Origin of the sequence: Tardiphaga sp. 42S5, assembly GCF_034044155.1 — a bacterium.
Taxonomy (GTDB): domain Bacteria; phylum Pseudomonadota; class Alphaproteobacteria; order Rhizobiales; family Xanthobacteraceae; genus Tardiphaga; species Tardiphaga robiniae.
In genome coordinates this window covers 2,338,030-2,394,730 of the sequence record NZ_CP139027.1, presented here as the reverse complement: position 1 = coordinate 2,394,730, position 56,701 = coordinate 2,338,030, and the positions used below count along the sequence as shown (strand labels likewise).

At 60.1% G+C, this 56,701-nt stretch carries 54 protein-coding genes and 1 pseudogene (2 of these 55 running past the window's edge); 26 read left to right on the top strand and 29 right to left on the bottom strand.

Annotated features, from left to right (window positions below; all coding sequences use genetic code 11):
* From SFY93_RS11190 to SFY93_RS11180, 3 genes are all read right to left on the bottom strand, one after another.
* Window positions 1–1,216, bottom strand: partial view of an extracellular solute-binding protein gene (locus tag SFY93_RS11190; RefSeq protein WP_320447132.1) — the 5' portion only. It extends 641 nt beyond the left edge of the window; 1,216 of the gene's 1,857 nt are visible here — the first part of the coding sequence; its start codon is at window positions 1,214–1,216; the stop codon falls past the left edge of the window.
* Window positions 1,217–1,230: 14 nt separating this feature from the next.
* On the bottom strand, window positions 1,231–3,132 hold the full coding sequence (locus SFY93_RS11185) for an extracellular solute-binding protein (protein ID WP_320447131.1): 1,902 nt from the start codon (window positions 3,130–3,132) through the stop codon (window positions 1,231–1,233).
* 234 nt (window positions 3,133–3,366) lie between these two features.
* Complete coding sequence (locus tag SFY93_RS11180) at window positions 3,367–3,915, bottom strand: c-type cytochrome (RefSeq protein WP_068736206.1); 549 nt, start codon at window positions 3,913–3,915, stop codon at window positions 3,367–3,369.
* 208 nt (window positions 3,916–4,123) lie between these two features.
* Here SFY93_RS11180 and SFY93_RS11175 point away from each other — a divergent pair, with 208 nt between their 5' ends.
* Window positions 4,124–4,864 (top strand): 3-deoxy-manno-octulosonate cytidylyltransferase, encoded by a 741-nt coding sequence (locus tag SFY93_RS11175; protein WP_320447130.1) that lies wholly within the window; start codon window positions 4,124–4,126, stop codon window positions 4,862–4,864.
* A 45-nt stretch (window positions 4,865–4,909) separates the two neighbouring features.
* Entirely contained in the window at window positions 4,910–5,758 is an 849-nt protein-coding gene (locus tag SFY93_RS11170) for a prephenate dehydratase (RefSeq protein ID WP_068736325.1), read from the top strand.
* Between the two features lie 9 nt (window positions 5,759–5,767).
* Here SFY93_RS11170 and SFY93_RS11165 read toward each other — a convergent pair whose 3' ends face one another.
* The 3 genes from SFY93_RS11165 to SFY93_RS11155 form a co-directional block, all read right to left on the bottom strand.
* The gene (locus SFY93_RS11165; protein ID WP_089261564.1) at window positions 5,768–6,178 is read right to left on the bottom strand and encodes a YciI family protein; all 411 of its coding nucleotides are present in this window, start codon (window positions 6,176–6,178) and stop codon (window positions 5,768–5,770) included.
* A gap of 78 nt (window positions 6,179–6,256) precedes the next feature.
* Window positions 6,257–6,700, bottom strand: coding sequence for a VOC family protein (locus SFY93_RS11160; RefSeq protein ID WP_175365659.1), 444 nt, complete (start codon window positions 6,698–6,700; stop codon window positions 6,257–6,259).
* A gap of 42 nt (window positions 6,701–6,742) precedes the next feature.
* Window positions 6,743–7,759, bottom strand: a complete 1,017-nt coding sequence (locus tag SFY93_RS11155; RefSeq protein ID WP_184513991.1) for an LLM class flavin-dependent oxidoreductase — start codon at window positions 7,757–7,759, stop codon at window positions 6,743–6,745.
* Window positions 7,760–8,170: 411 nt separating this feature from the next.
* On the opposite strand from SFY93_RS11155, the gene metF reads away from it, so the two are divergent.
* The 3 genes from metF (at window position 8,171) to SFY93_RS11140 (ending at window position 13,795) form a co-directional block, all read left to right on the top strand.
* Window positions 8,171–9,070, top strand: a complete 900-nt coding sequence (gene metF, locus SFY93_RS11150; protein ID WP_320447129.1) for a methylenetetrahydrofolate reductase [NAD(P)H] — start codon at window positions 8,171–8,173, stop codon at window positions 9,068–9,070.
* A 4-nt stretch (window positions 9,071–9,074) separates the two neighbouring features.
* Window positions 9,075–12,914: a methionine synthase gene (gene metH, locus SFY93_RS11145; protein ID WP_320447128.1), complete on the top strand. Its 3,840-nt coding sequence runs from the start codon at window positions 9,075–9,077 to the stop codon at window positions 12,912–12,914.
* 632 nt (window positions 12,915–13,546) lie between these two features.
* Window positions 13,547–13,795: a hypothetical protein gene (locus SFY93_RS11140; RefSeq protein WP_089261574.1), complete on the top strand. Its 249-nt coding sequence runs from the start codon at window positions 13,547–13,549 to the stop codon at window positions 13,793–13,795.
* 86 nt (window positions 13,796–13,881) lie between these two features.
* On the opposite strand, the gene glpK is transcribed toward SFY93_RS11140, so the two are convergent.
* From glpK to SFY93_RS11100, 8 genes are all read right to left on the bottom strand, one after another.
* A complete protein-coding gene (gene glpK, locus SFY93_RS11135) occupies window positions 13,882–15,381 on the bottom strand; it encodes a glycerol kinase GlpK (RefSeq protein ID WP_320447127.1) in 1,500 nt (499 codons plus the stop codon).
* 91 nt (window positions 15,382–15,472) lie between these two features.
* Window positions 15,473–16,675, bottom strand: a complete 1,203-nt coding sequence (locus SFY93_RS11130) for an FAD-dependent oxidoreductase (protein WP_320447126.1) — start codon at window positions 16,673–16,675, stop codon at window positions 15,473–15,475.
* 140 nt (window positions 16,676–16,815) lie between these two features.
* Window positions 16,816–17,586 carry an SDR family NAD(P)-dependent oxidoreductase gene (locus tag SFY93_RS11125; protein WP_320447125.1) on the bottom strand — a complete coding sequence of 257 codons (771 nt, stop codon included), beginning with the start codon at window positions 17,584–17,586 and terminating at the stop codon, window positions 16,816–16,818.
* A gap of 202 nt (window positions 17,587–17,788) precedes the next feature.
* Window positions 17,789–18,931, bottom strand: a complete 1,143-nt coding sequence (gene pimD, locus SFY93_RS11120) for a pimeloyl-CoA dehydrogenase small subunit (protein ID WP_320447124.1) — start codon at window positions 18,929–18,931, stop codon at window positions 17,789–17,791.
* Between the two features lie 222 nt (window positions 18,932–19,153).
* Complete coding sequence (pimC, locus tag SFY93_RS11115) at window positions 19,154–20,341, bottom strand: pimeloyl-CoA dehydrogenase large subunit (protein WP_089261586.1); 1,188 nt, start codon at window positions 20,339–20,341, stop codon at window positions 19,154–19,156.
* Window positions 20,342–20,369: 28 nt separating this feature from the next.
* Window positions 20,370–21,557 (bottom strand): acetyl-CoA C-acyltransferase, encoded by a 1,188-nt coding sequence (locus SFY93_RS11110; protein ID WP_320447123.1) that lies wholly within the window; start codon window positions 21,555–21,557, stop codon window positions 20,370–20,372.
* Window positions 21,554–23,257 (bottom strand): dicarboxylate--CoA ligase PimA, encoded by a 1,704-nt coding sequence (gene pimA, locus SFY93_RS11105; protein ID WP_320447122.1) that lies wholly within the window; start codon window positions 23,255–23,257, stop codon window positions 21,554–21,556. The genes SFY93_RS11110 and pimA overlap by 4 nt, the downstream gene beginning before the upstream one ends.
* A gap of 210 nt (window positions 23,258–23,467) precedes the next feature.
* Window positions 23,468–25,552: a 3-hydroxyacyl-CoA dehydrogenase NAD-binding domain-containing protein gene (locus tag SFY93_RS11100; protein WP_320447121.1), complete on the bottom strand. Its 2,085-nt coding sequence runs from the start codon at window positions 25,550–25,552 to the stop codon at window positions 23,468–23,470.
* A 160-nt stretch (window positions 25,553–25,712) separates the two neighbouring features.
* Here SFY93_RS11100 and SFY93_RS11095 point away from each other — a divergent pair, with 160 nt between their 5' ends.
* The 7 genes from SFY93_RS11095 to SFY93_RS11065 all read left to right on the top strand — a co-directional run bounded on the left by SFY93_RS11095 (window position 25,713) and on the right by SFY93_RS11065 (window position 32,805).
* A complete protein-coding gene (locus tag SFY93_RS11095; protein WP_320447120.1) occupies window positions 25,713–26,579 on the top strand; it encodes an IclR family transcriptional regulator in 867 nt (288 codons plus the stop codon).
* Window positions 26,580–26,642: 63 nt separating this feature from the next.
* Window positions 26,643–27,470, top strand: a complete 828-nt coding sequence (locus tag SFY93_RS11090; RefSeq protein ID WP_320447119.1) for an ABC transporter ATP-binding protein — start codon at window positions 26,643–26,645, stop codon at window positions 27,468–27,470.
* Window positions 27,467–28,180, top strand: coding sequence for an ABC transporter ATP-binding protein (locus tag SFY93_RS11085; protein ID WP_116663743.1), 714 nt, complete (start codon window positions 27,467–27,469; stop codon window positions 28,178–28,180). The genes SFY93_RS11090 and SFY93_RS11085 overlap by 4 nt, the downstream gene beginning before the upstream one ends.
* Before the next feature lie 10 nt (window positions 28,181–28,190).
* On the top strand, window positions 28,191–29,069 hold the full coding sequence (locus SFY93_RS11080) for a branched-chain amino acid ABC transporter permease (protein ID WP_089261600.1): 879 nt from the start codon (window positions 28,191–28,193) through the stop codon (window positions 29,067–29,069).
* 2 nt (window positions 29,070–29,071) lie between these two features.
* A complete protein-coding gene (locus SFY93_RS11075; protein WP_320447118.1) occupies window positions 29,072–30,100 on the top strand; it encodes a branched-chain amino acid ABC transporter permease in 1,029 nt (342 codons plus the stop codon).
* 6 nt (window positions 30,101–30,106) lie between these two features.
* On the top strand, window positions 30,107–31,336 hold the full coding sequence (locus tag SFY93_RS11070; RefSeq protein ID WP_184513957.1) for an ABC transporter substrate-binding protein: 1,230 nt from the start codon (window positions 30,107–30,109) through the stop codon (window positions 31,334–31,336).
* A gap of 263 nt (window positions 31,337–31,599) precedes the next feature.
* Window positions 31,600–32,805, top strand: coding sequence for an ABC transporter substrate-binding protein (locus tag SFY93_RS11065; RefSeq protein ID WP_231081190.1), 1,206 nt, complete (start codon window positions 31,600–31,602; stop codon window positions 32,803–32,805).
* A gap of 62 nt (window positions 32,806–32,867) precedes the next feature.
* Here SFY93_RS11065 and SFY93_RS11060 read toward each other — a convergent pair whose 3' ends face one another.
* Together SFY93_RS11060 and SFY93_RS11055 are read right to left on the bottom strand one after the other, a co-directional pair.
* Entirely contained in the window at window positions 32,868–33,356 is a 489-nt protein-coding gene (locus SFY93_RS11060; protein ID WP_320447117.1) for a hypothetical protein, read from the bottom strand.
* A 120-nt stretch (window positions 33,357–33,476) separates the two neighbouring features.
* Window positions 33,477–33,794: a hypothetical protein gene (locus SFY93_RS11055; protein ID WP_320447116.1), complete on the bottom strand. Its 318-nt coding sequence runs from the start codon at window positions 33,792–33,794 to the stop codon at window positions 33,477–33,479.
* 679 nt (window positions 33,795–34,473) lie between these two features.
* On the opposite strand from SFY93_RS11055, the gene SFY93_RS11050 reads away from it, so the two are divergent.
* Window positions 34,474–36,294 (top strand): ATP-dependent nuclease, encoded by a 1,821-nt coding sequence (locus SFY93_RS11050; protein ID WP_320447115.1) that lies wholly within the window; start codon window positions 34,474–34,476, stop codon window positions 36,292–36,294.
* A gap of 239 nt (window positions 36,295–36,533) precedes the next feature.
* Here the strand turns inward: SFY93_RS11050 and SFY93_RS11045 are convergent, their stop codons facing one another.
* On the bottom strand, window positions 36,534–37,595 hold the full coding sequence (locus tag SFY93_RS11045) for a class I SAM-dependent methyltransferase (protein WP_320447743.1): 1,062 nt from the start codon (window positions 37,593–37,595) through the stop codon (window positions 36,534–36,536).
* A 212-nt stretch (window positions 37,596–37,807) separates the two neighbouring features.
* Here SFY93_RS11045 and SFY93_RS11040 point away from each other — a divergent pair, with 212 nt between their 5' ends.
* Window positions 37,808–38,707, top strand: coding sequence for an alpha/beta hydrolase (locus SFY93_RS11040; protein ID WP_320447114.1), 900 nt, complete (start codon window positions 37,808–37,810; stop codon window positions 38,705–38,707).
* 289 nt (window positions 38,708–38,996) lie between these two features.
* Here SFY93_RS11040 and SFY93_RS11035 read toward each other — a convergent pair whose 3' ends face one another.
* Complete coding sequence (locus tag SFY93_RS11035) at window positions 38,997–39,578, bottom strand: TetR/AcrR family transcriptional regulator (protein ID WP_320447113.1); 582 nt, start codon at window positions 39,576–39,578, stop codon at window positions 38,997–38,999.
* 260 nt (window positions 39,579–39,838) lie between these two features.
* Between SFY93_RS11035 and SFY93_RS11030 the strand changes: the two genes are divergently transcribed.
* A complete protein-coding gene (locus SFY93_RS11030; protein ID WP_320447112.1) occupies window positions 39,839–40,819 on the top strand; it encodes an alpha/beta fold hydrolase in 981 nt (326 codons plus the stop codon).
* 155 nt (window positions 40,820–40,974) lie between these two features.
* Here SFY93_RS11030 and SFY93_RS11025 read toward each other — a convergent pair whose 3' ends face one another.
* From SFY93_RS11025 to SFY93_RS11010, 4 genes and pseudogenes are all read right to left on the bottom strand, one after another.
* Complete coding sequence (locus tag SFY93_RS11025) at window positions 40,975–41,502, bottom strand: hypothetical protein (protein ID WP_320447111.1); 528 nt, start codon at window positions 41,500–41,502, stop codon at window positions 40,975–40,977.
* Between the two features lie 125 nt (window positions 41,503–41,627).
* Window positions 41,628–42,122 (bottom strand): annotated as a pseudogene (locus SFY93_RS11020) (DUF302 domain-containing protein).
* A 79-nt stretch (window positions 42,123–42,201) separates the two neighbouring features.
* Window positions 42,202–43,059, bottom strand: coding sequence for an alpha/beta fold hydrolase (locus SFY93_RS11015; RefSeq protein WP_320447110.1), 858 nt, complete (start codon window positions 43,057–43,059; stop codon window positions 42,202–42,204).
* A gap of 84 nt (window positions 43,060–43,143) precedes the next feature.
* A complete protein-coding gene (locus SFY93_RS11010) occupies window positions 43,144–43,914 on the bottom strand; it encodes an alpha/beta hydrolase (protein WP_320447109.1) in 771 nt (256 codons plus the stop codon).
* Window positions 43,915–44,125: 211 nt separating this feature from the next.
* On the opposite strand from SFY93_RS11010, the gene SFY93_RS11005 reads away from it, so the two are divergent.
* Complete coding sequence (locus tag SFY93_RS11005; protein ID WP_320447108.1) at window positions 44,126–45,091, top strand: AraC family transcriptional regulator; 966 nt, start codon at window positions 44,126–44,128, stop codon at window positions 45,089–45,091.
* 375 nt (window positions 45,092–45,466) lie between these two features.
* Here SFY93_RS11005 and SFY93_RS11000 read toward each other — a convergent pair whose 3' ends face one another.
* Window positions 45,467–45,679 (bottom strand): hypothetical protein, encoded by a 213-nt coding sequence (locus SFY93_RS11000; RefSeq protein WP_320447107.1) that lies wholly within the window; start codon window positions 45,677–45,679, stop codon window positions 45,467–45,469.
* 66 nt (window positions 45,680–45,745) lie between these two features.
* Window positions 45,746–46,009: a hypothetical protein gene (locus tag SFY93_RS10995; protein ID WP_320447106.1), complete on the bottom strand. Its 264-nt coding sequence runs from the start codon at window positions 46,007–46,009 to the stop codon at window positions 45,746–45,748.
* Window positions 46,010–46,033: 24 nt separating this feature from the next.
* Between SFY93_RS10995 and SFY93_RS10990 the strand changes: the two genes are divergently transcribed.
* From SFY93_RS10990 to SFY93_RS10980, 3 genes are read left to right on the top strand one after another with little or no spacing between them, the layout of a single operon-like run.
* Window positions 46,034–46,213: a hypothetical protein gene (locus tag SFY93_RS10990; RefSeq protein ID WP_320447105.1), complete on the top strand. Its 180-nt coding sequence runs from the start codon at window positions 46,034–46,036 to the stop codon at window positions 46,211–46,213.
* Window positions 46,210–46,551: a hypothetical protein gene (locus SFY93_RS10985; protein ID WP_320447104.1), complete on the top strand. Its 342-nt coding sequence runs from the start codon at window positions 46,210–46,212 to the stop codon at window positions 46,549–46,551. Before SFY93_RS10990 ends, SFY93_RS10985 begins: the two co-directional genes overlap by 4 nt.
* A complete protein-coding gene (locus tag SFY93_RS10980; protein WP_320447103.1) occupies window positions 46,548–46,757 on the top strand; it encodes a hypothetical protein in 210 nt (69 codons plus the stop codon). Before SFY93_RS10985 ends, SFY93_RS10980 begins: the two co-directional genes overlap by 4 nt.
* Window positions 46,758–46,785: 28 nt before the next feature.
* Here SFY93_RS10980 and SFY93_RS10975 read toward each other — a convergent pair whose 3' ends face one another.
* The 3 genes from SFY93_RS10975 to SFY93_RS10965 form a co-directional block, all read right to left on the bottom strand.
* Window positions 46,786–46,974 (bottom strand): TenA/THI-4 family protein, encoded by a 189-nt coding sequence (locus SFY93_RS10975; protein ID WP_320447102.1) that lies wholly within the window; start codon window positions 46,972–46,974, stop codon window positions 46,786–46,788.
* Window positions 46,975–47,020: 46 nt separating this feature from the next.
* Window positions 47,021–48,289 carry a glycoside hydrolase family 130 protein gene (locus tag SFY93_RS10970; protein ID WP_320447101.1) on the bottom strand — a complete coding sequence of 423 codons (1,269 nt, stop codon included), beginning with the start codon at window positions 48,287–48,289 and terminating at the stop codon, window positions 47,021–47,023.
* Window positions 48,290–48,358: 69 nt separating this feature from the next.
* Window positions 48,359–50,635 carry a glycosyltransferase family 4 protein gene (locus tag SFY93_RS10965; protein WP_320447100.1) on the bottom strand — a complete coding sequence of 759 codons (2,277 nt, stop codon included), beginning with the start codon at window positions 50,633–50,635 and terminating at the stop codon, window positions 48,359–48,361.
* Window positions 50,636–50,917: 282 nt separating this feature from the next.
* Between SFY93_RS10965 and SFY93_RS10960 the strand changes: the two genes are divergently transcribed.
* The 3 genes from SFY93_RS10960 (at window position 50,918) to SFY93_RS10950 (ending at window position 51,666) form a co-directional block, all read left to right on the top strand.
* The gene (locus tag SFY93_RS10960) at window positions 50,918–51,046 is read left to right on the top strand and encodes a hypothetical protein (RefSeq protein WP_320447099.1); all 129 of its coding nucleotides are present in this window, start codon (window positions 50,918–50,920) and stop codon (window positions 51,044–51,046) included.
* Between the two features lie 116 nt (window positions 51,047–51,162).
* Window positions 51,163–51,354 (top strand): hypothetical protein, encoded by a 192-nt coding sequence (locus tag SFY93_RS10955; RefSeq protein ID WP_320447098.1) that lies wholly within the window; start codon window positions 51,163–51,165, stop codon window positions 51,352–51,354.
* An 81-nt stretch (window positions 51,355–51,435) separates the two neighbouring features.
* Complete coding sequence (locus SFY93_RS10950; protein WP_320447097.1) at window positions 51,436–51,666, top strand: hypothetical protein; 231 nt, start codon at window positions 51,436–51,438, stop codon at window positions 51,664–51,666.
* Window positions 51,667–52,138: 472 nt separating this feature from the next.
* Here the strand turns inward: SFY93_RS10950 and SFY93_RS10945 are convergent, their stop codons facing one another.
* Together SFY93_RS10945 and SFY93_RS10940 are read right to left on the bottom strand one after the other, a co-directional pair.
* Window positions 52,139–53,290, bottom strand: a complete 1,152-nt coding sequence (locus SFY93_RS10945; protein ID WP_320447096.1) for a sensor histidine kinase — start codon at window positions 53,288–53,290, stop codon at window positions 52,139–52,141.
* A 358-nt stretch (window positions 53,291–53,648) separates the two neighbouring features.
* Window positions 53,649–53,834 carry a hypothetical protein gene (locus tag SFY93_RS10940; RefSeq protein ID WP_170849737.1) on the bottom strand — a complete coding sequence of 62 codons (186 nt, stop codon included), beginning with the start codon at window positions 53,832–53,834 and terminating at the stop codon, window positions 53,649–53,651.
* Window positions 53,835–54,103: 269 nt separating this feature from the next.
* Here SFY93_RS10940 and SFY93_RS10935 point away from each other — a divergent pair, with 269 nt between their 5' ends.
* From SFY93_RS10935 to SFY93_RS10920, 4 genes are all read left to right on the top strand, one after another.
* Window positions 54,104–54,904, top strand: coding sequence for a FadR/GntR family transcriptional regulator (locus SFY93_RS10935; RefSeq protein WP_320447095.1), 801 nt, complete (start codon window positions 54,104–54,106; stop codon window positions 54,902–54,904).
* Window positions 54,894–55,391, top strand: a complete 498-nt coding sequence (locus SFY93_RS10930; RefSeq protein WP_320447094.1) for a 2,4'-dihydroxyacetophenone dioxygenase family protein — start codon at window positions 54,894–54,896, stop codon at window positions 55,389–55,391. The genes SFY93_RS10935 and SFY93_RS10930 overlap by 11 nt, the downstream gene beginning before the upstream one ends.
* Window positions 55,391–56,167, top strand: coding sequence for an SDR family NAD(P)-dependent oxidoreductase (locus SFY93_RS10925; RefSeq protein ID WP_320447093.1), 777 nt, complete (start codon window positions 55,391–55,393; stop codon window positions 56,165–56,167). The genes SFY93_RS10930 and SFY93_RS10925 overlap by 1 nt, the downstream gene beginning before the upstream one ends.
* 116 nt (window positions 56,168–56,283) lie before the next feature.
* On the top strand, window positions 56,284–56,701 hold the 5' portion of the coding sequence (locus SFY93_RS10920) for an ABC transporter permease (protein ID WP_309947350.1). The gene runs 404 nt beyond the window's last position; the window shows 418 of its 822 coding nt (coding positions 1–418); it begins with the start codon at window positions 56,284–56,286; its stop codon lies beyond the right edge, outside the window.

Here is a 56,701-nt window from a genome sequence, read left to right as displayed (position 1 = left end):
AGGGCGCTCCGAAAACCTCGGCCGGCACCTTGTCGCGAAACGGCTCCAGCAATGCGATCTCTTCCGGCGACGGCGCGCCGGTCGCCATCAGGTCGGAGTTCTGGAACGGCGACACCGTGCGCACATAGGCGCCATACATGATGGTCTTGTTGGTCCATTCGAAATCGAATGCGTTACCGAGCGCCTCGCGCACACGCGGATCCTTGAACTTGGCGCGGCGTGTGTTGAGGAACCAGCCCTGCGCACCGGACGGTGTATCGTCAGGCAGCATCTCCTGTTTGACCCGGCCATCCTTCACCGCCGGGAAATCGTAACGCGTGTTCCAGATGCGCGAGGTGAACTCCTCGCGATACAGATAATTGCGGCCGGTGAAGCCTTCGAAGGCCACGTCGCGGTCGCGATAGAAATCGAACCGTACCGTATCGAAATTGTAGCTGCCGCGGTTGACCGGAAGGTCTGCGGCCCACCAGTCCTTCACGCGATCGAATTCGATGTAACGCCCGACCTCGAAGCGCCCGACCTTGTAGGGACCGCTACCGAGCGGCGTCTCCAGCGACGTCTCATCGAATGCGCGCTTATCGTAATAGGCCTGCGAGAAGATCGGCATGCCGGCGACAAACAGCGGCACGTCGCGACCGCGTTTCTCGGCGAAGGTCACCACCAGCGTCACGTCATCGACAGCCTCGGCCTTCACCATATCACGCATCTGCTGCGTGATGATGGGATGGCCCTTGGTCTTGAGCGCCGTCAGCGAAAACGCCGCATCGCGCGCAGTGAGCTTGCTGCCGTCATGGAAGCGCGCCTCCGGCCTCAGCGTAAAACGATAGGTCAGACCATCGGCGGAGATCTGCACGGACTTCGCGACCAGCCCGTACATCGCGTCTGGCTCGTCGCCCGCGCGCACCATCAGCGGGGCGAAGGTCATGCCCATGCCCTGGGCGCCATCGCCCTTCAGAACATAGGCGTTCAGCGAATTGAAGGTCTGGAACGACTGGTTGAATGCACGGCTCGACGGCACCGTCGAGAAGGCGCCGCCCTTCGGCGCCTTGACGTTGACGTAGTCGAAATTCGGAAAATCGGCCGGATATTTCAGATCGCCAAAGGCGGAGATACCGTGGGCTTCGCTCGGCGCCTGCGCCAAAGCGGGGCTGAAGCGTGACGCCGCAATAGCGCCGATCCCGAGACCCAGCACGTGCCGACGATTGAGCTGCGCCATGCGCGATGTGCTCCTCAAGAGCGCTTGCCGATCTTGGCCGCCTTGTCGGCATCGTACCACCAGATGGCGGGGAATCCCGACTGGCCGTATTTCGGCGGCTCGGGCGGACGACCGAAGCGATCCCAGCGCGCCGTGCGGACCTTGTTGTAGGTCCATTGCGGCACCACGAAGTTATTCCACAACAGCACACGATCCAGCGCCTTGGTCGCAGCGACGAGATCGTTGCGGTCCTTGGTGAAGATCACGCGATCGATCAGCTTGTCGATCGCCGGATTCTTGATGCCGACGATGTTGCGCGAGCCGGCCATATCGGCAGCCTGCGAGCCCCAGAATTCACGCTGCTCGTTACCAGGCGACAGCGACTCCGGCCAGGACGACACGACGACATCAAAATCCCAGGTCCGCAGCCGGTTCTCATATTGCGTGGCATCGATGGTGCGGACCGACACGCCGATGCCGAGACGTTCCAGCGACGGCTTGAAGAATAGCATCACGCGCTCGAAAGAGGGATCCTCGCCGAGCAATTCCAACTCAAACGGCGCACCGGTCTTGGCATTGACCAGTTTGCGATCACGGACTTCGTAGCCCGCTTCCTTGAACAGTTGCAGCGCTTCGCGAAGATTGCCGCGTACATTTTCAGCACTGCCACCGACCGGATTCGTATAGGGCTTGGTGAAAACCTCCGGCGGCACTTCGGCGCGCACCGTCTCCAGAATCTCCAGCTCCTTGCCTTCCGGCAGGCCCGAGGACGCAAGCTCGGTGCCGTCGAAATAGCTGGAGATGCGCTTGTACTGGCCGAAGAAGATCTGCTTGTTCATCTCCTCGAAGTCGAACGCGTAATTCAGCGCGCGGCGAACGCGCGGATCCTTGAACTTGTCGCGGCGGATGTTGAGCGCGAAGCCCTGCATGATGCCCGACGAGCGGTTGAGGAATTCTTCGAGGATAACGCGCTTTTCGGCAACTGCAGGAAAGTCATAGGCCGTCGCCCAGTTCTTGGCGCTGTTCTCGGTGCGCCAATCGACCTGATCCCCCTTGAAGGCTTCGAGCGCGACGGTGCCGTCACGGAAATACTCGTAGCGCAGCTCGTCGAAATTATTGCGACCGACATTCACGTTGAGGTCGCGCCCCCAATAGTCCTTCACACGCTCCACCGACACCGAACGGCCCGGCACGAAATCCTTGATGCGATAGGCGGCACTGCCGAGCGGCACTTCCAGCGTCGTGCTACCGATGTCGCGCTTGGCGCCGGAAGCGTTTGTGCCCTCCCACCAGTGCTTGGGCAGCACGGTGAGCTGGCCGACGATCTGCGGCAATTCGCGGTTGCCGGGCGCATCGAAGGTAAACTTGATTTCGCGCTCGCCGACCTTCTCGGCCTTCACTACATGGCGGTAATAGGCGGAATATTGCGGGTGATATTTCTTGAAGGACTCCAGCGAGAAGATCACATCCTCCGGGGTCACCGGCTTGCCATCATGCCACTTGGCATTCGGCCGCAGCCGGTAGGACACCCAGGAGTAATCCTCGGGGTGGCTGACGGCTTCGGCGAGCAGACCATATTCGGTCGAGACCTCGTCCAGCGATCCTGTCGTAAGGGACTCGTAGATCAGCCCGACGGCGCCGGCAATGTTGCCCTTCACGCCGGCCACCGCGATGTTGAAGTTGTCGAAGGTGCCGATCGCGATCTGGCGGACGGCGCCGCCCTTAGGCGCTTCCGGATTGACATAGTCGAAGCGCTTGAACTCCGCGGGATACTTGATCTCCCCGAACAGGGACAGCGCGTGGCGCCACTCTGCACCTTTTGCCGGAGACTGGGCACTTGCTGCGTCGATGACGGAGAGGCTGCCGGCACCACCGATGACAGGGGCAAGTGCGGCGAAGGCGCTGGTCTGGAGAAGGCGGCGTCGGGAAATCGTCAATGTGCTGAATCCTGTGAACCGAAGCAGTCTATTAGAACGGTCATATAAGGCGAGGGTTCGACCGATTATGCCGGCTTTTCCGCAGGATACCACCCGTCACGCTGGTTGCATCCTAACGCGTTGCGGCCAAACGTCCCGCTTAAGCTTTGGTAATGCAGATACGAAAACGGCCAGGCTGAGCCTGGCCGTTTAATCGATGATAAATTACCAAGGAACAGCGTTACGACACCGTCCTCATTTCGCTGCAGTGGGCAGCGGCACCGGCTTATCGGCGAGAGTTGCCAGATAGGCGATCACGTCGGCGCGCTCGCTATCCTTTTGAATGCCGGCGAAGCCCATGGCCGTGCCCGGCACGGTGCCCTTCGGATTGGCGATGAACTTGTTCAGCTCCTCGAAGGTCCAGGTGCCGCCCTTGGCCTTCATGCCCGCCGAGAAGTTGAACCCGGCCTTGCCTTCGCCCACCTTCTCATTGACGACGCCGAACAGGTTCGGGCCAACGCGGTTCGGACCGCCCTTTTCGAATGTATGGCAGGCAGCGCACTTCTTGGCTGCGGTTGAGCCCTTCTCGACCGAAGCGGTCTGCAGCAGCTTCTCGATCGGTTCGGACGGCGCGGCAGCGGCCTTGGCACCGCCGGCAGCCTCTTCCTTCACGGCGATATCAAAGCCGGGCTTTTCCATATGCTTCGGTGAAAACACGGCCTGGGCGGTGAAATTCGTCACCATCAGAACCAGGCAGGTGCCGAGAATGGCGCCCATAATCTTGTTGAGTTCGAAGGAGTCCATAGTCGAAAAGCCCCACGCCGTTTTAGGTCATTGGAAGGCCGCTCCAACGGCCTCGACACACTCAGGAATCACGTTCCTGCGGCCCTTGGGCCTGCCGTTTTGAGATAACGGTTTGCCCATCCTCTGGCAACCCGTATAAACGCCGCGCCCTTTGATGTGCATCATACTTTTCGGGGGGAAGATCACTGGAATCCAAGCCGATTTTGACATGACAGACACACGCACCCTGGTGCTCATTCCCGCCCGGATGGCGGCCACCCGCCTGCCCGGCAAGCCGCTGCTCGATATTGGCGGGCTGCCGATGATCGTGCATGTGGCGCGACGCGCCAAAGAGGCCGGTCTGGGCCGTGTCGCCATCGCCACCGATACGGCCGACATCGCGGACGCCGTTAAAGCCCACGGTTTCGAGGCGGTCATGACCTCCCCGGACCACCCGTCAGGGTCCGACCGGATTTTTGAGGCCCTGTGCAAGCTCGATCCGGCCGGGCACGTCCAGACCATCGTCAACGTCCAGGGCGACCTGCCCACTATTCCGCCGGGCGACATTAGCGCCGCGGTCCGCCTGCTCGACGACCCCGCGGTCGACATCGCGACCCTGGCGACCGAGATCCACAAGGATGACGAACATACCAATCCGAGCGTGGTGAAGCTGATCGGCTCGCCAGCCGGGCCCGACCGGCTGCGTGCGCTGTATTTCACCCGCGCCACGGCGCCCTATGGCGACGGGCCCCGCTACCATCATATCGGGCTTTATGCCTATCGGCGCGCCGCGCTCAAGGCCTTCGTCAAACTCGCGCCGTCGACGCTGGAGCTGCGCGAAAAGCTCGAACAGCTCCGCGCACTGGAAGCCGGCATGCGGATCGACGCCGCCATCGTCGATAGCGTCCCGCTCGGCGTCGATACGCCCGCCGATCTCGAAACTGCCCGCCGCCTGCTGGCAAAAACCTGAGCGACTGATACAAGGCCCGCCATGACCATTCCCAAAAATCAGATCATGAAGATCGCATTCCAGGGCGAGCCCGGCGCCAATTCCCATATCGCCATCGTCGAGGCGTTTCCGAATGCCGAGCCGCTGCCCTGCGCCACCTTCGAGGATGCGCTGGCCGCGATCACCTCGGGCGAGGCCGATCTAGGCATGATTCCGATCGAGAACTCGATCGCTGGCCGCGTCGCCGACATCCACCATCTGCTGCCGCAGTCAGGCCTGCATATCGTCGGTGAGTGGTTTCTGCCCATTCACCACCAGATGATGGCGCTGCCCGGTGCGAAGCTCACCGACATCAAGACGGTGGAAAGCCACGTCCACGCGCTCGGCCAGTGCCGCCGCATCATCCGCAAGCTGGGGATCAAGGCCATCGTCGCCGCCGACACCGCCGGCTCGGCCCGCGCGATTGCCGAACGCGGCGACAAGAGCTGCGCCTCGCTGGCCTCGCGGCTCGCAGCCGATATCTACGGGCTCGAAATTCTCGCTGAGGACGTCGAGGACGAGGATCACAACACCACGCGTTTCGTCATCCTTTCCAAAGACGCCAAATGGGCGCCGCAGGGCTCCGAACCGCTGGTCACCAGTTTTGTTTTCCGCGTCCGCAACCTTCCTGCGGCGCTCTACAAGGCACTCGGCGGCTTCGCCACCAACGGCGTCAACATGACCAAGCTGGAAAGCTACATGGTCGACGGCGAGTTCTTCGCCACGCAGTTCTACGCCGATGTCGACGGTCATCCGGATGACCGCAACCTCGCTTTCGCGCTCGAAGAGCTGAAGTTCTTCTCACGCGAATTCAGGATCGTCGGCGTCTATCCGGCGCATCCTTTCCGCGCGACCTTCGGCGAACCGACCTCGTAACCGGCAAGTTCAGGACGACGCCGGCCGGACGTGATCGGTCAGCGCATGCGTCGCCGCCATAGGCGAACCGGGCAGAAATAGCTGAACCGGACGGATTTCATAGACCGCAGTCGGATTGACGCGGCGCAGATCGCGCGCGGTCGCGACGGCGTCCTCACGGGTCGCACAATCGACGACATAGAAGCCGAGCAACTGCTCCTTGGTCTCGGCAAAAGGACCGTCGATGATCACGCCAGCGCCGGGTCCGCGCAAGGTGAATGCACCCTTGGTACCTCCGAGACGCGCAGCCGGCCCCATCCGGCCGTCGGCCGTCAGCTTCTCGTGAAGCTCATGAAGATTGGCCATCACCGCAGTGTCTTCGTCGGCCGTCCAGGACACGACGACGTCTTCGACGTGATAGGCCAGAATTGCATAGAGCATAGGTTTTACCTCGTGTGGTGACGGCGCCGATCCAAGGACGTTTCGATAGTCCCGATCCCGACATTGCCTCTCGAAACTTTACGACGCCTCGCAAATTGACGCATCCACCGCAACCAACTCGACGATATTGCCGTCCGGATCGGTGACGTAAATGGAGCGCCAACCGATCCATCGGTGTTCGTAGGTGTTCGGCTTGAAACCCGCCTTCGTCAGGGCATCAAGAGCAGGCTGATAGTCCGATAACGCAATCTCCAGCGCAAGGTGATGCAGAGTGGGTGCCCGCAAATCGGGAGCGGACCATTTCGTGTCGTCACGATTGGACGGCTGATCGGCCCTGAAAAGGCCGATAATACGGTGATGGCCTTCAAAGCCATCCTCCACTTTGAGAAACACAATCCGATCGTCGAAGGCGCGCAGCAGACTGAGACCAAGGACATCTCGATAGAAACTGACCGCGCGCGGCATATCGCTGACACGCAGAACAACTTCGCCAAGGCCACGCGGTGTTACCAGAGGCGCCATCATCCCCTCCCATTGTCGCGGCGCTCGCTAACCTCGCTGCGCCTAGGCTGCTGCTCTCTGCAATTGAAATACATCCGCCAACAGATCATAGGACCGCTTCCGCGCCTCATGATCATACATCGCGGTAATGACCATCAACTCATCGGCCTGGCATTCGCTGATGAGCGGCTGCAGCTTTTCCAAGACTGTCGACGGACTGCCGACGAACAGCCGTGAACGATTGCGCGCGATCTTCATCTTTTCGCTGTCGCTATAAGGATAGGCCAGCGCCTCTTCGACGCTCGGCAGCGGCGCGTATTCGCCGCGGTCGCGGCGGAGGCGATTGAGGTCGGCTGACGACGCCAGCCGCTCGGCCTCGGCATCCGTCTCCGCGCAAATCACTGCGACAGCGAGAATCGCATGCGGTGCCTGCCGCCAGCTGGAGGACTTGAAGCGCGCGCGGTAATGCACCATCGCGTCGGCGGCGTCGTGGGATGCAAAATGGTGGGCGAAAGCGAAGCCCATGCCGACCTGTGCGGCCAGATCCGAACTGTAGTCGCTGGACCCGAGCAGCCAGAGCGGCGGCAGTGGCACGTCATTGGGCATCGCCACGACGTTGTTATAGGGATGGCCTTCCGGGAATTGCCTGGTCTCCCACAGCACCAGCTCGCTCAGCCGCTCAAGGAAATCATCACCTTCGCGGCCAGCGAGACGGTTGCGCAGCGCATAAGCCGTCGCGCCATCGGTCCCCGGTGCACGGCCGAGGCCGAGATCGATCCGGCCGGGAAACAGCGCCTCCAGCATCTTGAAGCGCTCGGCCACCATCAATGGCGCATGGTTCGGCAGCATCACGCCGCCGGAACCGACGCGAATGTGCTGCGTCACTGCCGCAATCTGCCCGATCATGATCTCCGGTGCCGGGCTCGCGACCGACGCCAGATTGTGATGCTCGGCCAGCCAGTAGCGGACATAGCCGAGGCGATCGGCATGTTTGGCCAGATCGATGCTGTTACGGAGCGCGCCCGCGGGCGGCGTGCCTGACGTGACGACCGAGAGGTCGAGAATGGACAATGGGATCATGGCGCCAAGCTAGTGCGTGCGCCGGAGAGGGCAAAGAGCGTTTTGGGCCACCGACGCCTCCCCCAAACGCCGATGGCAGCAAGGGCCGCCCCTCGTGGGACGAATTCTGATATAAGAATAATTACACAACATCTGCCCACATACATCGTCTATAGATCGAAGTGGTTATATTGGCTATTTAAAGCAATATTCCGGTAGTTTTGCGGGAAGCCGGCGCTGCCCACTTATATTCTAACGAGGAAAATTACGCGAGATATCTGCCCTTAGTTGGGCCAATTCCCACCCTAAAACCGCTCCAGATGGGCTATTTCAGTCACCGACCATAGCCTATCTTTGTGCAGTGCAGCCAAAGTCCCCAGGGCTTGGCGCCAGAGACAACCGGTACCGCTTCATGCGGTGGAGTTCGACGCGATGACCGAGATCAACCCGGCCACCCCCACCAAGCTTCCCAATATCTCCTTCGAGTTCTTCCCGCCGAAGACCGAGGAGATGGACCGCACCCTGTGGGACACCATTGAGCGCCTGGCGCCGCTGAACCCGTCCTTCGTGTCGGTGACCTATGGCGCCGGTGGGTCGACGCGCGAGCGCACCCACGCCACCATCGTCCGTCTGCTCAAGGAGACCGCCCTCACCCCGGCGGCGCATCTGACCTGCGTCGGCGCGCCGAAAAGCGAAATCGACGATGTCGTGACCCGCTATCATGAGGCCGGCGTTCGCCACATCGTGGCGCTGCGCGGCGATCCGACCACAGGCATCGGCACGGAATATATACCGCACCCCGACGGTTACAAGACCTCCGCCGATCTGGTCGCCAGCATCCGCAACCGCTATCCCGATATCGACGTCACCGTCTCCGCCTATCCGGAGAAGCATCCCGAGAGCGCCGACTTCGATGCTGACATCGATACGCTGAAGGCCAAAGTCGATGCCGGCGCGACCCGCGCCATCACCCAGGTGTTCTTCGATAACGACCTGTATTTCCGCTACCTCGACAAGGTCCGCGCCCGCGGCATCGATATCCCGGTGCTGCCCGGCATCATGCCGATGCATAATTTCAAGCAGGCGAGAGCCTTCGTCACCCGTGCTGGCACCACAGTGCCCGACTGGCTCGCCGCCAAGTTCGACGGCATCGATAACGATGCCGAGACACGCAAACTGGTAGCCACCACCGTCGCCGCCGGCCAGGTGCAGAAGCTCGCCAAGCAGGGCGTCAGTGACTTCCATTTCTACACGATGAACCGCGCCGATCTCGTTTTCGCCATTAGTCACCTGTTGGGCTTCCGGCCGAACGGCGCGCAGAAAGCTGCCTGATCTCATGTCCGTACCCGTTTCGCCGAAGCGTACCGAACTGCTTGCCGCCGCTGCCGAGCGCATTCTCGTGCTCGACGGTGCCATGGGCACTATGATCCAGGGTCTGCAATTCGACGAGGCCGCATTCCGCGGTGAGCGCTACAAGAATTTCCACCGCGACCTCCGCGGCAACAACGACCTGCTGATCCTGACGCAGGCCGACGCCATCGAGGACATCCACGCGCAATATCTGCGCGCCGGTGCCGACATCGTCGCCACCAACACCTTCTCCTCGACCTCGATCGCGCAGGCCGATTACGACCTGCAGGACATCGCCTATGAGATGAGCCGCGAAGGCGCGCGCCTCGCCAAGAACGCCGCGATCACCGTCGCTGCCGAGGACGGCAAGCCGCGCTTCGTCGCCGGCGCCATCGGCCCGACCAACCGCACCGCCTCGATCTCGCCGGATGTCGCCAATCCCGGCTATCGCGCGGTGACCTTCGACGATCTGCGCATCGCTTATAGCGAGCAGATCAACGGTTTGCTTGACGGCGGCGCCGACCTCCTGCTGGTCGAAACCATCTTCGACACGCTTAACGCCAAGGCGGCGCTCTATGCCATTGCCGAAATCTGCGAGGCGCGCGGCATCGACGTGCCCGTGATGATCTCCGGCACCATCACCGACAAGTCCGGACGCCTGCTGTCCGGCCAGATGCCGGAAGCGTTCTGGAATTCGGTGAAGCACGCCAGACCCGCCACCATCGGCTTCAACTGCGCGCTCGGCGCCGAAGACCTGCGCGCGCATATCGCCGATATCGGCCGCGTCGCCGATACCCTCGTCTGCGCCTATCCGAATGCCGGCCTGCCCAACGAATTCGGCCAGTATGACGAGAGCCCGGAATTCATGGCGGGGCTGATCGGCGAGTTCGCTGCCAGCGGCCTCGTCAATGTGGTCGGCGGCTGCTGCGGCACCACGCCGGACCATATCGCGGCCATCGCCAAGGCGGTCGCGCCGCACAAGCCGCGCATCGTCCCGGAGATCGCACCGCTCCTGCGCCTGTCAGGTCTGGAGCCGTTCGAACTAACCTCGGCGATTCCCTTCGTGAACGTCGGCGAGCGCACCAACGTCACCGGCTCGGCTAAATTCCGCAAGCTGATCACCGCCGGCGACTACACCGCCGCGCTGCAGGTGGCGCGCGACCAAGTCGAGAACGGCGCACAGGTCATCGACGTCAATATGGACGAAGGCCTGTTGGATTCCGAAGCGGCGATGGTCGAGTTCCTCCATCTCGTTGCTTCCGAGCCGGATATCGCCCGCGTCCCGGTGATGGTCGACTCGTCGAAGTTCAACGTCATCGAAGCCGGCCTGAAATGCGTTCAGGGCAAGCCGATCGTCAATTCGATCTCGATGAAGGAAGGCGTGGAGAAATTCATCGTTGAGGCCAAGATCGCGCAGCGCCATGGCGCCGCTGTGGTCGTCATGGCGTTCGACGAGGTCGGCCAGGCCGACACGTTTGCGCGCAAGACCGAGATCTGCAAACGCGCTTACGACATTCTGGTCAAGGAGCTGAACTTCCCGCCGGAAGACATCATTTTCGATCCGAACATTTTCGCCATCGCGACCGGCCTCGAAGAGCACAACAATTACGGCGTCGACTTCATCGAGGCGACGCGCTGGATCCGGCAAAACCTGCCGCATGCGCATATTTCCGGCGGCGTCTCCAACTTGTCCTTCTCGTTCCGCGGCAACGAGCCGGTGCGCGAAGCGATGCATTCGGTGTTCCTGTATCACGCCATCAAGGCAGGCATGGACATGGGCATCGTCAATGCCGGACAGATGATCGTCTATGACGACATCGATCCCGAGCTGCGCCAGGTCTGCGAGGACGTCATCCTCAACCGCGATCCCGGCGCCTCCGAACGGCTGCTCGAACTGGCCGAGAAATTCCGCGGCCAGACCAAGCAGGCGAAGGAACAGGATCTCACCTGGCGCGAATGGCCGGTGGAGAAGCGGCTGAGCCACGCGCTGGTGCACGGCATCACCCAATATATCGACGAGGACACCGAAGCCGCACGCCTGACCGTGGCGCGTCCGCTGCACGTCATCGAGGGCCCGCTGATGGCCGGCATGAACATCGTCGGCGACCTGTTCGGCGACGGAAAGATGTTCCTGCCACAGGTGGTGAAGTCGGCCCGCGTGATGAAGCAGGCGGTGGCTTACCTGATGCCGTTCATGGAGCAGGAGAAGGCTGACAATCTCGCCGCAGGTATCACTGGCGATGGCCGCAAGAATGCCGGAAAGATCGTGCTCGCGACCGTGAAGGGCGATGTCCACGACATCGGCAAGAACATTGTCGGCATCGTGCTCCAGTGCAACAATTTCGAGGTCATCGATCTCGGCGTCATGGTGCCGGCCTCGAAGATCATCGATACCGCCAAGGCCGAAGGCGCCGACATTATCGGCCTGTCCGGCCTGATCACGCCGTCGCTCGATGAGATGACGTTCCTGGCCGGCGAGATGGAACGGCAGGGTCTGAAGATGCCGCTGCTGATCGGCGGCGCGACGACCAGCCGCGTGCACACCGCGGTGAAGATCGATCCGAACTACCGCGCTGGCGCCGTGGTGCATGTCAACGATGCCAGCCGCGCCGTGGGCGTTGCCTCGTCGCTGCTGTCGCCGGAGAAGAGCGTCGCCTATGCGGCCGAGGTGCGCGCCGATTATGCGAAGATTTCTGCCGCGCATTTCCGCGCCCAGCAGGACAAGAAGCGGCTGTCGCTCGTCGCTGCGCGGGCCAATGCGCACGTCGCGGACTTCAGCAAGACGGTGCGCAAGCCGACCTTCCTGGGCATCCGGACTTTTAGCGATTATTCGCTCGAAGAGCTTGCTGCCTATATCGACTGGACGCCGTTCTTCCAGACTTGGGAACTGTCTGGCCGTTTCCCCGGCATCCTCACCGACAGCGTGGTCGGCGAAGTCGCGACGTCGCTCTATGCCGATGCGCAGAAGATGCTCAAGCAGATCGTCGAGGAGAAGTGGTTCACGGCGAAGGCAACCATCGGCTTCTGGCCGGCCAATGCCGTGGGCGACGACATCCGCCTCTATGCGGATGACACCCGCTCAACCGAGATTGAGACGCTCTACACGTTGCGCCAGCAGCTCGAGAAGCGCGAGGGCCGCTTCAACGCCGCGCTCTCCGACTTCATCGCGCCGAAGACCTCGAATGTGCCGGATTATATCGGCGGCTTCGTCGTCACAGCGGGCATCGGCGAGGATATTATCGCCGATCGCTTCAAGAACGCCAATGACGACTATTCGTCGATCCTGTGCAAGGCGCTGGCCGACCGTCTCGCCGAAGCCTTCGCCGAGCGCATGCATGAGCGCGTGCGCAAGGAGTTCTGGGCCTATGCGCCGGACGAGAATATCTCGACCGATGACCTGATCCTGGAGAAGTATCAGGGCATCCGCCCTGCTCCCGGCTATCCCGCACAGCCCGATCACACCGAGAAGGCGACGATCTTCAAATTGCTCGATGCGGAGAACACTGCGGGCGTAACACTCACCGAAAGCTACGCCATGTGGCCGGGCTCGTCGGTGTCCGGGCTCTATTTCAGCCATCCCGAGAGCTATTATTTCGGCGTCGGCAAGATCGAGCGCGATCAGGTCGAGGAATATGCCGCGCGCAAGAACATGAGCGTGGCCGAGGTGGAACGTTGGCTGGCGCCGGTGCTGAACTACATTCCGGGTGCCGAGCCTGCGCCGGTCGCCGTACCCGCGCCTGCCAATGACGAACTCGCGACCCATCCGCCGGGATGTAACTGCGCGGTGCATTTGATGTATCGCGGCAAGAAGGTCGGAGCGAAGTAGCGCTTTGCAAGTCGCAGGATGTGCTTGTCAAACAGCCAAGCTCTCGCAGTCTCGCGGCGCTTGCGCGTCCGAGGTATGAGCAGTCCCCCTCAAACGATGAGGGGCGGCGGCGCGCCGTGAGGCGCAAAGGGTGGTTTTATCGCGATCCGCTCCACCGGAACGCCGGCAAGCTGCAACCGCGCAACGCCTCACGGCGCGCCACCGCGGCGATTTCTGTCCCCGGGACCGTTCTTCCGGGCAAAGGCGCAGAGCTCCGCACTCCGCTGATCCCGACGGTTTCCCGCCGTTCACCAATGCCACGTCCAGCCAGCATGAGTGGCAGACCCCCGTAGTGGGGTCGGACGGTGACCCAGGGCTTCCCGAGTGCGCGGGGTACGTCACCCCACACCCGCAGGCGCCGCATCCCAGTCCCACTTCAAGACGCCTCTAGAAGCGCCCCTCGCGAACGGGATAAAAGGCATATAGACCCATATAGGATTTTCGTCAATAGAGCTCGAGGGATTATTTTCTCTCTACCACTGCCGCGACGAATTCCGGTCCCGGCAAAGTTATCGTTTCAATCCCGTGGCGACGGAACGATCAGGAAGGCCGCAGCTTGTCGTATGCGCAATATTTGCGTTTGGAGGGTTGAAATGAAACGTACCATGATCGCGACGGCAGCCGCGGCACTCCTGGGTCTGGGCCTGATGCTTCCAGCGAACGCCATGCCGGTCGGTGGGCTTGCACCTGCGAGCACCGCCAGCGACATCATCCAGATTCGTGGCCATGGCGGCGGACATCACGGCATGCACCGCGGCGGGCGTGGACATCATTACGGCTGGGGCCGCGGACGCGGCCATCATTATGGCTGGTCGCGTGGACGGCATCGCGGCTGGCGCTAACAACCAACAACAGGCACGGTCAGCCTGACATGACCATTATAGGAGCCGCCCGCACAGGCGGCTCTTTCTGTTTGGTGAGCAAGCTTTCAATCTTTCCCCGGATCGCTCGCCAATACGCCCTTCACTGCCTGCGCCCAGCCCTTCAGTTTTCGTGTCCGTGTGGCTTCGCTCATGGCCGGCTTGAAGCGGTGTTCGAGCCGCCAGTTGTCGGCGAATTTGGCAGGCTCCGGAAATACGCCGGCCGTGAGACCGGCGAGATAGGCAGCACCCAGCGCGGTGGTTTCCTGGATCATCGGGCGATCGACTGGTGCATTCAGGAGATCGGCGAGACGCTGCATGGTCCAGTCCGATGCGGTCATGCCGCCATCGACGCGCAGCACGACAGTCGCAGCGGAGACATCGGGCCAGTCAGCACGCATCGCCGCATAGAGATCCCTCGTCTGATAGCAGACGCTTTCCAGCGCGGCATGGGCGAGTTCGGCCGGGCCGGTGTTGCGCGTCAGTCCGAACAGCGCTCCGCGCACATCGGGATTCCAGTAAGGCGCGCCGAGGCCGACAAAGGCCGGGACCAGATAGACCGATTGCGAAGAATCGTTCTGATCAGCGAGCGGCCCGCTTTCGGCCGCGCTCTTGATGATGCCGAGCCCGTCACGCAGCCACTGCACGGCGGAGCCGGCAACGAAGATCGAACCTTCCAGCGCATAGGTGCGCACGCCGTTGAGTTGATACGCCACGGTTGTGAGCAGCTTGTTCTTCGATTGCACCGGCGTCGTGCCGGTGTTGAGCAGCGCAAAACAGCCGGTGCCATAAGTCGACTTGATCATGCCCGGCGCGAAACAGGCCTGCCCGATGGTTGCAGCCTGCTGATCCCCGGCAATGCCGCCGATGATGATCGTGCCACCGAACAGATCGGTGCTGCCGAAATCCGACGAAGAGTCCTGCACCCTGGGCAGCATCGCCTTGGGCACGCGCAGCAGCTTCAGCAGCTCATCGTCCCATTCACCGGTGTGGATGTTGAACAACTGCGTGCGCGAGGCATTGGTGGCGTCGGTGGCGTGCACCCTGCCCGCCGTGAGCCGCCACAGCAGATAGCAATCGACGGTGCCGAACAGCAATTCGCCGCGCTCGGCGCGGTCGCGCGCGCCGGGGACATGATCGAGAATCCACGCCACTTTCGTTCCGGAGAAATACGGATCGATGATCAGGCCGGTCTTTTGCGTAATCAACGGCTCATGGCCGTCGGCTTTCATCTGCGCGCAGATCTCCGCGGTGCGGCGGTCCTGCCAGACGATGGCACGGTGCACAGCCTGGCCGGTGACGCGATCCCACACCACCACCGTCTCGCGCTGATTGGTGATGCCGATGGCGGCAATATCCTTCGCGGTAACGCCCGCCTTCGTCATGGCTTCGTGGCAAACGGCCAACGTCGAGGTCCAGATATCCTCGGGCTCATGCTCGACCCAGCCGGAGGCCGGGAAATGCTGCGGGAATTCCTGCTGCGCGGAGGCCGCGATCGAGATGTCGGCGCGAAAGATCATCGCGCGCGAGGATGTGGTGCCCTGATCGATGGCCATCACGAAAGACATGACGTTTCTTCCCGAAAGATTGTGGTCGCGTTGTGTTGGGAGGCGCAGGCAACCGGATTAGCGCGGGCGCGTCAAGCGGCAGCGCCGGCGGTCAGGTCGCCGAGTCGATCATCATGACCAGAGCGGACGCGACCATCGCCAGTTCGCGCGGCAGCGTCTCGCGGGCCCGCCGCACCATGCCCTCGCCCAGCCGGCCGAAGAAACGTGCCCAGCGCTGTGCGCGCCAATACAGCGAATTCTCGACAGTGACTGAGCGCAACTTGAACGCCTTGCCGGTGGCCCAGGCGTCGCATTCCAGCTTCAACGGATCGGCGTAGTAGTGCGCGATCTTGGCCGCATCCATGCCGGGTGTGGCCAGCCAGTTCGGGATGTGCACGCTGCAGAGCTGTGCAACATCGGTGAACACCTTGTCGGTGCCGGTGCCGCTGCCCGGGCACGGCGAGGCAAAGGCATCGCCCACCAGCACGACACCGGACTGGACCACGTTGTCGCTCTCGTAGAGATCGATGGGGCGGATCTTGATATCGCCGGATATCTTGTAGTCGCCAATCAGCGCACGCAGCTTCGGCAGGCAAGCATCCAATGCTGCTTCCGGCGTGCGCCGCATCTGGCGAATCCAGGGATCGTCGGTCTCGCGATAGACGAACAGGTTGCCGCGCATGGTCTTGCCAATGGGAAACAGCGTGACATAGGCGGTGCGATGAACCGTCGTTTCGGCAAAGTAGGTCAGCGCGGGGAATGCAAAGCGGTCCCGGCCGACGGGCGCGATATCGAAGCCGACCGAGATCGAATGATTGGCCGAGATGACCGGGCGGCCGATATTGAGTTGATTGCGCAAGCTGACGCTGGCGCCATTGGCGAGAATGACAAGGCGCGCGGAAATCTCCTCGCCATTGGACAGGCCGATGGTCTGACGGTCATCCGATGTGGCGATCGACGTCGCCTTGGCGTGAATGGTCTCGACAGATGACGGGATCTGGCCACGCACGGTATTGACCAGCGTGTCGTAGAGAAAGCCGTGCTGCTGGCTGGGGCGCTTGTCGATCACGCGGCCGAAACGCGCGATCCAGATCTCGTCGTCATGGGTGGCGGCGCCGAGCACCGCATCGACGAGACCTGTCTTGCGCAGCCGCTCGAGCTGGACGCCGCCGCTGATCTTCTCGCAGCGGAGTTCGGGGGGATGGACCTGATGCGGTTCGATCAGGATCGCAGACACACCGGCGCGACCGAGCATCGCCGCAGCCGTCGACCCGGCGAGGCCGCCACCAATGATCGCGATATCCGTCTGCCGCACGGGAACTCTCCAGCTGCGGCTATCCGTGCGCCCGAAGTGTTAAAAAACGGGAAAGGATTGAGGCAGGCGGCAAGTGGCTACCGCCGGAGGTTTATTTCGCGGGATTTCTTACCCTCCCCCTTCAGGGGAGGGTAAGGACGTCACACCGATGCGGTCGTCACGCCGCCGTCGATGACGATGGTCTGGCCGGTCATGAAGGTGGAGGAATCCGAGCCGAGATAGGCGACGGCACCGGCGATCTCGTGGGGCTCGCCGATCCGGCGCAGCGGCGTGGTCGCGGTGCGGCGCTTGAGATTGGCCTCGTCTTCCCACAGCGCTTTCGCGAAGTCGGTCTTCACCAGCCCAGGCGCGATGCAATTGACGCGCACGCCCTTCGGTCCCCATTCGCCGGCGAGACTGCGGCACAGGGAGAAGTCGGCAGCCTTGGAGATGCCGTAGGCGCCAATCACCGTGGAGCCGCGCAAGCCGCCGATGGAAGAGATAATGACCACCGAGCCCTTGCCGCGCTCGGCCATCGCCGGGATCGCCTTGGCGCAAAGCCAGATGTTGCTCTTGACGTTGGAGCCCATGATCTTGTCGAAGGCTTCGTCCGCAATATCGAGCAGCGGACCGTAATAGGGATTCACCGCCGCATTGCAGACCAGAATGTCGATCGGGCCGTAGTGCTTCACCGTGCCGTCGATCAGGCCTTCGACTTCGTCGCGGCGCGAGATGTTGCACGGGATGACATGGGCATCGCCGCCATTAGCCTTGATGCCATCGACCACGGCCTGACAGGCATCGGCCTTGCGGCTGGAGACGACAACCTTGGCACCGAGGCTGGCGAGCAATTCCGCGGAGGCCTTGCCAATGCCGCGGCTGGACCCGGTGATGACGGCGACCTTACCGGTGAGATCGAATGGATTTTTCACGGGCGGTCTCCTTGATGGTTTTTTGATTTGTATTTCTCACGTCATTCCGGGGCGCGCTGCAGCGGCGAAGCCGCGAAGGCGCGAACCCGGAATCTCAGAGTGTTTTGCTCGGTGCGCCTCCGCTCGGGATTCCGGGTTCGCGCAAGCGAAGATGCTCGCGCGCCCCGGAATGACGAGTGTTGGTATACGACGCGCTCTGGGCTTACTCCGTAATCCCGCCCGCCTGCGCGACGCGGCGCAGGTGATAGTCGGCATCGCCGAACTGCTGCTCGATCATCGTGAGCCGCTTGAAGTAGTGGCCGATCTTGTACTCCATGGTCACGCCGACGCCGCCATGCAGCTGCACGCCGCCCTGGCCGACAAAGCGCGCGGAGCGGCCGATCTGCACCTTGGCAGCGGCGACCGTCTTGGTGCGTTCGTCGAGATCGGTGAAGCTCGACGCCATCGAGGCCAGGAACGACATGCTGCGCGCGGTCTCCAGCGCGGTGAACATGTCGGCCGCGCGGTGCTGCAGCGCCTGGAACGAGCCGATGGCGACGCCGAACTGCTTGCGCTCCTTGATGTATTCGACGGAGATCTTCAGCGCTTCTTCCATCGCGCCGACCGCTTCGGCGCACAGTGCGATGCGCGCGTCATCGACGACCTGATTGACGATCGACAAGCCATCCTCGGCATTGCCGATCGCAGCATCTGCGCCGACCTCGACATTGTTCAGCTTGATATCGGCGGCGCGGCTGCCGTCCTGCGTCTCATAGCCCTTGATGTCGACGCCCTTGGCATTGGCGGGCACCAGGAATACGCCGACGCCCTTGGCATCGCGCTGGCCACCAGCGGTGCGCGCGGTGACGATCAGCGTATCGGCAGTATCGCCGTGACCGACGACGAACTTCTCGCCGGACAACGTGTAGCCCGAACCGCTCTTCTTGGCCGACGTCTTGATGTCCCCGAGGTCATAGCGTGAGTCACGCTCGACCTGTGCAAAAGCCATGGTCTTGGAGCCGTCGATGATCCCGGGCAGATGCGCAGCACGCTGTTCGGCCGAACCACGGCGCAGGAAACCGCCGCCGAGCACGACCGTATCAAGATAGGGCTCGACCACGAGATTACGGCCCAGCGCTTCCATCACGATCATGGTCTCGATCGGACCGGCGCCGAAGCCGCCGTCATCCTCGGAGAACGGCAGGCCGAGCAGGCCCTGTTCGGCAAACTTGCCCCAGACGTCGCGGCTCCAGCCGCCCTTCTCGGCGCGATACTTCTTGCGAGCCTCGAATTCGTAAGACGATTTCAGCAGGCCGTCGACGCTGTCCTTGAGGAGGCGTTGCTCCTCCGACAAATCAAAATCCATGGTCTTTCTCTCTCGGATCGCGCGTAACGCGCGTGTAAATGTGTTTAAGCTCCCTAACCTTCCCCCGCTTGCGGGGAGAGGTCGAGGGCGAGCGAAGCGGAGCCTTCGGGTGAGGAGGACTATCCGCGGGCACCGAGCCGGCGGAGGCTCCCCCTCATCCGGTCCGAATGCGCTACGCGCAATCGGACCACCTTCTCCCCGCAAGCGGGGAGAAGGAAGACATCAAAGCCCCAGCACCGCTTTCGCGATGATGTTGCGCTGGATCTCGTTGGAGCCGCCATAGATCGACACCTTGCGGTAGTTGAAATAGGTCGGCGCGATCGGCGAGGCCCAGTCGCCCTCTTCGTTCTGCCCCTCGCCTTCCGGCATGAACGGCAGTGCGAACGGCCCGGTGACTTCGAGCAGCAGCTCGGTGAGCGTCTGCTGGATTTCCGAACCCTTGATCTTGAGGATCGACGAGGCCGGATCCGGCTTGCCCTTGCCGTGCTTGCCTTCGGCCGCGACGACGCGCATCTGCGTCAGTTCGAGCGCCTTCAGCTCGATCTCGGTCGCAGCCAGCTTCTGGCGGAACTGCGGATCCTCGATCAGCGGCTTGTCACCGGACATCACGCTGGACGCCAGCTCCTTGATGCGGCGGATGCGCTCCTTCGACATGCCGACGCGCGCGATGTTGACGCGCTCGTTGCCGAGCAGGAATTTCGCGTAGTCCCAGCCCTTGTTCTCTTCACCAACCAGATTCTCGGCCGGTACCACGACCTCATCGAAGAACACTTCGTTGACTTCGACGCCGCCATCGATGGTCTGGATCGGGCGGACGGTGATGCCCTTCGACTTCATGTCGATGAGGATGAAGGAGATGCCCGACTGCTTCTTCGCATCGGGGTCGGTCCGGCAAAGGCAGAAGATCCAGTCGGCATGTTGCGCGAGCGTGGTCCAGGTCTTCTGGCCGTTGACGATATAAGTATCGCCCTTCTTCTTCGCCGTGGTCTTCAGCGAGGCGAGGTCCGATCCCGAGCCCGGCTCCGAGAAGCCCTGGCACCACCAGTCGTCCATATTCGCAATGCGCGGCAGGAAGTGCTTCTTCTGCTGCTCGTTGCCGAAGGTGTAGATCACCGGACCGACCATGTTGACGCCGAACGGCAGCGGCGGCGGCGCCGGGGTCTTCTGTAGCTCTTCGAGGAAGATGTACTGCTTCGCCGCGCTCCAGCCGGTGCCGCCATATTCCTGCGGCCAATGCGGGACGGCCCAGCCCTTCTTGTTGAGCGTGCGCTGCCAGTTCACCAGGTCGTCTTTGCTGGTGTGGTGACCTTCCTGCAGTTTCTTGCGCACCGCCGGGTCGAGGCTTTCGCGGAAAAAGGTGCGCACCTCGTCGCGGAATGCTGTTTCTTCTTTGCTGAAGCTCAGATCCATCGGATCCTCCTTGTGAGCAGATGTGTAATTACTGAACGATTTCGAGCAGGCCGGCGGAGCCCATGCCGCCGCCGACGCACATGGTGACGACGGCGTATTTCGCCTTGCGGCGACGGCCTTCGATCAGCGCGTGACCGGCGAGACGTGCGCCCGACATGCCATAGGGATGGCCGACCGAGATCGCGCCACCATTGACGTTGAGCTTTTCCGGATCGATGCCGAGCTTGTCGCGGCAGTACAGAACCTGCACGGCGAAGGCTTCATTGAGTTCCCAGAGATCGATATCCTCGATCTTGAGGCCATGACGCTTCAAGAGACGTGGCACGGCGAACACCGGACCGATGCCCATTTCATCCGGCTCGCAGCCGGCGGAAACGAAGCCGCGGAAGATGCCGAGCGGCTTGAGGCCCTTCTGTGCGGCGAGCTTGTCGCTCATGATCACGGTGGCGCTGGCACCGTCCGAGAGCTGCGAGGCGTTGCCGGCAGTGATGGTGAAACCGTCGCCGCGCACGGCCTTCAGACCGGCGAGGCCTTCGGCAGTGGTTTCCGGACGCGGGCCTTCGTCCTTCGACAGCGTGATATCCTTGAACGAGACTTCGCCGGTCGCCTTGTCGACGACGCCCATCTTGGTCGCGATCGGCGCCAGTTCGTCATTGAACTTGCCACCCTGCTGCGCGGCCGCCGTGCGGCGCTGGCTTTCCAGCGAATATTCGTCCTGACGCTCGCGAGAGATGCCGTAGCGCTTGGCCACCGTCTCGGCGGTGTCGAGCATCGGCATATAGACGTCGCCCTTGATCTTCATCAGTTCGGGATCGACGGTATGGAACTTGTTGGCGTGTTCATTCTGCACCAGCGAGATCGACTCGCCGCCGCCGCCAACCGCGATCTCGACGCCGTCGAAGATCACCGAACGTGCGGCCAGCGCAATCGCCTGCAGGCCCGAAGCGCACTGGCGATCGATGGTGGTGCCGCCAACCGTGACCGGTAGGCCGGCGCGGAGCAGCGCCTTGCGTGCGATATTGCCGCCGGTCGCGCCCTGCTGCAGGGCCGCGCCCATCACGACATCTTCGACTTCCTTGGGATCAATGCCGGCGCGCTTGACGGCATGCTCGATGGCATGGCCGAGCAGCGTCGCGCCTTCGGTGGCATTGAGGGCGCCGCGAAAGGCCTTGCCGATCGGCGTACGGGCGGTGGAAACGATAACGGCTTCGGTCATGGGCGGGGTCCTCCAGAGGCGGTTTGTTGTTGCGAGGTTGTTTCTTGGTTCATGATGGGCGTGGGTTGCAACCCGCGCAAGGCGTGGCGCGAGAGTTTTCCGACCGCGGTGCGCGGCAAGTCGTCGACGAAGTCCAAAGCTGCCGGCAGTTCATGCTTGCCGAGCTTGCCGGTGAGAAACGCGCGCAGCTCGTCGATGGTGAACGGCGCTGCGCCATTGCGCAGCCTGATAAAGGCCTTGGCCGCCTCGCCGCGATACTGATCGACGACGCCGATCACGATCACTTCCTGCACCGACGGATGTTCGTAAATCGCCTGCTCGATCATCTGCGGATAGACGTTGAAACCGCCGGAGATGATCATGTCCTTCTTGCGATCGACCAGGTAGAAGAATCCGTCTTCATCCATGTAGCCGATATCGCCGGTGAGGAAGCGATCGCCGACGAATGACTCGGCACTCTCCTGCGCGCGGTTCCAGTAGCCTTTGGTGACGTTCGGCCCCTTGATGCGAATTTCGCCGGTCTCGCCGGTGCCGAGCACCCTGGTCGGGTCATCGAGCGACACAACGTCAATCTCGATCCCCGGTAGCATCAGGCCGATCGAACCCGGCTTGTCGAGGCCGCCGGGCGGATGGCTGGTACCGGGCGAGCAGGTTTCGGTCATGCCCCAGCCGCTCTTCAGCGACAGGCCCGTTTTACGTTCGAACAGACGCGCCACTTCATCGGGCAGCGGCGCACCGCCGGAGGCCGCCGACACCAACGACGACAGATCGCGGGTCTCAAGCGACGGATCGGCCGCGATGGCGATCCACATGGTGGGCACGCCGGGAAATACGGTGGCTTTCTTCTTCTCGATGTCGTCGAGCACGCGGCTGACATCGAAACGCTGATGCAGCGAGATGGTGTCGCCAAGGCTGATGCGGGCGAGCAGGATCACGGTCAGTGCATAGATGTGAAACAACGGCAGCACACAGATGACGCGCTCGATCCGATTGCGCCCGGCGCGTGCCGGCGCGCCCCATAGATTGTAGATCGAGACCGCCGAGGTGAGATTGCCGTGGCTCAGCATCGCGCCCTTGGGCAGGCCGGTGGTGCCGCCGGTATATTGTAGCAGCGCCACATCATCCGCTGAAATCTCGGGCCACTGCGCGGGCAACGTGGCACCCGCGGTGAAATTGCGGAAGGTGACAATCGCGGGATTTTCCGGCAGCGGCAGCTGCGGATTATTCACAGCGCCCCAGTCGTCGTCTTCACAGACGATCAGCCTGTCGAGCAGGCCCTTATCAAGAAACTTGAGCGCCATCGGCAGCAACACCGCAAGGTTGCTCGTCACCAGCACACGCGCGCCAGAATCCTTGAGCTTGTGCGACAGCGCGATCTCGCCATCGAGCGGCGACAGATGCACGAGCCGCGCGCCTGCCTTGAGGCCGCCGAAGAAATGGACCGGATGATCCGGCGTATTGCCGAGGAAGATGCCGATGGAAGAGCCTTTGCCATAGCCGGCGCGCACGAGCGCGGCGGCGATAACATCGACGCGCGCCTGCAGATCGTTGAACGAGATCGACTGGTCGCGGAACTCGATGGCGGTGCGGTCGCCATGTTTTGCAACGGAGTCGGCAAGCAGACCCGGCAGCGACCCACGCGCAATCGGCGCGTCCCATGTGACGCCCGGTGGGTAATGTTGCTCGCCGGGATGGGTCATGGCGTGGCCTGTTGTCCGGCCTCTCCGCGCGTCGTCCCCGCGAAGGCGGGGCCCCATAACCACGGTAGAGGAAAAGAAAAACGATTACTTCCACAGCACACAATCGAAGGGACGGAGGCTATGGGTCCCCGCCCCGTGCACGCCATTGGCGTGCTAGGCGGGGACGACGTATTGTGAGCGTTGCGTATCAACGCGGCTACCAAAGGCAAGCTAGCCCTTCGCCAGCGACGCGAAGGTCTTGCCTTCATCTGCCAGCTTCTTCAGCAGCGCGGCCGGCTCCAGCGACGGATCGTTGGTCTGCTTGGCATAGAACTGCAGGCGCTCGACGATCTGCTTGAGGCCGACCTGATCGGCATAGAACATCGGGCCGCCGCGATAGATCGGCCAGCCATAGCCATAGAGCCAGATCACGTCGATATCGCTCGGACGCGATGCCACCTTCTCTTCGAGGATGCGCGCACCCTCGTTGATCATCGGATACATCATGCGTTCCAGGATCTCCTGATCGCTGACGGCGCGACGGGTCAGGCCCAGGCTCCGGCAGGTATCGTCGATGAGCTTCTCGACTTCCGGATCCGGCACCGGCGCGCGGGAGCCGGCTTCATATTTGTAATAGCCCTTGCCGGTCTTCTGACCGAAGCGGCCGGCTTCGCAGAGCGCATCGGCGATCGGCGAGGTGATGCCGCGGTCCTTGCGCGAGCGCCAGCCGATATCGAGGCCGGCGAGATCGCCCATGGCGAACGGACCCATCGGCATGCCGAACTTGGTGACGACGGCATCGACCTGCTGCGGCAGCGCGCCTTCGAACAACAGCTTCTCGGACTGCTTGGAACGGGCCGCCAGCATGCGGTTGCCGACGAAGCCGTCGGAGACGCCGACCACCGCCGGCACCTTGGCGATCTTGCGGGCGACAGCGACAGCGGTGACGAGCGCATCCGGCGCAGTCTTGTCGGCGCGGACGATTTCGCACAGCTTCATGACATTGGCCGGCGAGAAGAAGTGCATGCCGAGCACGTCCTGCGGACGCTTGGTGACGGCTGCGATCTCGTCGATGTTGAGATAGGACGTGTTGCTGGCGAGGATGGCGCCCGGCTTGGCATAGGCATCCAGCGCGGTGAACACTTCCTTCTTGATCGCCATGGTTTCGAACACCGCTTCGATCACCAGATCGACGTCCTTGACGTTCTCAAGACCAACAACACCATTGATCAGCGCCATACGCTTGGCCGGCGCGTCGGCAGGAATGCCACCGCGGGCTGCAGTCGCCTCGTAATTCTTCTGCATGATACCCAGACCACGCTTGAGCTGCTCCTCGCCGGTCTCGATCAGCGTGACGGGAATACCGGCATTGGCGAAGGACATCGCAATGCCGCCGCCCATGGTGCCGGCGCCGATGATGGCGACGCGCTCGACCTGACGCGGCTTGACGCCTTCCGGCACGTTCTGAACCTTGGCAGCTTCTCGTTCTGAGAAGAACGCGTAACGCTGCGCCTTCGACTGGTCGTCGGCGACCAGCTTGAGGAACATCTCGCGCTCCTTCTTGAGCGCCTCGTCGAACGGCACGTCGAGCGTCCAGCTCACGGCTTCGGCGCAGGCCAGCGGCGCATTCATGCCGCGGTTCTTCTTGTTGGCGGCTGCGGCGGCGTTGGTGAAGATGGTGCGATCAGCGCGCGCGGCAGCGAGCTTGGAATCGTCGTTGCGCAGCAGGCGCAGCGGACGCTTCTCGGCGATCACCTTGCGCGCAAAAGCTTCTGCGCCCGAGGCCGGACCCTCGACGATCTCTTCGATCAAGCCGTTCTTCAAGGCTTCAGCAGCGCTGATCGGATCGCCGGTGACAACCATCTTGACGCCGAGTTCCGGACCGACTGCGCGCGGCAGGCGCTGTGTGCCGCCGGCACCCGGCAGCAGGCCGAGCTTCACCTCAGGCAGGCCGAGCTTGGCTTCTTTTGTCGCCACGCGGAAATGACAGCCGAGTGTGAGCTCGAGGCCGCCGCCGAGCGCGGTGCCATGGATCGCGGCGATCACCGGCTTGGAACAATTCTCGATTTCCGCAATGACTTCGCTCAATCCGGGCGACTGCGGCGGCTTGCCGAATTCGGTGATGTCAGCGCCGGCAACGAAGGTACGGCCTGCGCATGCGATGACGATCGCCTTCACGGCAGGATCGGCAGCGGCCGTTTTGACGTTCTCAAAAATGCCGCGGCGAACCGCCGCACTCAGCGCATTTACAGGGGGAGAGTTGATCGTGACGATCGCGACTTCATCATGACGCTCAAGCTTTACGACATCGCTCACGGCATTCTCCTTGGCTCGTTTATAGGTCTGATTTTCTTAGTTTCGCACTGCGAAATTTAATTCCACATCTTGACACGGAGGGTTATTTTGAAGAGCGTCCCTTGTCAACGAGGGCCGCACAGCAATCGTATGAAACTGACAAAAGCAAATTTTGGGAAGCATGAAACGTCCAGCGAGGAATGTGGCGACAGATCGCAATTTCGTCGTCGCACTGGCCCGCGGCCTGGATGTGTTGCGTGCATTTCGCCCCAATGACGGACTTCTCGGCAATCAGGAGATTGCAGCCCGCACCAAATTGCCGAAGCCAACCATCTCGCGATTGACTTACACACTCACGAAGTTGGGCTACCTTACACCTGTGCCGCGCTTCGAGAAGTATCAGCTCGCGCCAGCAGCTATGGCCCTGGGGTATGCTGCACTTGCGAACTTGGGCGTTAAGCATCTCTCGGAATCATTTCGCGACGAATTGATGCGGCAGACCGGCGGTGCCTGCGCAGTAGGCGCACGCGATCGTCTCAGCATGATCTATTTCGGGCAGAGCCGCTCCAGTCTCACTGTCGGCGTTCAACTCGACGTCGGCTCGCGCATTCCCATTGCAACCACGGCGATGGGCCGCGCCTATTTCTGGGCGCTGCCCCCGGAAGAACGTGCCCAATTATTGCGCGAATTTCGCGAGCACTACGGACATCGCTGGTCGAAGATGCGCGACGGGCTTGAGCGCGCAGGCGAAATGGTCGCACGCCACGGCTTCGTCATCTCGGCTGGCGAGTGGCAGGACGATGTGCACGCTGCCGGTGTCGCAATGACATTGAATGACGGCACCGGTCCATATGCCTTTAATTGCGGCGCGCCCGCGTTCCGTTTCACGGAAGAGCGCTTGCTCAACGATATTGGACCTCGGCTATTGGCGATGGTAAGAAACATCGAAGCGGCGCTCGGGGGGGCAGCTGCACCACAATCCAAAAAACTCGACAGCAAAAAAATCAAATCAGGAGGGAAAGTTGCACGCATTGTTGAAGGGCTCTGACAGCCTTCATCGTCGTGACCTGCGCAAGACTTCGCCGCAGCCGACGATCGAGGGGCGCCGCACATGACGCAGGCACAACTCACTCAGACTCGGTCTGATGCGCGCGCGCCCGTCGCATCGACGGCGCCGCTGCTTTCAGTTCGCGACGTCAGCGTTGTGTTCGGTGGCATCATCGCGTTGAACGGCGTCTCGTTCGACATGCAACAGGGCCACATCCTTGGCCTCATCGGACCGAACGGCGCCGGCAAGACCACGCTGTTCAATTGTCTCAGCCGGCTCTACCAGCCGAGCAAGGGCGATATCCTGATGGACGGCCAGACGATCCTGAATCGTCCGGCGCACAAGATTTCCGAGATTGGCATCGGCCGCACCTTCCAGAATGTTGCGCTGTTTCCGAACCTGACAGTGCGTGACAATGTCCGCGTCGGTAAACATGCGCGCACCAACAGCGACATCATCAGCGACTCGCTGAAGCTGCCATGGGTTCGGAGCGGAGAAGCTGCGATCAACAAGGACGTCAACGACATCCTTGATTATCTCGATCTGCACAGCGTTGCCGATACGATCGTCAGCGGTCTTCCCTTCGGCACGCAGAAGCGCGTCGAACTCGCGCGTGCGCTCGCCGCCGAACCGAAGATCCTGCTGCTCGACGAGCCCGCAGGCGGTCTCAACCATGAGGAAGTCTACATCCTTGGCGACCTGATACGCCGCATCCGCGACGATCGCGGCGTGACGGTGCTCCTGGTCGAGCATCACATGGGTCTCGTGATGTCGATCGCCGACCACGTCGTCGCATTGAATTTCGGCAAGAAGCTCGCTGAAGGCACACCTGCTGCCGTCCAGAAAGACCCTGCTGTGATCAAGGCCTATCTGGGAGACAAAGACTCATGACCGCGATGCTTCACGTAAAAGACCTGCGTGCGTATTACGGCCAGGTCCAGGCACTGCACGGCCTCGAATTCGAACTGCAGGAAGGCAGCCTCACCACCCTGCTTGGCGCCAATGGTGCCGGCAAGACCACGACGCTGCGCTCGATCTGCAACATGATCCGCTCCACGGGCTCGATCGAGTTCGAGGGCAAGAAGCTCGACAACAAGTCGACCGAAAGCATCGTGCGGCTGGGCATCGCCCATGTTCCCCAGGGCCGCGGCACCTTCACCACCATGACGGTGGAAGAGAACCTGCAGCTCGGCGCGATCAGCCGCAAGGACACCAAGGCGATCGGTGACGACATCGAGCGCATGTATGCCCACTTCCCGGTGCTCAAGCAGCGCCACACCCAGCAGGCCGGCACGCTGTCCGGCGGTGAACAGCAGATGCTCGCGGTCGCCCGCGCGCTGATGCTGCGTCCTCGCCTGATGCTGCTGGACGAGCCGTCCTTTGGCCTCGCGCCGCTGATCGTGCGGGATCTGTTCAAGATCCTCGGCAAGATCAACCGCGAGGACAAGGTCAGCATTCTTGTGGTCGAACAGAACGCGCAGCTCGCGCTCGAACTCGCCGACAAGGCCTATGTCATCGAAACAGGACGCATCGTGATGTCCGGCACTGCCGACGAGATCGCGAACAATGAAGACGTCCGTAAATCGTATCTGGGATATTGAGGGGGCGGCCATGGAACTCTTTACCAACCAAGTCCTGGCTGGCATCGCCACCGGCGCGATCTACGCCTGTATGGCGCTCGCGGTCGTGATGATCTACCAGGCGATCGACCACCTGAACTTCGCCCAGGGCGAAATGGCGATGTTCTCGACCTTCGTCGCCTGGCAGATGATGCAGTGGGGCATACCCTATTGGGGCGCATTCGCGCTCACGCTGATTTTCTCCTTTGTCGGCGGCATCGTCATCGAGCGGGCTTTGTTCAAGCCGCTCGCCAAGGCGCCGGTGCTGACCCACGTCGCCGGTTTCATCGCGCTATTCGCCATCATCAACAGCGTCGCGGGCCTGACCTGGGACTTCACCATCAAGCAGTTTCCCTCGCCGTTCGGCTCGTCGCCCTTCCTGGGCAGCCAGCTGATCTCGACGCATCAGGCCGGCATGATCGGCGTGACGATCATCCTGCTCGTCCTGCTGTTCATCTTCTTCCGCTACACCCGCGTGGGCCTTGCGATGCGGGCAGCGGCGTCGATGCCTGAATCGGCGCGGCTGGTCGGCATCAACACGTCATGGATGATTGCACTCGGCTGGGGCATGGCGGCCGCGATCGGTTCGATCGCCGGCATGCTGATCGCCCCCGTCGTGTTTCTCGAGCCCAACATGATGGGCGGCGTGCTGATCTACGGATTTGCCGCGGCCGTCGTCGGCGGGCTCACGAGCCCACTGGGTGCTGTCATCGGCGGGTTCCTTGTCGGCGTCTTCGAGAACCTCGTCGGCACCTATATCCCGGGTGTCGGCAATGAGCTGAAACTGCCCATCGCCCTGGCGCTGATCATCACCGTGCTGGTCGTCAAACCCAATGGCCTGTTCGGCCGTGCCATCGTGAAGCGAGTTTGATCATGAGCACCGTTCAAGACGTCTCCGCCGCTCCCGTGGTCGCTGCCGTTCCCAAAAAGGCAATGGCGCTCGGCCCGCTGGCATCGCTGATCATCCTGGCGCTGCTCATCGTCACACCACTGTTCGTGAAGAACTTCATCATCTTCCAGATGACGATGTGGCTGATCTACGCCATCGCGGTTCTCGCGCTGAACATCCTGACCGGCGCCAGCGGCCAGTTCTCGCTCGGCCAGAGCGCGTTCTACGCCCTCGGCGCCTATACGTCGGCGATCCTCATGGAACATGCCGGCGTCAACTACGCACTGACGCTTCCTGTGGCCGGCCTGGTCTGCTTCATCGCCGGCTTCCTGTTCGGCCTGCCGGCGCTTCGGCTCTCCGGCATCTACCTCGCGCTGGCGACCTTCGCCCTCGCGGTGGCGATGCCGCAGCTCCTGAAGCTTGGCGTGTTCGAACACTGGACCGGCGGCGTGCAGGGCCTTGTCGTCACCAAGCCTGATGCACCGGAAATCCTGGCCTCGCTGGGTCTGAAAGTGTCGCAGGACATGTGGCTGTACTTCTTCACCCTCGCAGTCACGATCCTGATCTACATCCTCTCGGTCAACCTGCTGAAGTCGCGCTCCGGCCGGGCCATGATGGCGATCCGCGACAACGAAATCGCCGCCTCGGCGATGGGCGTGGACGTCTCGCTCTACAAGACGCTGGCTTTCGGCGTCAGCGCAGGGATCACCGGCGTTGCCGGCGGTCTCGGCGCCATCGCCGTGCAGTTCGTCGCGCCCGATGGCTATACCATCCAGCTCGCTATTGCGCTGTTCCTCGGCATGGTCGTCGGCGGCGTTGGCTGGCTGCCGGGCTCGCTGGCCGGCGCGGCTTTCATCGTCTTCGTTCCGAATATCGCGGAACACGTCTCGAAGGGTCTGTCTGGCGCCGTGTTCGGCGTCATCCTGATCATCATCATCTTCCTGCTCCCGAACGGGGCCAGGCAACTCGCCTATTTGGCACAGGGCTTGATAGGCAAACTACGTAAACACTGAGGACCTATGAACTGCAGAAACTTTCTGCGCACCGCCGCGCTCTCGAGCGCGGCGTTTGCGTTTCTCGCCTTCTCAACTTCCGCGAATGCCCAGAAGAAATACGATACCGGGGCGAGCGATACCGAGATCAAGATCGGCAACATCATTCCCTATAGCGGCCCGGCTTCGGCCTACGGCATCATCGGGAAGATGGAAGAAGCCTACTTCAAGATGATCAACGATCAGGGCGGCATCAACGGCCGCAAGATCACCTTCGTCAGCTATGACGATGCCTATAGCCCGGCTAAGGCCGTGGAACAGACCCGCAAGCTGGTCGAATCCGACGAAGTTCTGTTCGTGTTCGGTCCGCTCGGCACGCCGTCGAACACCGCGATCCTGAAATACCTGAACGCCAAGAAGGTGCCGCAGCTGTTCGTCGCCACCGGCGCGACCAAGTTCGGCGAATACAAGACCGCGCCATGGACCATGGGCTGGCAGCCAGCCTATCAGAGCGAAGGCCGCATCTTCGCGCAATACGCGATCACCGAGAAGCCGAACGGCAAGATCGCCGTGTTCTACCAGAACGACGACCTCGGCAAGGACATGCTGAAGGGCCTCAAGGACGGTCTCGGCGAGAAGGCTTCGATGATCGTGGCTGAAGACAGCTATGAGGTGTCCGAGCCGACCATCGACTCGCACATCGTCAAGATGAAGGCATCTGGCGCCGACATCTTCGTCTCGATCTCGACGCCGAAATTCGCCGCGCAGGCGATCAAGAAGGTGGCCGAAATCGGCTGGAAGCCGATGTTCTTCCAGAGCAATGTCGGCTCCTCGGTCGGCGCAGTGATGCGTCCGGCGGGTATCGACAACGCGCAGGGCGTGCTGTCGCTGGCCTATGCCAAGGATGCCATCGATCCGCAGTGGAAGGACGATGAGGGCATGAAGAAGTATCTCGACTTCCTGGCCAAATACGCCCCCTTCGCCAATCCGGCCGAAAGCTCGGCTGCCTATGGCTACGGCCAGGCGCAAACCGTGGTTCAGGTCCTCAAGCAGGCCGGCGACGACCTGACGCGTGCGAACATCATGAAACAGGCCGCCAGCCTGAAGGACTTCGCACCCGACACGCTGCTGCCGGGCGTCAAGATCAACACCTCGGCGACCGACTTCTACCCGATCGAGCAGCTGCGCATGATGCGCTTCACCGGCGAGAAGTGGGACGTGTTCGGCCCGCCGATCGACAGCAAGCTCGGCGGGTAAGCCACACCGTCTGGCCGCAGGGCGACGCTTCGTCTCGCACTGCTGAGAATGGTATTCAACCGCCGCATTTCCGAACGGCGGAACATTAAAACTGCTTAATAAAACAGCCCCTTACGACGAAAGTCGTGAGGGGCTTTTTCTTGCTAGTTGCAGCGGAAAAGTATTCAATCCGGCGCGCCGCAGCATTCAACAAAAACAAGAATACGCGCGGTTTTATCAAGAGATCAGGGAGATCAGAAATGCCTTCGTTCAGCTCGCGTGCAATGACGTTCACGGTTGCCGCAGCCCTCAGTGCGGCCCTTGGCGGTACTGCCTTCGCCCAGAAAAAATATGACACCGGCGCCAGCGATACCGAGATCAAGATCGGCAACATCATGCCCTATAGCGGGCCCGCCTCCGCCTATGGCGTGATTGGCAAGATGGAAGAAGCCTATTTCAAGATGATCAACGATCAGGGCGGCATCAACGGCCGCAAGATCAATTACATCACCTATGACGACGGCTACTCGCCGCCGAAGGCCGTGGAACAGGCCCGCAAGCTCGTCGAATCCGACGAAGTGCTGTTCATCGCCAGCTCGCTCGGCACGCCATCGAACTCCGCCATTCAGAAATACATGAATGCGAAGAAGGTGCCGCAGCTGTTCGTGGCCACCGGCGCGACCAAGTTCGGCGACTACAAGGACTTCCCCTGGACCATGGGCTGGCAGCCCGCCTATCAGAGCGAGTCCAGGATCTATGCAGCCTATCTGCTGCGGGAAAAGCCCGACGCCAAGATCGCGGTCATGTACCAGAACGACGATTTCGGCAAAGACATGCTGAAGGGTCTGAAGGATGGTCTCGGCGCCAAGGCGGCATCGATGATTGTCGCCGAGGAAAGCTATGAAGTGTCGGAGCCGACCATCGAGTCCCACATCGTCAAGCTGAAGTCGACCAATGCCGACACCTTCGTCAGCTTCACCACGCCGAAATTCGCTGCGCAGGCGATCAAGAAAGTGGCGGAGCTCAGCTGGAAACCAACCTTCATCCAGAGCAATGTCGGCTCTTCGGTCGGCGGCGTGATGAAGCCGGCGGGTTACGAGATCGCCCAGGGCATCCTGTCGGCGAACTACGCGAAGGACGGCGCCGATTCCAGCTGGGACAATGACGAGGGCATGAAGAAATTCTACGCCTTCCTCGCCAAATATGCGCCCACCATGGACAGGAGCGACGGCTCGGTCGTCTATGGCTATGGGCAGGCGCAGACCATCGTTCAGGTGCTCAAGCAGGCCGGTGACAACCTGACCCGCGCGAACATCATGAAGGAAGCAGCCAACCTCAAGGAATTCGCGCCCGACACATTGCTGCCCGGCGTGACGATCTCGACCTCGGCGACCGACTTCTACCCGATCGAGCAGCTGCAGATGCAGCGCTTCAAGGGCGAGAAGTGGGAGCTGTTCGGCCCGATCATCGCGGGCAAGATCGACGGCTGAGTTTCTGATCTCTCCCCGCTCCAGGTTGAAGCGAAGCTTCACCAGGCGGGGTGAGATCGCGATCAGTAATAATCCCGGAACGCATCCGCGAGACTGTCGGGCTGCCAGTCGATCTGGTCCGACGCGATCGGATCGTCCGAGAGCAGCGCACTCGCCTGCGTCTTGTAGTCCGGCGCCACGTAATCCGCCTGCGGCAGGCCACGGCGCACGATATCCTGATAGTTCAGATAATTGTCGCGATTGCCCACGAAGGTGCACATGCATTTGGCGGGATCGGCATAGAGATAGCGCGGACCCTTCGGCGTATTGTGCACGACGAAGCGATAGGCCGGTAATTTGCTTAAGGCCGCCTTCCCTGCGGCATCGTTGGCGAAGCGCGCCTTGAAGCCGGCGGACTCCATATCGAAGCCGACCTTCTGCAGCACTGGCACGCTCGGCAATTCGCGCGCCACCAGCAGCGTCACATCGAGCAGCGCCAGCACCGCGATGACAGCGAGTGCGATGCCGCGCGGGCGCGAAGTGGAAAATGTCGTCATCATCACTGCGCGCATGTCGCGAAACCCCGGCTATGAGCGCGCATCGGCGCGCTCTGTTGCGCGCGACACTAACGGACCCCGCAGGCGGTGTCACCGTAGCGCTGCCGCAGCGCGCGATGCCGGTTAACAAATCCATCACGCCGCCTCGCTGGCGACGAGCGCCTCCAGGACGCGCCAATACATTTCGTCCAGCATCGCTTGCTGCTGCTCGGCATTCAGAACGCGCCGTCGTTGAAACAGAAGACAGATCGGCCGGCTGCCTGTGCAATGGTGTGCACGACGACAGGCCTTGATGACGCAAGTGCGATGGGTGCGAAGGATGTTCGCATTACCGCGCTCGATCTCCTCGATGCAGACGGCGACGATCATATCCGACAGCCGCTTGGCCGCCAGGTCGCTCTTGGCCCTGGCGCGCTGCGCGAGATGCCAAGCGTCGTGTTGCGAGATGATCATGTGAACTCCCGTTGTGACGATGATGACTGGATATGAGTGACTTGGGTGACGGCCACGCGCCGTCCTTGCCCGCGCCTCAAGCGCGTGAGTGGCAGTCCCGGGGGTCTCCCTCACAAATGAGGGAGATGAAGCGCCGAAAGGCGCGACTTGGTAACAGTGCCGCAGCGTAGTGTCCGGATCGCCGGACAGCAGAGGCCGCGGAAACGCCTTTCGACGCTCCATCGTGGCGATTTCTGTCCCCGGGACCGTTCTTCCGGGCAAAGGCGCAGACCTCCGCAGTCCGCTTATCCCGACGGTTTCCCGCCGTTCACCAATGCCACGTCCAGCCAGCATGAGTGGCAGACCCCCGTAGTGGGGCCGGACGGTGACCCAAGGCCTCCCGAGTGCGTGAGGGAACGTCTCCCTCCCGCCCGCAGGCGCCACATCCCGCCCCGCGCCAGTCGGCGTCCCGGTAACGCTCCCTCAAGTGGAGCGGGATGGAGAGGAATATATACTCTTTCTGGACTCTTGTCAACAAAATAGGAATTTATTTCGAATCACGTATGTATCGCCTAGCAGCAGTTCGAAATCCGGGTGCGACTATTGTTCGTCTAATATCGTTCAAAGAATAGATGGCGCATCGAGTAAAAGGTGATAATTGCAAAAGAAAAATCTATAGTTGCGGGCAAGGAAGCCGTTAATGAGATTATTGGAATTTCGAATTCAGAACTTCCGTTCGATCAAAGACACAGGTTGGTGCTCTTTGTCGAGCGATGCAACCACAGTACTCATAGGCCAGAACGAGAGCGGCAAGAGCTCGATACTTTCTGCTCTCGAAAAGACTTTTAGCCATACCGCAGTTGAAGACGATGACCACCGCGCAGGAGCGCCACATCCGAGTGTTTCCGCCCGTGTTCTTGCTAACTATTCCGAACTCACAACATGGCTGGTGGACTATCCTGAAGCTCAGATGCAGGCGCTGTCTGAGCACTTACTCAGTGTAAAAGGCCATCTGGAATTTTCGATAAGCTGGGATCCTGCTCCGAACGGTAGTGAGGAAAAGTTTGTCGCCAAGCGTAATATTAACGACCCGGAGCTATCCGCAGCTTTGGCAGCGCGTTGGACGCCAAATGAACGACTGCTTAAATCGGGACAGCATATTACGCCCGAGGAGCGGAGTCAGCATGAAGAGACCGACTTTCAATCAGAGTTGACAACCGAGCTTGTGGCCAGCGCTGTATTCGAGGCGGCACCACTAACTGTTTTATTTGACGAAGAAACGGGACTACTACCCGACAGCATCGATATCACCACTAAAGATGGGGATCATGAATTGGTAGGCGAAGGCGCAACAGCGGCTTCAAATTATCTAGCCCTTGCAGGAATAGACCTCGACCAACTGATGAGTGGCGACATCAGATCCCGCGAAAATTTGCTAAATCGAGGCAACAAGAAAGTTAGTTCTGACTTTGCAACATTTTGGAGTCAAACGATCGGTCACAGCGATCGACTTCACCTCAGATGCGACCTGAATTTTCACGGATCAAACGAAAAAGGAAAAGCGGGACAGCCCTATTTGATCTTCTGGATATCTGATGGCCAGAATCATCTCTACCCTAAACAAAGAAGCACAGGCGTCCGATGGTTCCTCTCCTTCTACCTTCAGCTTAAAGCAGCCGACGAAAGCTCGCTCGGAACACTATTCCTACTCGACGAGCCCGGAGCGAATCTTCATTCAAAAGCACAAGCGGACGTACTAAGCCTCATAAACAAGCTTAAGAATGATCAACAGATCATCTACTCGACTCACAGTCCTCACATGATCGAGTACGACAAGCTCTATCGCGTGCTAGCTGTGCAGCGGGAGGGACTGGATGACGATACGCCCACCGTAGTCATGCATGCGCACAAACTCGGAGGAGCATCGCGCGACACGCTATCTCCGCTCCTCACTGCGATGGGAGCCGATTTCTCCCAGCAAAATGTAATTAAAAAGAGAAACAACGTCATCTTGGAAGAAATGAGCGGTTTCTACTATTTGAAGTCATTTTGGAAAATTACTGGAGAGAAACAGGAAGCGCATTTCATTGCCGCTACTGGAGCGAATAACGTTGAGGCTCTCGCAAGCATGTTCATCGGCTGGGGCCTCGATTTCATTATCGCGGTTGACGATGACCCGACAGGACGATCGGTATTTAACGGCATAAAGCGGCGCATTTTTGCGGACGACGAAATTCTCTCGCGATCAAGAATGATCAAGATTAGCGGAAAGGGCATCGAGGATATTTTCAGCACGGATGATTTTAAATCGCTGGTGCTGGGAGAACCAGAATTGGCGTATGAGTGCGAGAATTCGCATTATGTGAAGGAAAATCAAATATCTAAAACAATGTTAGCTTATCAATTCTGGCTTAGAGTATCTGCCGAAAAAGAAAAACTCCGTAAGATGTCATCAGAGACGCAGAACAACATAGCTACCCTTGTTAAAGAGATTTCCACACGACTTATATCGGCCGTATAAGCCAGCAAGCGTAGAGCGGAATAGCGCAGCGTATTCCGCCGTCTCCCTACTTCATCGCCAGATGATGGAATTTAGTTCTTCACTTTAACGGAACTACACTTTCGAGATGTTTTTGCAGCGGCTCCTTTCTGTATCTGCAGCGCTCCTGTCGACAGGTGACATCAATCCAGAGCGACGCAGCCCCTAGAAGCCGCATTTCCCGCGGCATCCGGGTCGCTCCGCACCGTTGATCTGATCGATCAGGAACGCACTTCGAAGATCATGTTGAAAGGCGTCTCAGTCGCCCGGCGGAAGCGCTTGAATCCTGCCTCAGTCGCGACCTGACGCAATTTGCTTTCACCTGCCTGGGCACCGAGCCCCAAGCCCACCTCCTGAGAGAGCGACGCGGGTGTACAAATGAATGTCGAGGCGTGATAGAAAATGGAGCCGATCGGGTTGAGATTATCCTTGAGATTGTCATGAGCGAATGGCTCGACGATCATCCACGACCCGTCTTTGGCCAGTGTTTCCTTGACATGCTTGCCCGCACCAACGGGGTCGCCCATGTCGTGCAGGCAATCGAAGAAAGCGACGAGATCGTAGTCTTTTGCCGGAAAATCCTTGGCACTGGCCTGTGCGAATTCAATTCGGTCTCCGACCCCCGCTTCCTGGGCCAGGACCTTCGCGCGATCGATCGAAGGTTTGTGGTAATCAAACCCGAAGAACTTGGATTTGGGGTACGCCTGCGCCATCACGATGGTCGAGGCGCCGTGGCCGCATCCGACATCGGCCACCTTGGCGCCAGCTTTCAGTTTGGCTTCGACGCCTTCGAGCGTCGGAATCCAGTTCGAAACCAGATTGGCGTTATAGCCCGGCCTGAAGAACCGTTCGGTGCCCGAGAAAAGGCACTTCGAATGCTCATGCCAGCCAACGCCCTTTCCTGTTCGAAATGCTTCGGCGACCTTGGGTTCGTCGAGATAGGTGGACTGCACGACATCGAATGCACCGGCGAAGAAAGCTGGCGACCCCTCCTCGGCGAACGCCATCGCTTGTTCGGCCGAGAGCGAGAACGCGTTTTTCTCAGGGTGATAATCGATGTAACCAGAGGCGGCCTGGCCGGAGAGCCACTCGCGGACATAACGCTCATGCAGGCCGGTCTTCTTAGCAAGCTCCGAAGGCGTGAAGACATCTCCATCCGCCATTGCCTTGTAGAGGCCGAGACGATCGCCGAGCAGTATACTGGCACCGCCGAGTGAAATGCCGAGGTCGTTGACCAGCTTTCCTACGAGTGCGTTCAGCTTTTCAGGGTTTGGTTCACGCATTGCAGCATCCTCCACCTTGTGAAGAACAGCCCTCGTTCTAGTTAAGCACGACTGGCGAATTACAAGTGGGCGCCGAGCGCCACGCGATGTCAGATTCACGATTATGCGGAATTGTCCGCTGCTGGCGCAATACCCGCGTTCCCTCTAGACTTGCTTCTGCGAAGTTTTGAAATTGCCGCTCAATTTTCACGAGTTTTCGGGGGAAATTATCCTTGGCCGAAAGTGGGATTGCGAATATTCGCGCAGTACTGTTGTCAAAGCCCCGCCCGGTCGGGTGGGATCAGCGCCGGCAGCGACTTGACGAAGTCGGGTCGATCTGGCCGGTGGCCGTCGATGTCGAGTTGCGGACTGTTGATTGCGGAAATGTCGCGGGGGAATGGTCCTTCTCACCGGGGGCAGATACGACGCGCGTGCTTCTGTATTTTCATGGCGGCGGTTTTTGTTCGGGATCAATCCTCAGTCATCGACGCCTCGTGACAGAGGCGGGGCGGGCTGCTGGCATAAGCACCCTGGCGATTGACTATCGGCTCGCGCCGGAAAATCCGTTTCCTGCCGCTCACGACGACGCGATGAGCGCTTGGCGATATCTGCGCCAGCAGGGCATAGACGCCAGCAATATAGTAGTTGGCGGTGACAGCGCTGGCGGCAATCTCACAATTACCCTGATCAACGCCTTGCGCAGAGCCAATGAAGCGTCGCCGGCATGCGCTTGGCTTATTTCGCCCTGGACCGATCTTTCAATGTCCGGGACGACGCTACAAAGCAAGGATCAGATCGATCCGATCATCCACCGTGGCTACCTCGAGGAACTGGCTGACGCCTTTGCTCCGGCATCGCTCGACCGCAGGAGCCCGTTTCTGTCTCCGCTGTTCTCGGACCTCATCGGATTTCCACCAACACTCATTCAGGTCGGGTCAGCCGAAACTTTGCTCGCAGACTCGACGCGTTTCGCGGAGGCTGCCGCGATAGCCGACGTCGCGACGACGTTGGAGGTATGGCCCGACATGATCCATGCATGGCCTCTGTGGAATGGCGGTCTTACAGACGCAAGGTTGGCGCTCAGGTCAGCTGGACAATTCATCAAGCATCAATTGTCTGATCTAGTTCCGTAGGCGCTGCGCAAGGATTGCGACCTAGTCGTCTGCGTTCGTAAATATCGGGGAACGATAACGACCGGCAACAAAGCCGTCCGCCTTTGGCGCAAAGCGGTCGATCGATCATATTGACACCGTGTTGCAGACGAGATCGCGCCCCGCTGAATTCGTCTGAAATGACCCGAAGCTGACATCGCCGCTATCGAGAGGAGGCGTTAGGGGCGGCCGGTGACAACAATTGCAGCGCCAAGACGGTCGAGGATCGCAGCTACTATCCGCGCCGCCGGGCGCTAACACTGATCCTGGATCACCCTTTGGGGGCAGCCCACCCCTGGACACTAACATCCGCCAGAGCCTTGAATATCGCCGGCGTGCGTTCCAGGCGAGCGATTGTTCGCGCGCCTTCGACGGCGGCTACCAATGCCGCTGCCGTAGAAGATGCGCGCGCGGAAGCGAAACCGCACCCCCTAAAATGCTCCGCAACAATCTCGGTCGAATCAACAAATCCGCGCGCTACCCGTTTGGTCAGCTCAGCGTCGAGCGCAGGCAGCTCATTCGCCAGATTTTGCATTAAACATCCATACTGAAAATCAGAGGCGACCATTTCGGCGGCGAATGTGCCGAAAAGCCGATGAACGAAATTCAGAGCATCTCCCGCTGTATTCGCCGAGATATCCCGCAATACAGCAATTCGCCTCGCAACGTAGTGATCGATTGCTTCTTCGGCGAGCTGTGCCTTGCCGCGCGGAAAGTGAAAATAGAACGATCCCTTAGGCGAGCCGCTTTCTTGAATGATCTGGTTCAATCCGGTCGCAGTGTAGCCTTGGATGCGAAACAGTCGCTCGGCAGTGGCAATCGCGCGATCGCGGGCGTCGGTCTTACGGGGCATCCGTCAGCATACCACGCCTCGCTTGACACAGCTATGGCGATCGCCATACTATGGCGATCACCATAGTAAATATGTCCCGCCGTATCACCGTTATCAAATCGCAATCCAGAAGTTGCACGCGGCATATGCAAATCCCTCAGATTGCTGCGCAGGAAATAATCAAATGAGTTCGAGGAACTTCGATTTCGGCAACTGTTCTAGCGAACGGGATCACTGAGATGGCCTCCAGAATCTGCTCAATGTTGCTTTTAGGAGCCGCCATGTTCACTGCGATGTTCACTCAGGTTGCTTCCGGGGAGACTTCAGACGAGGCCGTCTGGCACAATAAAATCCCGACCGCGTTGAGCGAGCCTGCCGTTGATATCGATAAGGATCCGAACCTTCTGCACAAGTATGCGGACAATGCGGGAACGAAAATCCACTACGTCACAATGGGATCCAATCAAAAGCCGCTGATGGTGTTCGTGCACGGATTTCCCGACTTCTGGTATTCCTGGCGAAATCAGATCCAGATATTTTCAGCAAACTATCAGGTGGTCGCTCTTGATCTGCGCGGGTACGATTTGAGCGATCGGCCAGAAGGCGTCGAGAACTACAAGTTTCCGGTTCTCCTTGATGACATCCGCGCCGTGATCAACGCAGAGAGAAACGGCCGCAAGGTCATCCTGATCGGGCACGACTGGGGCGCCGCTTTGTCATGGCTATTCACCGGGCAAAATCCGGATCTGGTCGAAAGACTTGTCGTCCTCAGCGTTCCTCATCCTGGCGCCATCACCAAGGAATTGCTCCCCTGGAATCATCCTATCGCGCAGACGAGGGCCAGCGCCTACGCCACACGGTTCTTCGCTCGAGGCAAGGGCGACAATCTGACTGCGGAAGATTTGGCATACTGGGTTGTAAATCCAGAGGTTAAGCGTCGTTATATTGAGGCTTTCGCAAAATCGTCCATCTTGTCCATAATGACCTATTACAAAGCCAACTACAGTCTCTCTCAGTTTGCGCTCAACCTCTTCGATCCGACCATGAAGAAAATCTACGGTGCCGTTATCAAATGCCCAGTCTTGCATGTGCACGGAATCGAGGAGAGCCATGCTTTGTTGAGCACTCTTGATCTTGAAAAATCATGGATGGAAAACCCCGATAATCTCACGGTCAAAATCGTGCCTCGAGTTGGCCACTTCATTCAGCATGAAGTACCGGACTATCTTAACGAGACGATTTCCTCCTGGTTAAAAGATTGAGGACATTAAGCCCGGTATCGCGGTGGTGGATGGTCGATGGCCCCTTATGGCGCAAAGCAGATGCTCAAGCTCTGGGATGTTTGCCGCAAATATCCGAAGGCTGGCTCCCAACCTGAACTCCTCGGCGAGATGTCGCTTAACAGGTGCCTGGGGCCCTAGCCCTTCGCAGCGGGCGTCGGCGGCACCGGCAGAATGATTTCGGACGCGACCTTCCAGTCCTTCCCGACGCGAAGCCAATTGATGATCATCAGAAACGGCCTTGCTGTCCCATCCTGTCCCGCATATGAGACCGTGATGTTCATCGGCACATAGGACTCTGCTACGTCGCGCGTTAGGCTGACAATCTTGAGCTTCGAATAATCTGGCTCGAGCACGACCGGACCGGAGCTACCGATGTCATGCAGCTTTTGATCAATAGCTTCGTTGCCCCAAAAGCCGGCCCAGTTCCCCTCGGACGGGATCGCGCTCTTCGCCACCAACAGGGTCGACGGCGATTGCCAAAACATCTCATGCAGAGCCTTGAAATCGTGGTTGTTGGCCAATTCCATGAGCCTGCCAAACTGCGATTTGATTGTGTTAAGGGTCGCGGCATCCAGCGGCTCAGCACTGGCGGCGGGAGCAGCCGTGATAGCCATTGTCGAAAGGGCCGTCGCGATGAGGAGGGCAAGACGTTTCTTGTACATGTCGGAATTCTCTTCCTGGTTTAATGGCCATTCGTCTCGCTCGCGTCACGAAGTTGCGTTCTCGCGTTGCGCGATTGCCGCTTTGAGACGCTCACTTCCACCGACCGAAACGTCATCGGGAAGTTTTAGTTTGCACATTCGCGCAGCAAGGTCGTGATTTTCGCATCGAGGTTGCGGGCGACGGCGAGTGCTTCTGCGCTGCCATATGGCAAGAGATAGCTCTCCATTCTGTCATAGGAGAGATGCACGCCATCGGAACGTTCATCAATGAGGATTGTAACCGGAGCGTAAGATCCAGCATCGGGTACGTATTTGACCATTTCTTTCATGATGAGTGGATTTCCCACCAAAAACCGCATGCTGTTAGGCATCTTTGAACCGGTTTCACGACGCAGAACCGCGCCCGAGTCGAATTCAGCGAAAAGCATAAAGCCCGTGCGGCCGAGCCCGCTTTACACAACGCGCTCCAACTCCGGGAAGGAATTTGCCGCCCTCGACGCATTGAAAAATTCGACTATGTCGGGCTGCCCGACAGCCGACTTGAGCGCGGCCACAACGGCATCGAATGGCTTTGAGCTCGTAAGGCTGAAACGTTCGACCTCGACTTTCTCTATTTTCATTTTATCCTCCGAAATAACTCTCATGGATAAAGTGCGTATGATCGCGTCGACCTCTCGCCAGCGATCATTCGGCCGCCGGTTACGCGTTCAGGAAAGTCCGGACGTGACTGACGAAGATCTCGTTGTGCTGAAACAGAGCGCCATGGCCTGAATCGGGATAGAGGACCAACTGGGCGTTGCTGAGTTCTTTGAACATTGCATAGGCATTGTTTGCTGGAAGCATGGTGTCGTGGCTACCGCTGACCACAAGAGTGGGCTGACGAATCGCGTGCAGAACGGCGTGCTCGGGATCAGGTGTGGCGCACCAGGTGATCAACGCCTTGGCCTGCGGATCGGTGACCGCGCTGCCGTTGTCGGTGTCCCTGTCGTCCTTGCGCACCTGCGTCCGCTTCAGGAACGCCAGGCCGGACGAGCGGCTGGCGGACGACGTCGTGAAGAACAGCGGCAGGCGGGGGTCGGGCGCATCGGTTTGGGAAAACGCCTCCTGGAGAACCGCTAGCAGGTGCTCCTCTCCGCCTTTGGGCGCGGTGCCGACGAGGATGAGCTTGCGGACCAGACGTCCGTGCTCGACAGCGATCTGCTGGGCGACGCATCCGCCGAGAGAAAAGCCCAGCAGGTCGACTTCGGAGATGCCAAGCGCGTTGATGAAGGCGACCGCGTCGCCTGCCATCGCCGCGACATTGTCGGGCGTCTGACCGGTCGAGCGACCGACTCCGGCGTTGTCGAAGACGATCACAGGGCGATCGGCGGCGAGGACGTTGACGACGGCGGGATCCCACGCATCGATGTTGCCCGAGAAATGCTGCAGAAGCACCAGCGGCGTTCCGGTCGATGGGCCGAGGCGGCGATAGGCGAAGCGGATTCCGCGCCCTTCGATGTAGCGGGTGGGTGCCGTTTCAAGCGTGGCGTCCTCGCTCGTGATGTCGAGTGCAGTCATGTCATCCTCCGGATGCTTGGCATGAAGTAATCAGGTGGGACCAGTGTAGCGCTCCCGGCACGCATGTGCCGGGGAGCGGTCTTGTCACTTCACCAGCGCGGCCTTTTCAATCACCGCCGCGACTTCCTTCGCATGAACAACGAGCGAAGCATGGCTGCCGGCGACTTCCGTCGTCTGAGCCTTCATCCTGCCGGCGAAAAACTTCTGGGCCTCGGGTGCGATCACCTTGTCCTTCGTGCTGATGACATAGAATGTCGGCTTGTCGCGCCAGGCTGTAATGTTGACGGGCGCCTCGAATGCAACGTGATTCAACGGAAGCTGCGAGTTAGCCAGGTGCGCGGCAATCTCCGGAGGAAGGTCGGCCGCAACGGCCGACGGAAATACCTTGGGATCGATGTAGAGGTTGCCCTTGTCGTCCGGATGAATCGCCGAACCACCTTCGGTCGCGGGACCGCTCTTGGCGAGGTCCGCCAGAGATTGCCCCACGTCGGGCGCGAAAGCGGAGACGTAGACGAGCGCAGAGATCTTGGGGTCGTTACCGGCTTCCGTGATGACCACGCCGCCCCAGGAATGGCCGACGAGAACGGTCTTGCCGTTCTGCTTCGCCAAGGCCTGTTTGGTGGCATCGACGTCAGCGGCAAGGGAGGTGAGCGGATTTTCGACGAGCGTGACGTTGTATCCCTTCTTGGTGAGGATGTCGGCAACAGGCTGCCAACTCGTCTGGTCGACGAAAGCGCCATGGACGAGCACGATGTTGTGAGCGGCCCCCTTGGGCAGTTCGGCCGACTGGGCGGAGGCGGCAAATGCCGCTCCGGCCAGGAGGACGGCGGCGGTTGAAAGCAGAAGATTTCGCATGAATGGCTCCTATTGGATGACGAACGACGCGAGGTCCGGGATGGCAGGCGATTCAGCAAAGTCGCGGATCATCCATCTGCCCTTCGGGAGATGGATGACTGCACGATGCGTCCGCGCGCTTCGGCAGGACCTAATATGAAGATGTTTCGGACGGTAGAGCCCAATCGTCCAAGTATTGCGTCGGATCGTCCGCGAGATTAGCATCGCCGCCATGGACATCCTCGCCGAAGTACTCGACCGCGTGCGCCTCGGGGGGACTTTGCTGTTCCACTTCGAGCTCGGCCATCCCTGGAATCTGGCGCTGCCACAACGCCCGTACGCCATGTTTCATTACATCAGTCGTGGCTCAGCGACCCTCGCGCTCGAACAGGGATCAGAACTCCGCATGAACGCCGGCGACTGTGTTGTCATCTCGCGGGGCGAGCCCCATGTGATTTATTCGGATCGCCGAACGACGCCATTTTCGGTTCTCGACTTCGATCGATCGGCCGCGGATCGTGGCGTCGTTCGTCACGGCGGCAACGCGCAGCCGCATGCGACGATGATCTGCGGCAAGTTCACCGTGGCGCGGCCCTCACGCGGCAGCGTGCTGGACTTACTCCCGCCCGTGCTTCTCCTGAAGCCCACGGAGGATGGCGCGTGGCTCGAGGCGATTCTGCGACGCATGGTGAGCGAGTCGGCGGCCGACCGCCCCGGCCAAGGCGTGGCGTTGTCACGACTAACAGAAGTGCTCTTCGTCGAGGTTCTGCGAAACTGGATCAAGTCGCTTGGTCCCGGAGAAGGCGGGTGGCTGGGCGCGATGGCGGACCCGCACATCGGACCGGCACTTCGGTTGATCCACGAACGACCGGATCGGCCCTGGACCCTCGATGACCTCGGGCAACGCGTGGGGCTAGGTCGCTCGGCGTTTTCGGCGCGCTTCACCAAGCTCGTCGGTCAGTCCATGTACAGTTATCTGATCGCGCGCCGGATGTCGGAGGCCGCATTCTTGCTTGAAACAAGCGACGAGGCGATCGCACGGATCGCGACCTCTGTCGGCTATGAGACCACTGCCGCGTTTTCGAAGCTCTTCCATCGACATCACGGCCTATCGCCTGGCCGGTACCGAGCAACGCGGCGCTCTGACGGCGACCGAAGGCAAGAGGACGTCGTCCTAGAAGCAGAAGTCACCGATTGATCCGCAAGCTCTACAACGAGGTTCGCACCGTGTTTAGCTTCGCTTACAGCGGGGCTACTATTTGGTTCATTGTATCGTCAGTCAATAAGACGTTGCGTCTGCGGACGTGCCTGCCCCAGGACAAGTCCACTAGCCAAAATGACATATCCATTTCGCGATACATGGCGGTCGCGGGATCGAATTGCTTATCGGCCTGATCCAGTTCGCCGGTAACGCGATAGATATTGCCGAGTCCATGTAGGCCGTGAGCTGCCAGCGGAGACATGCCAAGTTTTCCGGCGAGCGCAATCGCACGACGAAAGGCGGACTCTCGGCACCCCTTAACGTCCGACTCAAAGCACGAGGTCTGTATTTTTGCGACGACCCGCGTCGGGCCTACCCGACGCGCAAGCTATATTTCTTATCGACGATCGGTGGCGCTGCGATGAGCCGAACGGTCCATTTGGTCGCAGACGCATCCCTTACGATTGACTTGACCGATCCCGTGAGCGTCTGGCCATTGAGCTGAAGCGCACGCGGCAACCCATGGTACTGGGCCAGCCGAGCTCGCCTGGCTTCGACGAAGTCGGTGATTTCGATGACCTGCATATGTGCTCCAGATTGGATGCGGTACGCCAGACAAGGTCCGCAGCTAACAGAGGTAGCATTGCATGGTTAACGAAACATCGTGCCTGCAAGCAGCTCTGACGCCGGCGGCAACTCAACTGGCGGAACTGACATCCAGACTTTAGGGCCGCGAATGAGCGCCCTCGGTCCTTCATTGTCGCAAATCAGCCACTCGGTCTCGTCCCAGATAACAAGGCACGGGAATTCCTGAGGCAGCTTTTCCTTGTTGCCCCTTATCCAAGTCCCGCCGGCAACAATGATCCGCTCATCATTCTTCGGTGCGGTGCCGATCGGCTGCCAACCTTCGCTCATTCTGTAAATCCTTCGACAAAGTCCGTGCGGCTCAAGCGCGCGGTGCCTCAGTTAGAGGGAGAGACACCGGAGCGCCACCAGGAACTCGCGGTAAATGCGGCAGATATCCACGGCAATGGTGAAAATCATGCCTTTCGTGTGCTGAAATACGGCAGGCTCGCGAATTTGATTGACCGCGGCAGCGATGAGCGCTTGGTTGAATGATGCCTTTCAAGCTCATCCCGGACGTCAAGTCGAAGCAAAGAGATTGCTGGTTGATCCTCGAGTTTAGTGGAGAACCGATTTCCTTGTCGTTCGACGATGCGATCGAGTTCAAGATTCAGATCAACCACATTCAGGAAACGGCAAGACCGAATGATCGGAAGATTGTGAGCGAAGCCGCGAACTGGTCAGCCCAAGTCGTTCCGAATTCGGGCGGCTTCGGGATCGTCGTTGAACATTCGCCGACGTCGACAACCAAGCTTTGGCTGAGTGTGGATCAAGCGATTCGCTTTTCTGCGGAACTCCAGAAATTCATCGACATGGCCGGCAGCCGAAGTTGAAGGGATTTTGGCTGGGTCACGTCGAACTGGTGCTGGCTGGTGTGAAGTACGAAGCCCGGTATGAAATCGTGGATGAAATGATCCATCTTTCGGTCGTTGACAAGCTTATGGTGGTCGCAAAACAGCTGCCGGGAGCGACGTATGAAGAGAGTGCTCTCCACGCACTCGAGCAATTTGCTACCGGCAACACCGTTGCGCGGTACTGACGTCGAGACGCTGCTCGCGAGAATTGCGTCACTCGGCGGCGAATTTGCCCGCTTCGGTCGCTTCGTAGGCGATATCCGTCTTGTTCATGATGACGGGCGATAACCAGCCAAGATCGACAAGGCGCTGATACCTGGTGCGATCAATATTGCCGGCCGTGTACTTTGCGCCTCCATGCGAGACGATTTCGCGGATCAGTTCGAGGTCTTCGTGCTTCATGATTCTTGACTCTGAAATCGGAGGGAGTTCGTGCCATCGCAAGACATCAAGGCTCCATTGCCGCTAGCAGGCTTTTTATATCGATCGTTGCGATATTCGAGTAGCTGTCCGAGATCGCATAGGGAAAGATGATCTTGTCGCCATGGCGCATGGCACCGCATGTGTAGACCACATTCGGGACGTAGCCTTCGCGTTCGGATGGTGCAGGCCGGAGCAGAGGCTCGCGAAGGCGCCCTAATATCTTCGTCGGGTCGTTCTTGTCGAGAAGTGCTGCTCCGATCGAGTATTTTCGGACGGGACCAACCCCGTGTGTCAGCAGTAGCCATCCCTCATCCAGTTCGATGGGCGATCCACAATTCCCGATCTGCACGAATTCCCAGGGGGCGGCAGGCGTCAAGATCGCTGTGCCGCCATCCCATGTGTACAGATCGTTCGAATAGATCAAATAGAGGTTCTCGTTGTCCTGTCGCGCGATCATCGCGAACCGACTGTCGATCTTCCGGGGAAAGAGTGCCATTCCCTTGTTCTGGGCTGCGGTGCCGCGAAGGGCAGAGAAGCGAAACGAGACGAAGTCGGACGTCTCGATGATTTCCGATCGGATCGCACGACCGCTGTATGCGGTGTAGGTCGCGTAGTATGTATTTTTTTCGGCGTCGCTGAATTTGACGAAGCGCGCATCCTCGATGCCGTTCGATTGCGAGGCTGTGATCGGAAAGATGACCCGTTCGCTGATATCCTCACCGCCGTCGAATATGACGTCGATATCCTCCCCATTCGGACCAGAGCCAGGGCGGCGCACCATCGGGTTTGATGCGAGACGGGCCGTCGGATCGATGCTGACCGTGCCATCCTCTGCTATGAGGCCCGTCCGGAATGTCAGCGACGAAATATGGCCTTCACCGACCGCGCGCAGGCTGAGAATGAAGCGAAGAGCACCACTGGCCAATCCGGACTGATCCGGGTGGGGGACGATGCTGGGATTGAACAGTGCCGACGCCTCGAACGAATACTCGCTCAGGAAGTAAGCCCCGACGAGCTGGCGCTGGACCGCGGTGAACTGGGTGTGGTCCCGAAGCGCGTCCTCCATATCATCGGCGCGGGCTTCGAAGGTCTGAAGCAGATTGCGGTGACGGCCCAGAAAATTCTCCAACACATCCGCCAACTGCGCCTCTGCTGTCGGCGCGTCCAGCGCGAGAATCCGATCGACAATGTGATTGGCGCGGGTTTTGTCCGTCGGCCTGAGATCGCGCGGCTCCGTGGCGGGCTTGAAAGCGCGGACGATGACGCGTGATGCGTCCGGCCGGAGGTACAGCATCTGGCGATCAAGTAAGGGAGACTTGGGGGACAAGGGAATCTCGATCAGTGAAAAGGTAAAGCGATGTCGTCAGGCCACTCGTGGCGCTGACTTTGACTGGTCCTCGGCGATACGGGCCATATGCCGAATTTCGGAAAGCCCCAGCAGGTAGGAAACGACGGATTCCCCGCCCCGATTTTCATTGGCACGGTCGGGATGCAGCCCATCACGGCAGCTTCCAGTTTCCAGGTCCACGAGTGGAATCGACAGGTCGTTGCTTCCTAGAAACCAGGCGAATGCCTTAGCGGCTTCTGCCTTCCAATCGGCATCCGGGTCGGCACGCCATGCCGCGAGGGAAGCCGCGATCGTCGCGGCGGCCTCGACCGGCTGTTGGTCGAAATTGCGGGGTTGCCGTCGGACGTCGTGAAATCCTTCGGTTCCGACCGGCCTGAATTGCCCGCTGGCCGAGGTCTGCTGTGCCAGCAGCCAGCGCAGGCTTCTCAGCCCGGCGTCCAGGTAATCCTGTCTCCGCAATGCTGTCCCGGTGATGATGAGGGCCTGGGAGAGCCTTGCATTATCATAGGAAAGCCCTTCCTCGAACCACACCCAATCGGCGGTCCCGGCCTTCTGGAAAAGGGCAAGAAGCTTGTCAGCGAGCAACGCCCGGATTCTGTCGGCTCGGTCATCGTCGGCGACGGCCGCGCAGTACGCATCCAGTCCCAGAAGCGTGAATGCCCAGGCACGCGGGGAAAGAAATTCTTCGACTGCCGGCAGCGCTTCGGAGAACAACGATGCGGCCCAGGCGCGCCGAGACCTGTTGGCGTCTGAAAGGACGCAAACGCCAAGGGCCCAGAGCGTACGGCCGTGGCTATCCTCGGATCCGCTGTCTTCCAACCAGCCGCGATCGAAGGCCATGAAGTTCCGAAATCGACGCGTCTGCGGGTTCCAGGCATGTTGGACGAACGCGGCGAAACGCGATGTCAGCACCTCCGGCAGGCGCAACTCGCCCGGAGTGTTCAACGCGCATGCCAGCAGCAGGGCCCGGGCATTGTCGTCGATGCAGTAGCCGTGCGAGCGGTCAGGCACTGAATGGACCGCATGCTGGAATAGCCCGGTGTCGTCGCACATCGACAGAAAATGACCAACCTGCATTTCCGGCGGCGCACGACTGTCACGCAGCAGCGTGGTCGTGTCCGACTTTGCGATGGTCCTGAGCCTGTGGCGGCGACCAGCATTCTCGAAGACCGAAATATATCGTTCGGCGGTGCGCTCCCACGTCATCGAGCGGCTGCTGGCATAGGCGCGCTTGCGCATTGCCTGGCGCAGGGGCGCATTCGTCAAAATCTTCTCGATCTCGAAGCCGATCGCATCCGCATCTGAAAACGGGACGATAATGCCCCGGCCGTCTGCAAGAAGTTCACGTGCATGCCAGTAGGGCGTCGAGACCACGGCCTTTCCCAGCCCGAAACTGTAGGCCAGAGTGCCTGACGTCATCTGGACTTCATTCAGGTATGGCGTGACGTAGACATCGCACATGGAGATGAAATCGAGCAGTGTTTCCTGGTCGACGAAGCGATCGAGGAATTCAACGTGATCGGCGACGCCTATGTCGCGGGCCCTTGCAATGAGGCTCTCGCGGTAGGCCTCCCCCTCATCCCGCACCAGATTCGGATGGGTGGCACCAAGTACGACATAGACCGCATTGGGGCAGGCATTCAGAATGGAAGGCATCGCATCGATCATGAATTCGATGCCTTTGTTGGGCGACAGTAGTCCGAACGTCAGAATGACGGACTTGTCGGCGAAGCCCAGTTTATTCTTGGCGTTGTCTGGCTCGACGAATGCGAAGTCGGGTATTCCGTGGGGAATAACCTCGATCTTCTCTTCGGCGATCTGATAGACGGTCCGCAGCAGCTCCCTGCCCTTTTCCGCCATGACCACAACCTTCGAGGACAACTCGATGATCCTGGTGAAGACGTCCCTTTGAGGCGTACTTGGCTCTGCAAGAACCGTATGGAGGGTCGTCACGATCGGCATTTTGAGCAGCGAGAGCAGCGGGATGATGTCGCGCCCCGCTTCACCGCCGAAAATGCCGAATTCATGCTGCAGTGACACGACGTCGAAGCGGCCTGCATTGAGGAACTCGGCGGCGCGGATGTAATCATTGATCAGGCCATCATTGATCTGAATTCCGACGCTCGTCGGGTAGTCATAGACGTGACCATGATCGGTCATCGCCACAATGACCGTTTTGGAATCCGCGCGCGAAGCTGCGACTGCGCTCTGCAAGTCGGTGGTGAAGGTCGCAATTCCGCATCGGCGTGGGAGCGAGTTTCCAATAAATGCGATACGGTTGAACACCGTCAATCTGCAGCCTCGTCATGTAATGGGACAGATGCCGAAACGACGAAATGCGCGACGCGGCATAGGCCGTGGAACTTAACGCGATTCCGTTCGGATCATTGAATTAAGGCACGGCCAAGCGCAGCCGGTAATGCATGCGCTCAAGCGTGCGCCCTTTATCTGGGAATAGCCATCATTATCTTTGACGGGGGCGCGATGTGCAGCAGCAGCGAACAGGCTGATATAATAAAACCCTTCGTCAGGCCGCGGTGTGCTACTATTCTTGTTCACACACGGGAGCACTAAATGGCCAAAGGCAATCGCGAGACCAAGAAGCCTAAGAAGGTTGCGGTAAAGACGATTGCTGCTGCTGAAAGCATGAAGGGCGGTGGCCCGAAGGTAATGCCGACGCTCGGTGCCGCCAAGAAGAAGTAGCAGGAGCATATTGCGAGATACTCGCTGCTTTCAGTGCAGCGACTTCGCATTGTCCCGACGACGTTCGGTAATCGCAAAATCGCGAGATGAAAAGTCTCGAGGATCAAGGGAACTCGATGTCCAACAAAGCTGCGATTCGAGACGCCTACGGCATTCCGGCCATTTTTGCAGGATCCAAGACCGGTCAGGAGGACGCGCCCTTCGTTTTCATCAATGTCGGTGGCGAGGAACGTCGAATGAGAGCCGCCGAATGGGACGCTCTACCAGCCTGGCTGGGAGATCGTCCGGCCTGGGCGATGAAGAGTTAATCTGATCAAGGCGCTTGCAGCGCTGAGTTTCCGAAACAGATTTGAATCGCTTGGACGCTTCTGAGCAGAGATGGACGATGCGTGATAGCAATCTCTAAACCGAACCCGATCGATGGTATTCATCAGCGAGTGGCGTTCGACATCCGTTACGGAACACGACGCATCTCATGCTCGCTCACCACCAGTTTCCAGACCAAAGAACTGGCGAAGCGGTACTTTCACGCCAACAGGCCGCTGATCGAGCAAATGGCGCGCAATCAGGTGGAGCAACGTGGCGCTCTCAACGGCGAGGTCAATCTTGAAATCGCATGACGATCAGGACGCGTCTTGAAAACGCTCCTTTCCCGACATGACCTCGAACACGCAGCGCTTCTGCAGATCCGCAGTTGTTACGGGTGCGCAGACGTGACGTCCGTTCTCGTCGATGAAATCGCCGACCCTCGTTTTGAAACAAACTGGACAATTCTATCGATTAATCGGGCAAGCGATATTCATCTGCGGCTTACGGCAGAGTTGCATACCGTGCGGGCAATTGATGGAACGCAACAGAGACTGCGTAAGCTCTACAATCTTCGGACTGACTTCTGAACGTTCGTACGTACGTCATCGAACTTGCGTGCAAGGCTCGGCGCAAAGCGAACGGTCGCTTTTGAGGGCGTTTCCGTCCTCCAGGGAGTAGGCGCGTTCATACTTGAGCGTGATTTATCAAACCAACGATCAGATCGCATGCTGTCGCGTGAAAGCGCCTGGTCATTCTCGCGATCCAGCGAGACGTCCAACGCGGCTATTTGTTCAGCGAGTCGACTGGTATATCCAGCGTGTAAGTAAATCCCGAGGGCGGATATCCCAGGCGCACGGCACCGCTGAGTTGCTGTCCCAACGATTCCATCATGCGTGTGCCAAAGCTGCGACGGCTGGGCGGATTGACGAGCGGGCCGCCGGTCTCGATCCAGCTTAGAGACAGTTTTTCCGATGCCTGGTCGATCTTCCATTCGATCTTCACGAAACCGCCCGGATCCGACAGAGCTCCGAACTTGGTGGCGTTGGTGCAGAGTTCGTTCAGCGTCATCGCCAGGGCGATCACCGCGCCGGAACCGAGCTCAATTTCGGGCCCCGAGATGGAGAAGCGGCCCACTCCCTTGTTGTCGTATGGCTCAGTGGCATTGCGAATGATCATCGCAAGGCCAGCCCCCGCCCAGCTGACCTGCATTAGCAGGTCATGCGCTCGACCGAGAGCAAGAAGCCGCCCCTCGATGGCCCGCTGCGCATGCTGCACGCTGGTGGCGGTCCGCAGGCTTTGCGACGCGATCGCACTCACGGTTGCGAGGGTGTTCTTGATGCGGTGGTGCAATTCGCCCAACACAAGCTTTTGCAACTTGTCAGCCGCCTCGCGCTCCTTGGCGTCGATACCCGCCTGCGCGAGCAGGAGCTTGGCATCTATCCCGGCTTGCTCGAGTAACAGTCGTAGACTGTCGTTCTCGGCCACCAGATTTTCCTCGACAATCGACTGGCCGGCCCGCGTCGGATGAGCCGGGCCAGCCTCCCCGGAGACGATCTTGAGGGCGTCTGTGCCGATCATGTCCTGCATTTCGGCGATCATCTGCTCGCTGTCGATGGGTTTGCTGAAGAAGCGGCTGTCTTTCGGTTTCTCGTCCATCGACGGATTTATCTGACCGGAGACGAGAATGATCTTGATGTCGGGCCATCGCTCATGAACCGCATGAGCCAGTTTCAATCCATCGATGCTACCGGGCATCTGGATGTCCGACAATAGCAACGAGATGTCGGATCGCGCTTCAAGCACGCTGATGGCCTGATCTGCATTGGTCGCTTCGATAGCCGTGAAGCCCGCGTCCTCGACGATGTCGACGGCGCGCATGCGCAGCACCATCTCGTCTTCGACGACAAGTACGTTGGTTCTGTCCTGGGTTGGCACCAAAGCTGCTCCGGTCAGGCGGGAGCATTACCGGGCCCTCAGTCACCGAGCGCCTGTTCGTAGGGCGGTGATCTCCAGAGATTACTGGTTTCGGTATCTGCTGTCGATCTAATCCGCAGCTGCAGCGTCAGGCGACTACTATCGGCTGGCACAGCGTTGCCGGGAGCATATCAAGGATGCGCTACCGCGCTTGCCACGGCGGCATTGAGCAAAAAGTCGCCACCGTCCGGTAACGCGGAGCGCATTACGCTGCGCTAATCCGCCCCATGCACGCCACCGCTAGACTTCACGACACGTTCGATGTGCTAGGCCAGCTTCCGGACGGCACTGCGCGCATTCGCAAGGCGGCATCGCAACCTCAGCTCTGATGCGGGCCTTGCATGATCTTCATGGCATCCTTCACGTGGCGCCACTCGTTGGCTTCTTCCACCTGACCCTTTTGCTCGCATGTCAGTGCATTCTGAGCGGCATGAGCGATGGCTACGGCGCCGTGCCGATCAAGCATCTGCCGGGCGATGGTGTGGACTTGAGTTTCGGACATCATTTGCTTTCTCCTGACTTTTCCGAGCCAAAGACAACTGGTCCTGCTGGAACCGAACCGGCCCGGTGTTTCTGAAAACGGTGGAACAGCCAATCTCGTTCCCGGAAAAACCAACCGCCGAGCGACAAAGGAAAATGATGAAGTTGCCAATCTGCGATCAAACAAAGCATTGTGCATCGCAAATCAATCATCCGATGTTTAACATCGGATGATTGCATTCATTCCAAAAACGTGAGATAGGCCACTGAAGAAACAAGCGGGAAAGAACACTCGTGGCACGAAGTCCTACGAAATCATTGGAGCGGGGAAGCAAGCCAGGCCGTATCAATTCGGTCTTGACCACGCTCGGCTGCGAAATCGCGCAGGATATTATCCCGATTGGCGCAACCCTCCCCCCCGAGCCGGAACTGGAGGCGCGCTTCGGTGTCGGGCGCGGCGTCATCCGGGAAGCGATCAAAACCCTTGCTGCGAAAGGAATGGTCAGCGTCCGTCCGCGTTACGGTACGCACGTTTTGCCGCGCCGCGACTGGAGCCTGCTCGATCGCGATGTGCTGGGATGGCTGGTCGGCGGCGGCGAACCGGACCGCGATCTTCTGATGGCAATTCAGGAAGTCCGACTGATCATCGAGCCGGCAGCAGCCGCGCTCGCGGCAACGCGGAGCACCAAGCAGGACAGGTTGCGCATCGAGGCCGCACTCGTCGGCATGGAAACCTCGCACGATCAGGAAAGCGCCATCAAGGCGGACAAGGCATTCCATCTCGCCATTCTCGATGCGACGCATAACCCCGTGTTGCAGGGTTTTCGCGGCGCTATCGATACCATTCTGAGCGCGGTGTTTCTTGTCGCGGTCGGCAGCCCCGGCTGGTTCGAAGACAACCTGCCGAACCACGCGGCCGCCGCGCGCGCGGTTGCCGCGGGTGATGCAAAGAAGGCCAAGACCGCCATGGAACAGGTGCTCGGCTACACGCAATTCAAACTCTCGAAGCGTCGCGCGACTGCGACGCCTGAAGGCATAACGCGGGTCTCAACCGCGGCGACGAAAAAAACAAAGAGGAAGCCCCATGTATCGTGACATGATCGGATCGACGCACGTTCTTGCATCGCCGGAAATCGCCGTCGTCGCTATTCCCGAGGACGAACGGGTCTGGGTGCCGCAGGCGTCGGATGTCTGGTTTCGTCCGCTGATGCTGAACACACGACAAGGGCAGTGGTGTAATCTGCTGCGCGTGCGACGGGCCGGCGTGCTGTCGCGGCATCTGCATCCCAATCCGGTGCACGGCTTCGTGTTGCGTGGCAAATGGTTCTACCGCGAACACCAGTGGGTGGCGACGGAGGGCTCCTACGTGTTCGAGCCTCCGGGTGAGATCCACACGCTGGTCGTCCCAGAGGACGTTCCCGAGATGATAACCTTCTTCAACATCCAGGGATCGATGCTGTATCTCGATGAGAACAACAAGCACGTCGGCTATGAGGACGTCTTCACCAAGATCGACATGTGCCGCGCCCACTACGAGTCCGTCGGCCTTGGCCGCGACTATGTCGACCAGTTCGTGCGCTGATGGCAGACGGTGCCAACATGATCGAGGAGACGCCGTCAGCCGCATGGGCGTCGATCTGGTACGCGGGAAAACGCGTGCTGGTGACGGGCGGAACGTCAGGGATCGGCGCGGGCCTCGCGCGCGGCTTCGTTGAGGCCGGCGCGGAGGTCATCGCGACCGGCGTGAATGCTGCGGAGATCGAGCGGGCGCGTTCGGATTCGGTGTTGCGCGAGGCTCAGGCGCATCAGCTCGACGTCCGCGACGACAGCGCTATCAAGTCCCTTGTCGGCTCGCTCGGCGAACTCGACCTGATCGTCAATTGCGCCGGCGTCATTCGTCGCAGCGAAGAACTCGACCCCGCGGTTTTCCAGTCGGTGGTCGATATCAATCTCAACGGCACCATGCGGATGTGCGCCGCCGCGCGGCCGCTGCTGGCACGCTCCAAGGGCGCGATCGTCAATCTGGCATCCATGCTGTCGTTCTTCGGCGGCGGTCTCGTTCCCGGTTATGCCGCCAGCAAAGGCGGTATTGCACAACTGACGAAATCGCTGGCGATCGCCTATGCGAATGACGGCATTCGCGTCAACGCGATCGCGCCAGGCTGGATCGCCACGCCGTTGACGACCGATCTGCAAGCAAGCCCGGAACGTAGCCAGGTCATTTTGGGGCGCACACCCTTGGGCCGTTGGGGCAAACCATCGGACCTTCTGGGCGGCGTGCTCTATCTGTGTTCGCCGACGGCATCTTTTGTGACGGGGACGATCCTCGTCATCGACGGCGGATACGCCGTGACGTGACCAGGACGGCGGCGAAGTGCCGCCGTTCGCAGACGAGATTTGAGTACTAAACTGCGTAGCCGAGAGCCTCGCAGATAAAAACAAAGCGGCCAGAACGCTGGTCAAAGGGAGGTCGCGTGCTCGTTGCGCCCGGTCAAAAAGTGCGGTCACGCGTCGCCTGGCGCGGCATGAACTCGCTGGTGGGCGCAGCCTTGTTCGTGGCGCCCCTGCTGGTGCTCGTCGCCATCTGGGCGATCGTGGTCCCGCTGTTCAATGTCAATCCGCGGATTTTTCCATCGGTCGGCTCGGTGGCCGAAGCAGCGGTTGCCGCGATCGGCGATGGCTCGCTCATCCGCCATATCGGCGCGAGCATGCTGCGTGTGGGACTGGGCACGTTTCTCGGCGTGCTCGTTGCTGTTCCGCTTGGCATCGCCATGGGCGTGAGCCCTGCGGTCTCGGCATTTCTGACGCCGCTGTTTCGCTTCTTCTCGGTGCTTGCGGGCATCGCCTGGATACCGATCGCGACATTGTGGTTCGGCTACGGCTTCGGCGCCA

What these genes read in the sequence shown, in the direction of transcription:
- SFY93_RS11180 (WP_068736206.1), bottom strand. Translation starts at nt 3,915, where the DNA reads ATGGACTCCTTCGAACTCAACAAGATTATGGGCGCCATTCTCGGCACC.
- SFY93_RS11175 (WP_320447130.1), top strand. Translation starts at nt 4,124, where the DNA reads ATGACAGACACACGCACCCTGGTGCTCATTCCCGCCCGGATGGCGGCC.
- SFY93_RS11170 (WP_068736325.1), top strand. Translation starts at nt 4,910, where the DNA reads ATGAAGATCGCATTCCAGGGCGAGCCCGGCGCCAATTCCCATATCGCC.
- SFY93_RS11165 (WP_089261564.1), bottom strand. Translation starts at nt 6,178, where the DNA reads ATGCTCTATGCAATTCTGGCCTATCACGTCGAAGACGTCGTCGTGTCC.
- SFY93_RS11160 (WP_175365659.1), bottom strand. Translation starts at nt 6,700, where the DNA reads ATGGCGCCTCTGGTAACACCGCGTGGCCTTGGCGAAGTTGTTCTGCGT.
- SFY93_RS11155 (WP_184513991.1), bottom strand. Translation starts at nt 7,759, where the DNA reads ATGATCCCATTGTCCATTCTCGACCTCTCGGTCGTCACGTCAGGCACG.
- metF (WP_320447129.1), top strand. Translation starts at nt 8,171, where the DNA reads ATGACCGAGATCAACCCGGCCACCCCCACCAAGCTTCCCAATATCTCC.
- metH (WP_320447128.1), top strand. Translation starts at nt 9,075, where the DNA reads ATGTCCGTACCCGTTTCGCCGAAGCGTACCGAACTGCTTGCCGCCGCT.
- SFY93_RS11140 (WP_089261574.1), top strand. Translation starts at nt 13,547, where the DNA reads ATGAAACGTACCATGATCGCGACGGCAGCCGCGGCACTCCTGGGTCTG.
- glpK (WP_320447127.1), bottom strand. Translation starts at nt 15,381, where the DNA reads ATGTCTTTCGTGATGGCCATCGATCAGGGCACCACATCCTCGCGCGCG.
- pimD (WP_320447124.1), bottom strand. Translation starts at nt 18,931, where the DNA reads ATGGATTTTGATTTGTCGGAGGAGCAACGCCTCCTCAAGGACAGCGTC.
- pimC (WP_089261586.1), bottom strand. Translation starts at nt 20,341, where the DNA reads ATGGATCTGAGCTTCAGCAAAGAAGAAACAGCATTCCGCGACGAGGTG.
- SFY93_RS11110 (WP_320447123.1), bottom strand. Translation starts at nt 21,557, where the DNA reads ATGACCGAAGCCGTTATCGTTTCCACCGCCCGTACGCCGATCGGCAAG.
- pimA (WP_320447122.1), bottom strand. Translation starts at nt 23,257, where the DNA reads ATGACCCATCCCGGCGAGCAACATTACCCACCGGGCGTCACATGGGAC.
- SFY93_RS11095 (WP_320447120.1), top strand. Translation starts at nt 25,713, where the DNA reads ATGAAACGTCCAGCGAGGAATGTGGCGACAGATCGCAATTTCGTCGTC.
- SFY93_RS11090 (WP_320447119.1), top strand. Translation starts at nt 26,643, where the DNA reads ATGACGCAGGCACAACTCACTCAGACTCGGTCTGATGCGCGCGCGCCC.
- SFY93_RS11085 (WP_116663743.1), top strand. Translation starts at nt 27,467, where the DNA reads ATGACCGCGATGCTTCACGTAAAAGACCTGCGTGCGTATTACGGCCAG.
- SFY93_RS11080 (WP_089261600.1), top strand. Translation starts at nt 28,191, where the DNA reads ATGGAACTCTTTACCAACCAAGTCCTGGCTGGCATCGCCACCGGCGCG.
- SFY93_RS11075 (WP_320447118.1), top strand. Translation starts at nt 29,072, where the DNA reads ATGAGCACCGTTCAAGACGTCTCCGCCGCTCCCGTGGTCGCTGCCGTT.
- SFY93_RS11070 (WP_184513957.1), top strand. Translation starts at nt 30,107, where the DNA reads ATGAACTGCAGAAACTTTCTGCGCACCGCCGCGCTCTCGAGCGCGGCG.
- SFY93_RS11065 (WP_231081190.1), top strand. Translation starts at nt 31,600, where the DNA reads ATGACGTTCACGGTTGCCGCAGCCCTCAGTGCGGCCCTTGGCGGTACT.
- SFY93_RS11060 (WP_320447117.1), bottom strand. Translation starts at nt 33,356, where the DNA reads ATGCGCGCAGTGATGATGACGACATTTTCCACTTCGCGCCCGCGCGGC.
- SFY93_RS11055 (WP_320447116.1), bottom strand. Translation starts at nt 33,794, where the DNA reads ATGATCATCTCGCAACACGACGCTTGGCATCTCGCGCAGCGCGCCAGG.
- SFY93_RS11050 (WP_320447115.1), top strand. Translation starts at nt 34,474, where the DNA reads ATGAGATTATTGGAATTTCGAATTCAGAACTTCCGTTCGATCAAAGAC.
- SFY93_RS11045 (WP_320447743.1), bottom strand. Translation starts at nt 37,595, where the DNA reads ATGCGTGAACCAAACCCTGAAAAGCTGAACGCACTCGTAGGAAAGCTG.
- SFY93_RS11035 (WP_320447113.1), bottom strand. Translation starts at nt 39,578, where the DNA reads ATGCCCCGTAAGACCGACGCCCGCGATCGCGCGATTGCCACTGCCGAG.
- SFY93_RS11030 (WP_320447112.1), top strand. Translation starts at nt 39,839, where the DNA reads ATGTTCACTGCGATGTTCACTCAGGTTGCTTCCGGGGAGACTTCAGAC.
- SFY93_RS11025 (WP_320447111.1), bottom strand. Translation starts at nt 41,502, where the DNA reads ATGTACAAGAAACGTCTTGCCCTCCTCATCGCGACGGCCCTTTCGACA.
- SFY93_RS11015 (WP_320447110.1), bottom strand. Translation starts at nt 43,059, where the DNA reads ATGACTGCACTCGACATCACGAGCGAGGACGCCACGCTTGAAACGGCA.
- SFY93_RS11010 (WP_320447109.1), bottom strand. Translation starts at nt 43,914, where the DNA reads ATGCGAAATCTTCTGCTTTCAACCGCCGCCGTCCTCCTGGCCGGAGCG.
- SFY93_RS11005 (WP_320447108.1), top strand. Translation starts at nt 44,126, where the DNA reads ATGGACATCCTCGCCGAAGTACTCGACCGCGTGCGCCTCGGGGGGACT.
- SFY93_RS11000 (WP_320447107.1), bottom strand. Translation starts at nt 45,679, where the DNA reads ATGCAGGTCATCGAAATCACCGACTTCGTCGAAGCCAGGCGAGCTCGG.
- SFY93_RS10995 (WP_320447106.1), bottom strand. Translation starts at nt 46,009, where the DNA reads ATGAGCGAAGGTTGGCAGCCGATCGGCACCGCACCGAAGAATGATGAG.
- SFY93_RS10985 (WP_320447104.1), top strand. Translation starts at nt 46,210, where the DNA reads ATGATGCCTTTCAAGCTCATCCCGGACGTCAAGTCGAAGCAAAGAGAT.
- SFY93_RS10975 (WP_320447102.1), bottom strand. Translation starts at nt 46,974, where the DNA reads ATGAAGCACGAAGACCTCGAACTGATCCGCGAAATCGTCTCGCATGGA.
- SFY93_RS10970 (WP_320447101.1), bottom strand. Translation starts at nt 48,289, where the DNA reads ATGCTGTACCTCCGGCCGGACGCATCACGCGTCATCGTCCGCGCTTTC.
- SFY93_RS10960 (WP_320447099.1), top strand. Translation starts at nt 50,918, where the DNA reads ATGGCCAAAGGCAATCGCGAGACCAAGAAGCCTAAGAAGGTTGCGGTA.
- SFY93_RS10955 (WP_320447098.1), top strand. Translation starts at nt 51,163, where the DNA reads ATGTCCAACAAAGCTGCGATTCGAGACGCCTACGGCATTCCGGCCATT.
- SFY93_RS10940 (WP_170849737.1), bottom strand. Translation starts at nt 53,834, where the DNA reads ATGATGTCCGAAACTCAAGTCCACACCATCGCCCGGCAGATGCTTGAT.
- SFY93_RS10930 (WP_320447094.1), top strand. Translation starts at nt 54,894, where the DNA reads ATGTATCGTGACATGATCGGATCGACGCACGTTCTTGCATCGCCGGAA.
- SFY93_RS10925 (WP_320447093.1), top strand. Translation starts at nt 55,391, where the DNA reads ATGGCAGACGGTGCCAACATGATCGAGGAGACGCCGTCAGCCGCATGG.